The sequence below is a fragment of the Nonomuraea sp. LPB2021202275-12-8 genome, assembly GCF_037044575.1.
GTDB lineage: Bacteria > Actinomycetota > Actinomycetes > Streptosporangiales > Streptosporangiaceae > Nonomuraea.
On sequence record NZ_JBAHWD010000013.1, the window covers coordinates 113,791 to 169,335 of the forward strand.

Here is a 55,545-nt window from a genome sequence, read left to right on the forward strand (position 1 = left end):
AACGCGGTGAGGTGCACGCCGTCGTCGGCGAGAACGGCGCGGGCAAGTCGACGCTGATGTCCATCCTGTACGGCCTGCACCGCCCGGACACCGGGCAGGTGCTGCGCGACGGCGTCCGGTTGCGGCTGCGCTCGCCGGCCGACGCGATCGCCCACGGCCTCGGCATGGTGCACCAGCGTTTCCGGCTGTTTCCCGGGCTGACCGTGACGGAGAACGTGGTGATCGGCGCCGAGCCGGCCCGGTTCGGGACGGTGGACCGCGCGGCGGCCCGGCGCTCGGTGGCCGAGCTGGCCGGGAGGTACGGGCTGGACGTGGATCCGTCGGCGCGCGTCGGCGACCTGCCGGTGGGGGTGCGGCAGCGGGTGGAGATCCTCAAGGCTCTCTACCGGCGGGCCGAGGTGCTGATCCTGGACGAGCCGACCGCGGTGCTGACGCCGGGGGAGGCCGACCGCCTGTTCGCCGTGCTGCGGGAGCTCACCGCGACGGGCGTGTCCGTGGTGCTGGTGACGCACAAGCTGGGCGAGGTCCTCGCCACCAGCGACCGGGTCACGGTGCTGCGCAGGGGACGGGTGACGGGCCGGTTCGACACGGCCGGGGCGTCGGTGGAGGAGCTCGTGGTGGCCATGATCGGGCGCTCGCTCGGCGCCGCGATGGACGAGGGTCACCAGGTCTCGGAGCGCGCTCCGTACGTGCTGGAGGTGCGGGACCTCGGCGTGCGCGACCGCGACGGCGTGCCACGACTGGCGGGGGTGTCGTTCGGGGTCCGGTCCGGGGAGATCGTGGGGATCGCCGGCGTGGCGGGCAGCGGGCAGCGAGAGCTCGTCGACGCCGTCGCCGGGCTGCGCCGGCCCGACACGGGCGAGGTGCTGCTCGGCGGGCGCCCTCTGGGCGGCGGCCGGGAACGGCGGGTCGCCTACGTGCCGGAGGACCGGGCCGGCCGGGCGACCGCGCCGGACATGTCGCTGGCCGACAACCTGCTCATGGGCGAGCAGCGTGGGTTCGGCCTGAACGCGGGCCGGGTCCGGGACCGGGCGGCGGCGCTGGTCGAGCGGTTCGGCGTGCGCGCCCCCTCGGTGCGGGCGCCGATCTCGCAGCTCTCGGGCGGTAACGCGCAGAAGGCCGTGCTGGCCCGCGAGCTGTCCAGGGACGCGCCGGTGCTCGTCGTGGAGGAGCCGACCCAGGGCGTTGACGTGGGGGCGCAGGAGCAGATCCACGCGCTGCTCGGGGCGGCCAGGGACGCGGGCCAGGCGGTGCTGCTCCAGTCGAGCGAGCTGACCGAGCTGCGCGCGCTCGCCGACCGGGTGCTGGTGATGTTCGAGGGCCGCGTGGTCGCGGAGCTGCCTGTGGGCGAGGCCACCGACGAGCGCCTGGGCGCGGCCATGACGGGAGCCGCCGGATGATCGGCACTCTCCAGGCGAAACCGGCTCTGCGGGCGGTCGTCCTCTCGCCGGCCGTGCTCTCCATCGCGGGTGCGCTCGTGCTCACCACCCTGGTCATGCTGGCCGTGGGCGTCGATCCGTCAATCGCCTACCCGGCGCTGGTGCGCGGCGCGCTCATGGACGGCAACCTCGAATACACCCTCGCCGCCTTCGTCCCCACCCTGGGGATGGCCGTGGCGTTCGCCATCCCGCTGCGCGCCGGGGAGTTCAACCTGGGCGGCGACGGTCAGCTCGCGCTCGGCGGGATCGCCGCGGCGGCGCTGGCCCTGCACGCGGGCGGCTCGTTCGTGCTGCCCCTGGCGGGGGCCGCCGTGGCGGGCGCGCTGCTCGCGGGCATCTCCGCGCCGCTGCGCACCAGGCTCGGCATCCCCGCGATCGTCAGCACACTCCTGCTCAGCGCCCCGGCGGTGTCGCTGGCCTCCTATCTCGCCAGGTTCCCGCTCGCCGAGCAGGGCACGGGCCTCGCCCAGACGCCGTTGCTACCGGACGCCGCGCACCTGCCCGCGCTCGGCTCCAGCACCTACGTCACGATCGCGCTGCCGCTGGTCGCCGTCCTGACCGCGCTCTGGCTGTACGGCGACGCGCGGACGGTGCCCGGGTACGAGATCCGCGCGCTGGGCGCCGGCCGGGAGTTCGCCCGCTACGGCGGCGTCCAGGTGAACCGCCTGGCGACCCTGACCCTGGCCGGCGGCGGCGCGTTCGCCGGGCTGGTCGGCGGGTTGATCGTGCTCGGCCCGCCGTACCGGTTCGTGGACGGGGCGCTCACCGCTCCCGGCTACACCTTCACCGCGATCGCCGCCGTGCTGCTGGCGACGGGGAGGCCGCCGGCCATCCCGCTGACCGTGGCGCTGCTGACGATCCTTCAGGCGGGCGGCCAGGGCATGGAACGCGAGGCGGGCGTGCCGAGCCAGCTCACCCAGATCGTGCAGGGGTTGATCATCGTGATCGTCGCGGTGACCGTGGTCGTGCGTGGCCGCCTGGCGAGGAGGCGCGGGTGAACGTCTTCCTCGCGGCCGTGCTGACCGCCACCGCGCCCGTCGTGCTCGCGGCGCTCGGCGGGCTGCTCAGCTCGGTGTCCGGCGTCTTCAACATGGCGCTCGAAGGCCAGCTGCTGTGGGGCGCCTTCACCGCGGTGGTCTTCAGCAGCCTGACCGGGAGCGCGTGGTGGGGCGTGGTGGGCGCGGTGCTCGCCACGGCGCTGTACGCGGCGATCCTGTCGGTGCCCGCCGTGACGTTCCGCGCCGACCCCGTCGTGGTCGCGGTCGGCACCAACCTGCTGGCGCTGGGGCTGACGGCGTTCCTCCTGCGGCAGGTCTTCGGCAGCGGCGGCACCTACAGTTCGCCCGATCTGGCCGGCCTGCCCACGCTGGCCGGGCTCGGCCTGGACCTGCCCGTGCTCGGGTCGCAGTCGCCGCTGGTGCCCGTCGCGTTCCTGCTGGTCGGCTGGGCGGCGTGGTGGCTCGCCCGGACCCGGTCCGGGCTGCGGCTGCGCGGCATCGGCGAGCATCCCGAGGCGGCCGAGTCCATCGGGCTGCGGGTGACCGCCTACCGGCACGGCGTGCTGCTCGGCGCGGGAGCGCTGTGCGGGCTCGGCGGCGCGCAGCTCGCACTGGGCAACGTGACGCTGTTCAGCGAGGGCATGAGCGCGGGACGCGGCTGGGTGGCGGTGGTGGCGGTGATGCTCGCCGGCTCCCGCCCGTTCCGGGTGCTGGGCGTCTGCCTGCTGTTCGGCGCGGCTGAGGCGCTGGGCTTCCGGCTGCAGGGGCTCGGGCTGCCGCAGCAGGCCGCGGACGCCGCGCCGTATCTGATCACCCTGCTCGCCCTCGTCGTGGTGGCGGCGACCCGTCGGAAGGAGACGGTGTGAACGTTCCGGTACTGGCCGACTCGGTACGCCTGACCGAGGACGCTGTGGAGATCCTCGACCGCCGCGTCTATCCGCTGGAGGTGCGCTGGGTTCGCTGCGTCACCAGCGAGGAGGTCGCGGTGGCCATCGAGCGGATGGTCACCCAGAGCTCGGGACCGCTGTTCGCGGCCACGGCCGGGCTGGTGCTCGGCGCGCGCGAGGCTCGCGACGAGCCGCCCGGGGTGGCCGCCGAGCGGCTGCGGGCGGTGGGGGAGCGGCTGGTCTCCACCCGGCCGACGAACAACCACATCCGCGACGCCGTGCACGGCGTCCTGTCGGCGATCCCGGGTTCGCTCGCCGGGCAGGACCTGGTGGCCGCGGTCACCGAGGCGGCCCGCGCGCACGACGCCGCCTACTGGGCACGCAGCGCGGCGCTCGGCGAGCACGCCGCCTCGCTCCTCGACGACGGCGCGCGGGTGCTCACCCACTGCTGGGCGGACGCGTACCTGATCGGCACGGTGCGGGCGGCCCAGGCGGCGGGCAAGCGGCTGGAGTTCGTCTGCACCGAGACCCGGCCCTACCTGCAGGGCGCCCGGCTCACCGCGGCGACGCTGGTCGAGATGGGCTACCGGCCGACGCTCATCACCGACGGCATGGTCGCGGCAGCGCTGGCCGACGGGCTGGCCGACGTGGCGCTGACCGCCGCCGACCGGGTCACGCTCGACGGGCACGTGGTCAACAAGGTCGGCACGCTCGGCGTCGCGCTGGCCGCACGGGCCTTCGACGTGCCCTTCTACGCGATGGTCGACGCCCCCGACCCGCTGGCGCCGGCCATCGAGGACGTGGTGATCGAGCGGCGCGACGGTGACGAGGTGCTCCGGGTGCTCGGCCACCGCACCGCGGCCCACGGCGTGACCGGCTACTACCCCGCCTTCGACGTGACCCCGCCCCGCCTGGTGACGCGCATCGTCACCGAGCGCGGCGTCTATCCGCCCGACCATGTGAAGGAGGCCTTGTGAGACGCGTCGTGGTCGACACGGACACGGGCATCGACGACGCCCATACCCTGCTGTACCTGGCAGGCCGGCCCGACGCCGAGATCGTCGCGATCACCTCGGTGTTCGGCAACTGCACCGAGGAGGACGCCGCCCGCAACATCGGCTACGTCGGCAGCCTGCTCGGCCTCGACGTCCCCGTGGCCCGCGGCGCCGCCGAGCCGCTGCGCGGCGCCGCGCACATCGCCGGCTACGTGCACGGCAAGGACGGCCTCGGCGACCTCGGCCACGACCGCCCGCTGCCGCGGGTGACCGCCGAGTCCGGCCCGGAGCTGCTGGTGCGGCTGGCCCACGAGCAGCCGGGCGAGCTCGACCTGCTCGCGCTCGGCCCGCTCACCAACCTTGGCCTGGCGCTGCGCCTGGATCCCGAACTGTTCACCAAGTACCGTTCCGTGGTGCTCATGGGCGGCTCGGGACCGTACGCGGAGCCGGGCACGCTGCTGATGATCGACGCCAACATCAACAACGACCCCGAGGCGGCGCGGGCGGTCTTCGCCGCGCCACGCGAGGAGCTCGTCATGGTCGGCGTGAACGTGACGGCGAGCACGATCCTGGACGAGCGGGCCATCGCCGCCCTGCGCGCCGCCGGAACGCCCAGGGCCAGGTTCGCGACCGAGATCCTCGAGGCGTACCTGGACTTCTACCAGAACGAGTGGGGCAGGCGGATCATCCCGCTGCACGACCCGCTCGCGGCGGGCATCCTGCTGGATCCGACGTTCGCGACCGCCCACACCGACGGCCCGGTCAACGTGCGCAGCGACGGCTTCCTGTCGCGCGCCAGGCTGATGCGCACGGCCGACGGCCTGCCCCCGGCCTTCCCCTACGAGGCCGCGCCGGACACCCGGGTGATCACCGCCGTGGACTCGCGCAGGTTCGTGGCCGACTTCGTGGAGGTGCTGACCCGATGACCATCGTGCTCGACATCGAGGGGACTACCAGCTCGACCGAGTCCGTGCACGTGGGGCTGTACGCCTACGCGCGGCCCAGACTCGGCGCGTGGATCGACGCCCACGGCGACGACCCCGCCGTGCGCGCCGCCGTCGCGGAGATCGGCGCCGCGACGACCGAGGAGGCCGTCAGGATCCTGCACGAGTGGATGGACGGCGACGTCAAGGCGACGCCGCTCAAGACGCTCCAGGGCCAGATCTGGGCGGCGGGATTCGCCGCGGGCGAGCTCACCGCCCACTTCTTCGCCGACGTGCCGCCGGCGCTGCGCGCCTGGCACGCCGCCGGGCGCGGGCTCGCCGTGTTCTCCTCCGGCTCGGTGGCGAGCCAGCGGCCCTGGTTCAGGCACACCGGGTACGGCGACCTGTCCGTGCTCGTCGGCCACTGGTTCGACACGGTCAACGCCGGGCCCAAGCGCGAGCCGGCCTCCTACGCGCGGATCGCCGAGACGCTCGGCGACCCCGCCGGGCTGCTCTTCCTGTCGGACGTCCCCGCTGAGCTGGACGCCGCCGCCGCGGCCGGCTGGCGCACCACCGGCGTGCGCAGGCCCGGCGAGCCGAACAGCCGGGTCCCCTTCGGCCCGCATCCCGTCATCACGTCCTTCGAGGAGATCGCATGACCCCGCACACCGGTCCCACCGCCGAGCGAGTCCACGAGGCGGGAGCCAGACTGGCCGTCGAGGCGGCGCGCTTCACCGAGATCGGCTGGATGCGCGGCACCTCGGGCAACATCTCCGAGGTGGTCGCCCGCGACCCGTTGCGCCTGGCCGTCACCGCCAGCGGCCTGGACAAGGGCGAGCTGCAGGCGACCGACATCGCCGTCGTGGGAGCCGTAGGGGAGCCGGTCGGCGTCGCCGGGGTCGTGCCGCTCAAGCCGTCGGCCGAGGCGGGGCTGCACGCCCGCGTGGCCGGCCTGACGGGCGCCGACGCCGTGGTGCACGTGCACGCGCTCAACGCCGTGGTGGCGGGCCATCGCTGGCCCGGCGGCGTGCGGCTGCGCGACGTCGAGACGCTGAAGGGCATCGGCCGCCTCGCGCACGACGACGAGGTGGTCATCCCGGTGATCCGCAACAGCCAGGACATGGCCGAGCTGGGCGACCGGTTCGAGAAGTCCTACGATCCGCGCACCCCGGCGGTCATCGTCGCCTCGCACGGCCTCTATACCTGGGGCACCGACCTGAAGCACGCCCGGCACGTCACCGAGTGCGTGGAATGGCTCCTCGCCTACGCTCTGGCCACCGCCTGAGCGGTGCCGTCCCGGCCACAGGAGGACGAGCTCACTCGTCGTCCTCCTGGCCGTCGCGTTCCTTCTTGAGCTCCTCGGCCAGCTGTTCGGCCCAGGCGAGGCGCTCTTCCTCGGGCAGGTCGAAGTAGCCCTCCGGCAGCGCGGCGTGGACCTTGCGCCTGTTAAAGAAAGCCACCGGCACCTCCCGTGTCGATGTAGTCGCCGGTCTTGACCTCGTAGATGGCGATCTGGTCGGTCTCCCGGGCGAGCTTGACCGCCCTGGTCTTCCCGAGGAGGTTCCTGGACGGCTCCAGCCACAGCTTGCCGTCCTGGATCCAGCAGCCCAGGTAGATGTTCTTGCGGTTTTCGAAGATGTCCCGGTTGTCGTGGAGATACTTGTCGATTGCCCGCGCGGTCGCACGCGAATCATCGAGGATACTCTGCGGGAAATGCGCTGTTCGCCCGGTCTGGGCGACCATGTAGCCCCTGGCGGGCACGCGTCCGGTCGTCGGGGACCAGGAGAATCCGCCTTCCCGCCGCGCGCGCGTGATCTGACTGGCCAGCGGCACGGGCTCGGCCCTGCGGAAGAACCTGCCGGCCCGGCGGGCGATGAAGCCCGCCGCGGCGGCCGGGACCCTAGGCAACCAGCACCCGCGACGCCTGGTACATGGACATGTTCACCAGCAGGCCGGTGAGCCGCTTGTACACCGGGATCCACAGCAGCGAGGCCCCGGAGCTCGCCGGTGACGCGGCGGCGGCGAGATAGATCCTCACCAGCAGCGCCGAGAGCTGCACGATGATCGCTATCTTCAGCGCGAGCACGAGCGCGGCGCATACGACCAGGCAGACGCCGACGACCCGGGCCCCCGTCGTCCCCTCCGAGACCACCGTGCGCGGCGCGTCCTCGCCGGTCCAGACCGTCAGGAAGGAGCTGATCGCCGCCCCTCCGTTGCCGTCGCGTACGGCTCTCGCGATGGCGTCGACGTGCTCGGCGGCCTCGTCCAGACGCCCGCCGAAACCGAGCCAGGCGGTCGCCTGCCGGAACAGCGACTCCTCGTCGACCTCCGGCCACAGGAAGCCGAGCTCGGTGAGCAGTCCCGCCAGCTCGGCGGGTAACCTCACGCCCACGCCCGGTCCACGTTCTCGAGCACCTGCTCGGTGTCCTCCTCGGCGGCGGCGTACTCGGTCGCCATGAGCGAGAGCCGCTCGCCGTGACCGCCCAGGCCGGCGACCGCCGACTCGATGGAGCCGATCCCGATCTCGTGGATGGCCGCGTAGGCCGCGGCGATCATGGCGCTGATGTCGTCGTTCCGGGGGATCGGGCCGGCCGCGGAGATGGCGGCGAGCAGCTCGTCCAGCGCGCCGCGCAGATGGGTGGCCGTCTCACCGGCCTGCCGGCCCGCGCCTTTCAGGGTGGATCGCCGGACTTCCAGCGTCGGGAGCGGATTCATCACTCGCTCCGCCTTTCCAGCTGCCCGAGCACGTCGGTGATCGTGTCGGTGAAGGCGCCGAGCCGCCGGACCGATAGGTCCTGAAGGTCGTGCAGGTCCGCGACCAGCCGGTCGAGCTCGGGCACGGCCAGTCGCTCTGCCGCGCCGGCCAGGCCGCGCAGCGCCTCGTTCGCGGTGCGGACGATCCGCTCCGCCAGGTCGTGGGAGTTCAGCCGCATCGCCCGCGGGTCCAGGTGCAGCGAGTCCAGTGCGGCGCCGCTCTCCGTCAGCACGGCCGTCACCCGTACCAGCTCGTCCGGCCCGCCGGCCTCGTGCCGCACGTCGGGCAGGTCCACCGGGCCGGTCCGGACCGACTCGACCGCCCGCCTGGTGGCCTCGATCAAGCTGTCGAAGTCGGCGGCTCCCAGGTCTCCGGTCACCGGCCGCCCACCTCGGCGAGCACCTCTCCGACCCGGTCGAACAGCGGTTTCGGCTCGCCCAGCCGTACCTCCTCGACGAGCAGCGACCTCGCCGCCGCCAGCACGGCGCGGATGGCGCGCACCCGCAGGTCCTCCGGCAGGGAGGCGATGTCGCTGACCGAGGAGAATCCGATCACCCGGCGGGCCGCCTTCGCGGCGCCGAACGCCACGGCGTCGCCGTACACCTTGGCCAGGTAGCGGTCGAGGTCGATGACCCGCGGGTCGGCCCGCTCCGGCCACAGCGCGGCGAACTCGTCGGCGAAGCCCTGCCAGGTCTCGCCCGCCTGAGCCAGCACCCAGGCGGCGTGGCCGGAGTCGCCCAGGGCGACGGCGCGGGCGGCGGCCAGCACGTAGTTGCCCCACAGCGCGCCCAGGTCGAACCCGACCGGGCCGTAGCAGGCGAACTCGACGTCGAAGGCGCGGGTGGAGTGCGGCTCGTCGCGGACCAGGACCGAACCGGTGTGCAGGTCGCCGTGGATGAGCGCCTCGGCGTGCGTCATGAACGCGAGCTTGGCCGCGCCGATGGCCGCGCGCACCGCTGGATCGCCGGCGTAGGCCGCCACGTCCGCCACGTTGCCGGGCAGGATCCGGTTGTGCTCGTGGGTGATGTACGGCTCGGTGAAGACCAGATCCTCGGTGATCTCGCACAGCTCGGGGTTGGCGGAGGCCGCGACCGCCGCCTTGTGCGCCTTGGCGCCGAGCCCGAAGACCGAGGTGCCGAACCCCACCTTCGCCACGTAACGCCCGAGATCGTGGGCCACCCCGTCGTGGCGCAGGCCCTCGTTGAGCGCCCCGCGCCACACCTGGTGGTCCGACAGGTCCTCGATCGCGATCACGTGCCGCTCGGCGTCGGTGTCGTGGAGCGCGGGGACCAGCCCGGCGGCGACCGTGTTGTGCACGCGCAGCGCGCGACCCTCGATCCCGTTGCGCTCGGGCGTCATGGGCCAGGTCGGGTCCACCCGGACGTACGGCAGCGCCTGTTTGAGGACCAGGCCCCCGCCGGTGGTCTCGACCACGAACACCAGGTTGAGATTGCCGTCGCCCACCTCCCGCACCCGCGTGACCTCGCCGAACCCGGCGAGGGACGGCCGTGCGGCGACGTAGCCGGGAACGGTTCCGACCGTGAGCAATTCGTAGCTCAACGGAGCCTCCTGAGCGTGTAGCTGGTCACCAGGGCGCCGACGAGCAGCGCGCCCTGGACGAAGGTCTGCGCGTAGTAAGGGGCGTTCAGCATGGTCAAGCCGTTGATCATCACACCGATGAACAGGGCGCCGACCACCGTGCCGAGCGCGTTGGGGCGGTTGGCGCCCAGCACGGCGAAGCCGATGAGGGCCGCGGCCACCGACTGCAGCAGGTACGGGTCCCCGGCGCCCACGTCGCCCCTGCCGAGCCTGGCCGACAGCAGGATCCCGGCGACGGCGGCCAGCGTCCCCGACAGCGCGTAGGCGAGGGCGCGGTAACGGGCGACACGGATCCCCGCGAGCCTGGCCGCCTCGGCGTTGCCGCCGATCGCGTACAGGGCCCGGCCCCATCGGGTGTGGTTGAGCAGCACGTAGACAGCGGCCGCGAGCAGGGCGAAGACCACGACGGGGACGGGGACGGAGGCTATCGTGCCGCTGCCCAGCCACGCGAAGCCCTCGGTGTAGCGGCCCGGAGCGGGCGCGCCGTCGGCCGTCATGCCCGCCGCGACGGACTGGCCGCTCGTGACGATCAGGGCCAGCCCCTGGAAGAGGAAGAGCGTCCCCAGGGTGGCGACCAGATCGGGCACCTTGGCCACGACGGTGAGCAGCACGTTCACCCCGGCGACCAGCAGCCCCGTGAGCAGGCCGGCGACGATGGCGGTGGCGCCGGTGAGGTTGAACCTGACCATGGTCAGCGCGGTAACCATGACGACCGCGCCGACGCAGGCGCCGGCCGACAGGTCGAAGCCGCCGGTGGTCATGGAGACCGTGACGCCCAGCGCGACGATGCCGACGACGGAGACGGACTGCAGGACGACCAGCGCGTTGGCGTACGTCATGAACGCGGGCCGGGCGACGGAGAACAGGACGAGCATGACGGCGAGCACGGCGAGCAGGCCGTAGCGGTAGGTGACGGCCGCGGCCAGGGTGCTGACGCGGCTCGGCGCGTCGGCGCGGCCCCGGCTTCGGACGGTGGCGGTCATGTGGACGCCCCCTGGTCGCCGGTCGCGGTCCCCGGCTGGTCGGCCGTGTGCGTGCCGGACATGAGCGCGACCAGGCGGTCCGGGGTGGCCTCCTCGATCGGGAGCTCCCCGGCGAGGCTGCCCTCGTGCATCACCAGCACGCGGTCGGCCAGCTCGACCAGCTCCTGCGGGTCGGAGGAGGCGACGATGACGCCCATCTCCGCCGCGCGCTCCCTGACGACGCGGCCGATGTCGGCCCTGGCGCCCACGTCCACGCCGCGGAAGGGCTCGTCGAGCACCAGCAGCCGTGGCTGGAGCTCCAGCCATCGGCCGACCATGACCTTCTGCTGGTTGCCGCCGGACAGCGCCTCGATGGGCGCCTCGGGTCCGGGGCCGCGCACGCCGAACAGGTCGATGACCTTCCGCGCGGCGGTGGCCTCCGACCGCCGGTTCAACAGGCCGCCCCGGCTGTGCGCGCGCATCCGCGGCAGGGTCACGTGCGCGCGCACGGACCAGCCGGGCACGACCGCCTGTGCCGCCCGCTCCTCGGTGGCGAACGCGACTCCCGCCGCGATCGCGTCGTGCGGGCTCTTCGGCCGGTACGGCGCGCCGTCCAGCAGCAGCTCACCCGAGACCAGCGGCCGGGCGCCGCCGAGCTGTTCGAGCAGTTCGGTCTTGCCCGCCCCGACCAGCCCGGTCACGCCGACGACCTCACCGGCGCGCACTCGCAGGCCGAACGCCCGCCCGCCCGGCACGGCCCGCAGCCCGCCGGCGACCAGCACATCCCGTCGTGCCTCCACGTCGGCGGGCGCGGCGGAGGGTTCGCCGGCGAGGCCGGCGGAGGGGCCGAGCATGGCGGCCACGATCGCGGCCCTGTCCAGCGGGGCGGTGAACGTGTCGACCACCTCGCCGTCCCGCAGGACCACCGCGCGCCCGCACAGCGCCTCGATCTCCGACAGCCGGTGCGACACGTACAGCACCGCCACTCCGGAGGCCGCGACCTCCCGCACCCGCGCGACCAGCGCGTCCGCCTCGGTCGCCGACAGCGTGGAGGTCGGCTCGTCGAGGATCAGCAAGCGGGCCCGGCGGAACAGCGCGCGGGCGATGACGATCTGCTGCCGGGCGCTCGCGGGCAGGCTCTCCACCGGCGCGTCCAGGGGCAGGTCGAGTCCGGGGGCGACGGCCGACGCGGCGGCGCGGAGCTTCGCCCGGGTCTCGAACCACGCGCTCATGCCGCGCCGGGCCAGGGAGTCCAGCGTGAGGTTCTCGGCGACGGTGGCGCCGAAGACGACGCCGTCGTCGATGTTCTGGTGCACCGTCTGGATGCCGGCCTCCTGCGCGTCCAGCGGTCCGGCGAACGACAGCGGTCGTCCCGAGAGCGTCAGCGTGCCCGAGGTCGGCCGGGTCGCGCCGGAGAGGATCTTGATGAGGGTGGACTTGCCGGCGCCGTTGGTGCCGATCAGGCCCACGACCTCGCCCGGCGGCAGCTCGAGACTGACCGAGGACAGTGCCGTGGTCCCGCCGTACACCTTGGAGACCGAGGTGACCGCGAAGGTCACGGCGCCACCCAGGGAACCCGCGCGACGTCGGGCGTCACCAGGCCGGGGAAGGCCTTCGTGAGCTGCTCGACGTTGGTGATGTTCGCGTCCCGCAGGCCCTTCTGCGTGATCAGGGCCGGTGGCACGGTGAGCGCGGCATCCAGGTCCTTGCCCGCCGCGAGCAGCGCGGCCGCCCGGACGGCGACGCGGCCGACGTTCGCCGGGTCGGTGGCCGAGGTGGCGACCCAGGGGCTGCCGGGTGCGGTGATGACGCCGATGTCGGCGGTCGACACGTCCGCGCCGTAGATCTTCACCTTGTCGCCCAGGCCGAGCTCCTTGACGGCCAGCGCCGCGCCCTTGGCGAACTCGTCGTAGGGCGCGAAGATCGCCTTGACGCCGGGGTTGGCCTGGAGCGCCGCCTTGGCCTGGTCGGCCACGGCCGAGGTGGTCGAGCTGTTGACCACGCCGATCTGGGCCACCTGCTTGATGCCGGGGTTGTCCTTCTTGAACTGGGTCCAGGTCTCGTTGCGCCGGTCCAGCGGCGCGAATCCGGCGACGTACACGTAAACGACGTCGCCCGACCCGCCGGTGCCGGCCTTGAGCGCGCCGAGCGCCTGCTCGGCGATCTGGTGGTCGTCCTGGGTGAGTGACACGGCCTCTGAGGTGCCCGGGTCCACGTCGAAGGCGACGAGGGGGATCTCGGCGGCCACCGCCTTCTTGATCGCCGGCTGCACGGTCTGGGCGAATCCGTGGTCGACGATGATCGCGTCCGGTTTGGCGTTGACCGCCTGCTCCAGGTTGAGCGCCTGCTTGTCGTTGTTGCCGTCGCCGCTGGAGACCTGCAGCTTGACGTTCAGCGCCGTCGCCTGGGCCTGCGCGCCGGCGAGCCACTGCTCGAAGTAGTCGCCTGAGGAGAGCTGCCGGACGAGGGAGATCGTGACGTCGCCCGAGGCGAACCTGGCGGGTGCGGACTCCGCCGGCGCGGCGGCGGGCGAGGTGTCGGATGAGTCGGAGGCGGACGGAGCGGTGCTGGGCGCGGTGGCGGGCGTGCCCTGAGAGCAGCCGGCGAGGGCGAGAAGGAGCACAGCGCCCACGAGTCGTGCATGGTTCACACGGCGGACTATATCCCACCTTTCATGCATGTATTGTAGGCTTTACCCCATGACCTACCTGACCGTGTACACCGACGGCGACGCGCCCGAGACGCTGCTGGAGACCGAGGACGCCGCGGAGATCGCGGCCGCGCTGAAGGAGATCGACGTCGTCCTGCGCCACTGGCAGGTCGTCGAGGGCCTGGCCCCGGGCGCGGGGCAGGACGAGATCCTGGACGCCTACCGGACCGAAGTGGATCGCGTCATCGCCGAAGAGGGCTACACCTTCGTCGACGTGGCACAGCTGCACCCCGACGGCAGTCCCGACTGGCCGGAGCGGGCCGCCGCGGCGCGGCAGAAGTTCCTCAACGAGCACACCCACGACGACGACGAGGTCCGCTACTTCGTCTCCGGCTCCGGCATCTTCTACCTGCACGTCGACGGCAGGATCCACGCGGTCCTGTGCGAGCCGGGCGACCTGCTGAGCGTGCCGGAGAACACCACGCACTGGTTCGACATGGGCACCGAGCCGAGCTTCACCGCCATCCGCTTCTTCCATGACGACGACGGCTGGGTCGGTGACTTCACCGGCGACTCGATCGCCCAGCGCGTGCCGGACTTCGACACGATCGTGGCCAACCGGAAGTCCCGCGCCTCGTAGCGGATCAGCCATCCGACGGCATGGGCAGGCTGCCCCTGGCGACGTGCGCGAGGGTGATCTCGGAGAGCAGGGTCTCCTCGTGGTCGCGCAGGGCGCTCCATACCTCCGCCAGGGGCCTGGCCACGCCGGGATAGCCGCCGTGGTCGTCGCCCTGGGGGACGCCCTCGACCACGGTGATGACGTCGGCCAGGGTGATCTGGTCGGCGGGGCGGGCCAGCCAGTAGCCGCCGTCAGGGCCGCGCTGGCTGTTCAGCAGCCCGGCACGGCGGAGCTGGAGCAGGATGTTGTCGAGGAACTTGCGTGGGATGCCCTGCGCCGCCGCGATGCGCTCGGCGGAGACCGGACCCGGCGGCGCGGCGGCCAGCTCGGCAGCCGCTCGCAGGGCGTACTGGGTTCTGGCGGAGGTCCGCATGCTTCTCAGGCGGTGATCCGGTGCGGGCCCCGGTGGCCTGTCACCGAGATCGTGAGCGCCTGTACGGCCAGAGCGGCCACCACCCCGCAAGCGCGCATCCGTTCTCCCCTATTTCCCACTTATTTAGTAGACTTATAGGAGTTTATAACCCCCTGACGCGATCAGGTCAAGTCGACCCACGGAGTCCTGACGCTTCGGTCAGCGGGCACCATCTCCCGCCGGCAACCGCGGGACCGCCGCGACCAGCTCCTTCGTGTACGGGTGCGAAGGCATGAAGAACACCTCGTCCACGTCCCCCTCCTCCACCACGACGCCGTCCTTCATGACCAGCACCCGGTCGCTGAGGTGATGGACGACCCCGAGATCGTGGGAGATGAACAGCAGCGCCGTTCCGTCCTCGGCCTGGATCTCGGCCAGCAGGTCGAGCACCTGCGCCTGGATCGAGACGTCCAGCGCGGAGACCGGCTCGTCGCAGACGAGCACGTCGGGCCGCGGGCCCAGGGCACGGGCGATCGCGACCCGCTGGCGCTGGCCGCCGGAGAGCTCGCGCGGGTGCCGCCCGCGGACCTCCGGCGCCAGGCCAACCCGGTCCAGCAGCTCGATCACCCGCGCGGCGCGTGCCTGGCCGGACAGGTCTCGCAGCGGCTCGGCGACCAGGCGGCCGACCGTGTGGCGGGGATCGAAGGAGTCCAGCGGGTTCTGCGAGATCAGCTGGATCAGCTGCCGATGCGGGCGGCGGGCCCGTTCCGGGATGCCGGTCCACCGCCGGCCGTGCAGCAGGATCTCGCCCGCCGACGGCGCGAGCAGCCCGAGGACGAGCCGGGCGAGCGTCGTCTTGCCGGATCCCGACTCGCCGACCAGCCCCAGCGTCTCGCCCCGGTGCAGAGAGAAGGACACCTCGTCGACCGCCTTGCGCCGGTCGCCGTAGGAGACGGACAGCCCCGAGGCGGAAAGCACGGGCTTGGAGTGATCGACGACCCGCTCGGGAGGCAGCCGGCCGTCAGGGGTGCGCGACAGGCGGGACCCTCTGGAGGCGGCGGACGGCACGGCGGCCAGGAGCTCCCGCGTGTAGGCGTGCGCCGGAGCGGCGAGCACCCGGTCGACCGGCCCCTCCTCGACCACGACGCCGTCCTTCATGACCAGCACCCGGTCCGCGATCGACGCGACGACGGCGAGATCGTGGCTGATCACGAGCAGCGCGGTGCCGTCGGCCCGGCGGGCGGCGAGCAGGCGCAGGATCTGCGCCTGGACGGTGACGTCGAGTGCGGTGGTCGGCTCGTCGGCGATGATCAGAGCCGGTTCGGCGGCGATCGCGGAGGCGATCAGCGCCCGCTGCCGCAGCCCGCCGGAGAGCTGGTGCGGATGCTGGCGGGCGCGCACCGCGGGTTCGGGGACGCCCACCGCTTCCAGCAGTTCGAGTACGCGTGCCGCGCGGCGGGCCCGGGGCACGACGTCATGGACCGACAGCACCTCGGCGATCTCGCTGCCCACGGTGCGGAGCGGGTCGAGCGAGACGAGGGCGTCCTGCAGGACGAGCCCCGCGAACCGGCCGCGCAGGCGCCGCCAGTCCTCGGGGCCGAAGGCCAGGGCGTCCCCGCCGCCGATCTCCAGCCGCGACGCGCTCACCTGGGCGCCCGGCCCGGCGAGGCCGAGCAGCGAGCGGGCCGTCACGCTCTTGCCGGATCCCGACTCGCCCACGATGGCGACGCACTCGCCCGGGGAGATCGTGAACGAGACGCCGCGTACGGCTTCCACCCCGGCGGCGGGGAAGCCGACGCGCAGGTTCGCCACGGAGACGAGGGGCGCGCCGGCCGGGCCCGCGATCGTGCGCGGGGCGGCATCGGTTTCGGTCACGCGTTCCTCCCTTCGAAGCGGCGCTGCAGGCGCCGCCCGGCCACGGTCAGGCTCACCACGGTCAGGCTGATCGCGGCAGCCGGGAACAGGGTCTGCCACCAGGCGACCCTCAGATAGTTGCGAGCCTCGGAGAGCATCGCCCCCCATTCGGCGGCGGGCGGTTGCGGGCCCATCCCGAGGAAGCTGAGACCCGAGGCGGCGATGACGGCCTGGCCGAGCCCGAGCGTCGCCATCACCGGGATCGGGCCCAGCACGTTGGGCAGCACATGCCGCAGGGTCAGAGCCGTACGGGACAGGCCGAACGTCACCGCCTGCTCGACGTATCCGGCCCGCCGCACGACGAAGGCCTGCGCCCGGATCACGCGGGCGTAGGTGGGGATCTGGGCGATGCCGATGGCGAAGATCACGTTCCCGGTCCCGGGACCGGTGATCGCGATGACCAGCAGGGCGAGCAGCAGCTCGGGGAAGGTCGAGAGCACGTCGAAGCAGCGGGTGAGAGCCTCGTCCACCCACCGGTGCGACAGCCCGGCCACCAGGCCGAGCAGCACCCCGGCGCCCACGGCGAGCGCGACGGCCGCCAGCCCGATGCTGGCCGAGTGACGGGCGCCGTGCACGACCCTGGCGAGCACGTCCCTGCCGAGGTGGTCGGTGCCGAACCAGTGCGCCGCGCTCGGCGCTTCCAGAGCGTGCAGGGGGTCGGCGGCCAGCGGGTCCGTTCCGGACAGCAGACCCGGCACGGCCACCGCCACGACCAGCAGGAGCAGAACGATGACCGGGGGCGAGCGCCGCGCGGTGAGCGTGATGGCGGCCATCAGGCCTCCCTCAGCCGCGGGTCGATGAGGCGGTAGGCGAGGTCGAGCAGGGTGCTGACGGTCACGTAGACCACCGCGGAAATGATCACCACCGCCATCACGACCGGCATGTCCCTGCCGGTGACGGCAAGCAGCGTCACCTGGCCGAGCCCGGGACGGCCGAAGACCGACTCGATGATGATGGCCCCGGCGAACAGCCCGCCGACGAACCAGCCGACGAGCGTGACGGTGGGGAGCAGCGCGTGACGCAGGGCGTGCCGCGCCACCAGGGCGCGTTCGGTCAGGCCGCGCGACCGTGCGGTGAGTGCGAACGGCTGCTCCATGGCCCGTTCCAGACCCTCCCTGAGCACCTGGCCGAGCACGCCCGCGATGGGCAGCCCGAGCGTCAGCGCGGGCAGGATGAGCGCGGTCCAGCTCTGGGCGCCCGAGACCGGGAACCAGCCGAGCGTGAAGGAGAAGACGGCCAGCAGCAGCAGCCCGATCACGAAGGGCGGCACGGAGACGGCCACCAGCTCGGTCCCGGAGGCCGCGCGCCTGGCCCAGGGGCCCCGGCCCGCCGTCGCCAGCGCGACCGCCATGGCGAGCAGCACGCCGATGACGGCGGCGGCCAGCCCCAACTGCGCGGTGGGCCAGATCTGCGTGGCCAGGATCTCGCCCACGCCTCGCTGGAGCTGGTACGACCGGCCCAGGTCACCCTGGACCAGGCGGCTCAGATAGTCCAGGTACTGCACGACCTCGGGGCGGTCGAGGCCCCATTCGGCGATGATCTGCGCCCGGATCTCGGGTGTGTCGGCGCCGTCGCCGATCAGGATGTCGACGGTGTCGCCGGGAGCGAGCAGGAGCGCCACGTAGGAGGTGGTGGCCGCCGCCCACAGCACGGCCAGCCCGGAGCCGAGCCGCCTGGCCACGGGAGCGAGCCTCCCGCGGCGGAGCGCCTGCTCGCTCATGTGCCGATCCGCACGTCGTAGGCGCTCTTCGGGGTCCCGGACCCCGGGTCGAAACCGAGCCCCTGCACGTCCTTCCTGGCGGCGATCTGGTCGGCCGGGACGTAGATCGGGAAGACGATCGCGTGCTCCGTCACGACCTTCTGCTGGATCTTGGCATACAGTCCCTTGCGCTCGGCCGCGTCCGAACTGGCCGCGGCCTTCCGCAGCCACTTCTCGACCTCGGCGTCCTTGAAGTGGGAGCGGTTGATGGCCCCCTTCTCCGGCAGGATGAGGTTGAGCGCGGCGCCCACGTCGGAGTCGCCCCGCGAGTTCTCGAAGAGCTCGTACTCGTTGGCGGTCAACGCCTTCTGCGCGGTGCCCTGGTCCACGATCTGCACCTGGAAGTCGATGCCGGCCCGCTGCTTGACCTGGGCCTGGATGGCCTGGGCGAGGATGTCGCGACGGTCTCGCACGAAGGGGGCGGAGGCCACGGTGCGCACGGTCAGGCGCTTGCCGTCCTTGGTGCGGTAACCCTGGGCGTCCCGGCTGGTCCAGCCGGCCTCGTCGAGCAGGGCGTTGGCCTTGGCCGCGTCGCCGCCGTAGGTCTTCTCCAGGCTCGCGTCGTAGAACGGGCTGCTCTGGCCGACGATGCTCCAGGCCCGGGTGGCCGTGCCCTGGTAGACCGAGGCGAGCACCGTGTCCACGTCCGCGGCCTCCCTGAACGCCTGCCGCACGCGCTCGTCGTCGAACGGCTCGCGGGAGGTGTTGAAGTAGTAGGAGAACGCGGTGCCGGAGTTGAGCGCGGTCTGGAAGGAGAGGCCGGGATCGCTCTTGATGAGAGCCACCTCGGTCGCCGGCACGCCCTCGATCACCTGCACCTGGCCGGAGGTGAGCGCCCCGACGCGGACGGCGGCCTCGGGCAGGAAGCGGTAGGTGACCTCCTGCAGGTGCGCGGGGCCCTGGTGCGCGGCGCTGGACGGCGCCCACGCGTAGGCCGGGTTCCGCTTGTAGTGCGCCTCCTGGCCCTGCACGTACCTGTCGAGGATGAACGGTCCGGTCCCGACCACGTCGGTGCCGCCCGCCTTGAGGTTCTTGGCTGCTTTCAGTGACTTGGGGGAGATCTGTCCCCCGTAAGGCGAGGACAGGAAGTCGAGGAACAGCCCGTCCGGCTCCTTGAGCGTGATCTTCAGGGTGGTGGGCGAGACCACCTCCGCCTTGTCGAAGGCGCGCAGCTGGATGGCGGCCACGACCGGGTTGTAGTCGGGCACCAGAAACTGGTCGAGGTTCGCCTTCACGGCGGTCGCGTCGAACTTCTCGCCGTCGTGGAAGGTGACGTCGTCGCGGAGCTCGAAGGTGTAGGTCAGCTGGTCGTCGGAGACCTTCCAGGACTTGGCCAGCCAGGGGACGAACTCGCCGTCCTCGCCGCGTGCCACCAGCGCGTCGAACTGGTTGAACACCAGCAGCCTGGCCTTGTTCTGGGCCCAGTGGTGGGGGTTGAAGGTGACGGGCTGGGTCTCGACGGCCCAGGTCAGTGATCCGCCGGCGGCGGACTCGGGGACGGGTGCTTCGCTCTGCGCGCCGCACGCTGTGACGACGAGCGAGGCCGCGATCATCAGGGAGAGGGGCCCTCTGGTGAGCTTCACGGGCAACGGACCTCCGGGGAAAGTGCAGAAAGTGGGCGCGCTGGATGACCGGCCGGGGGACGCTGGCCCGGCCGGTCACGTTCACGGGTGTCAGGTGTTTGCGATGAAGCGGCCGAAGCGGCCCTGGTGATACAGCAGCGGACGGCCCGTGCTGTGCACGTTCGCCTCGGCGACCAGACCCACCACGAGGGTGTGGTCGCCGACGTCGACGGTCTCGTGGGGCAGGCAGATCAGGTGGGCCGAGACGTCCTGCAGCAGGGGCGCTCCGAGCGGCCCCGGCCGCCACCTGGTGGGCTCGGCGAACCTGTCGACGCCCTTGCGCGCGAACCTGGCAGCCACCTCGACCTGATCGCTGGCCAGGACGTTGACCGCGAAGTGGTCGGCGGACCGCAGCCAGGGCCAGGTGGTGGAGCTCTGGTCGACGTAGAAGGAGACCAGGGGTGGATCGAGGCTGACCGAGGAGAAGGAGGTCGCGGTCAGCCCCACGGGGATGCCGTCGGTCTGCGCGGTGATCACCACGACGCCCGCTGCGTGCACCGCGAGAGCCCGGCGGAAGTGCTCGGAGTCGACGGCCCGGTCCGGCAGGGTGTCCGTCATGAGGCCACCTCTTCGAGGTCGGCTTCGTCGTCGGGCAGGTCGTACCAGTGGATGTCGCCCAGTTCTGGCTGTATGGCGGGGGCGAGGTGTCTGTTCTTGATCACGGATGTTCCCTCTAAGGAGGCGCGCCGGTGCGCCGGGCGCGCGCGAAAACGGATCGCAGCGGGCATGGGCGCCATCGGCCACGCCGGGAAGGTGGAGGTGAGCGGTCGACTGTCCGTGATCAACGACACTGGGCGCTGGCGACGTGACCGAAGTCCACGTGCGGGCGCCGGGTCAGGTAAAGGCCCTGGCTCATATCCCGAACCTACGAGCCCGTCCGGACAAAGTCAATATTTCCTACTGGATATACATGAAATTCTCACGCCCAGGCCCCCGCCAGCAGCTCGTAGGAGCGCACCCGGTCCGCGTGGCCGTGGGTGATGGTGGTGATGAGCAGCTCGTCGGCTCCGGTGACGCGCTGGAGCGAGCGCAGCCCATCGGCCACCTTCTCCGGCGATCCGACGAACTGCGTGTCCACGCGATCGGCGACCAGCGCCAGATCCGACTCGCTCCACACGTGGGCGTCGGCCTCCCGCGGGCTGGGGTACGGCATGGCGCCCTGCCCGGTGCGGATGCTCCGCACCCACAGCGGGTACGGCCTGGCCAGCTCGGCCGCGGTGGCGTCGTCCTCGGCCACGACCACGTCGGCCGAGACGACCACGTACGGCTCGGCCAGAGCCGCCGACGGTTTGAACGCCTTCCTGTACGCCTCCACGGCCTCCAGCACGTGGGACGGGCTGACGTGGTAGTTCGCCGCGAACGGCAACCCCCGCTCGCCCGCCACCTGGGCGCTCTGGCCGCCGCTGCTGCCCAGGATCCACAGCTCCACGTCGGCGCCCTCGCCGGGCACGGCGTTCGCCGGCAGCCCGTCGGGAGAGGTGAAGGTGCCCTGCAGGAAGGCGATGACCTCGTCGACCTGGTCGGCGAAGTCGGGGGTCCGCGCTCCCGGCTGCTGCAGCAGTGACGCCTGGAAGGCCAGCCGGGGGGACCTGACGAGCGCGGAGAAGTCGAACGGGGGCGGGATGAGCAGGCCGTCGACGATCCTGGGCGTCACGGGCTCGTCCGCCGGCGGAGCCTTGCTCGCCAGCTCGGCCCGGCGCTGCCCCGAGCGGCCGAGCCCGAGGTCGATCCGGCCGGGATGCAGCGCGTCGATGAGGCCGAACTGCTCGACCACCGCCAGCGGTGTCTGGTGGCCGAGCTGGACGGCCCCTGAGCCGACCCGGATCCGCCTCGTCGCCGCGGCCACCAGGGCGATCAGGACGGCCGGGGCCGAGCTCGCCACGCCGGCGGCGAAGTGGTGCTCGGCCAGCCAGTAGCGCCGGTAGCCGTACTCCTCGGCCTGCCTGGCCAGGTCGAGCGTGTTGCGCAGGGCGTCGGCCGCGGTGCCGCCCGAGGGGATCGGCGCCAGGTCGAGGATGGACAGGGGAGACGGGCGAGATGGGGGAACGGTCATGACAGCCCTTCCGGAAACGGCCTGCTGGGGATCTCCTTGCGCAGGGCGGGAGCGATCTCGCCCTGGAACAGCTCGAGCGCGGCCCGGTGCTGCTTGTCGGTCAGCCCGTCGGCGTCGGCGTGCAGGTGCATCACCTCGTGGCCGAACCGCTCGTGGTATCGGTGGATCTTGTCGATGATCTGCTGCGGGCTGCCGACCAGGATCGAACTGCGCTCGATGGCGTCCTCCAGCGTGGGGAAGACCGGAGGCAGGCCGTACCTCCTGAACGTCTCCAGGCGGGCCTCGTAGATCGGCCGGTAGGTCTCCACGGCCTCCTGCGAGGTCCTGGCGGCGTAGTAGCCCGCGCTTCCCGCGCCGATCAGGGCGTCGGCCGGGTCGTGGCCGTGGTGCGCCCACCGCTCTCGGTAGTAGTCGATCAGCTCGGCGTACGGCTCGATGGGGTTGGTGACGTTCGCGGAGAAGAGCGGGTCGCCGTAACGCGCCGCCAGGTCCACCGACTCCTTGCTGGTCGCGCTGCCGTGCCAGACGCGGATCGGCTGCTGCAACGGCCGCGGCCAGGTCTCCGCCTCGGTCAGCGACGGCCTGAACCGCCCCTCCCAGGTGACCTTGTCCTCGCGCCAGAGCCTGCGGAACAGCTCGTAGCCCTCCCGGTTACGGTCCCACTGGTCCTCGGCCGTGACGTGGAACAGCTGCGCCTGCGCCGCCCCGTTGCCCTTGCCGATGATCAGCTCCAGGCGTCCTTCCGACAGGTGGTCGAGGGTGGCGTAGTCCTCGTAGGCGCGCACCGGGTCGAGCAGGCTGAGCGTGGTCACGGCGGTGAACAGCCGGATGCGGGAGGTGCGGGCGGCGATGTGGCTGAGCACGACGGGCGGTGAGGAGGAGATGAACGGCCGCTCGTGCCGCTCTCCGACGCCGAACCCGTCGAAGCCGAGCTCCTCGGCGAGGACCGCGTTCTCGACGACCTCACGGAACCGCTGGGTGGTGGACTTGCTGTGGTCGTAGGCGATGAGGGTGATGGCCAGGAACTTCACGGAGTGATCACCTTTTCGAAGCAGGTGGAGTACTGCAGCGACTCGTAGGGAGGGAAGATCGGGATCCGCGTGTAGCCCTCCCGCTCGTACAGCCGCACCGCGTCGGGCTGGCGGTCACCGGTCTGCAGGATGATCCGCTGCGCGCCGAGCCCGCGCGCGGCGTCCTCGGCCGCTGTCAGCAGGGCCCGCGCCACGCCGGTCCCGCGGTGGGACGGAGTGACGTACATCCGTTTGAGTTCCACTTCCTGGCCGAGCCGGCGCAGGATCAGATGGCCGACGGGCAGCTCGCCGTCGAAGGCGACGCCGGTGTACAGCACGGTCCCGGCCTGGACGGCCATGCCGGACGGCAGGTGACCGGGATCGGTGAGCCTGTCGGTGTAGCGCCACCGCATCTCCTCCTCCATCGCCGCGCGCAACGCCTCGGCCGCCGGGTCGTGGTAGGGCAGGGCCAGCACGGTGGTCGTGGCCTGGCTGGTCGTCATGCTTCTCCTCGCGTGATCAGGCCACTGGTGCCGTGTAGCGGCTGACCGGCCGGCCGAGGCCGAGCAGCCCGCGCAGGGTGCCGGCCTCGTAGGCGCTCCTGAAGGCGCCGTGCCTGCGCAGTGCCGAAGTCAGGTGTCGGGTGATCGCCTTGAGGTCGACGGGGACGACTCCCGGCCGCAGCCGGTAGCCCTCGATCCCGGCCTGCTGCCAGTCCAGGAGCAGCTCGGCCAGCTCGTCGGCGGTGCCGGCGAACACCGCGGCGTCCGAGGTGAGCTCCGCGCCGGCCAGCTCGTCGAGCCTGGCCTTACGGCCGGCGGCGTCGTCGCCCACGAAGACCAGCAGATCGGCGAAGACCTTGACCGGCTGCCCGTCCCTCGGGACGCTCCTGACCTGCTCGACGATGGCCGCGGCCTGGGCGCGGCTGTGCGGGGTGACGTAGACGATGTCGGCCGCGCGCGCCGGCAGCTCGTACGGCACGCGGGAGCCGCCGTGATCGAGAACCGTGACGATCGGCTGACCCTGCGGCGGCCTCGGCGTGATCGACGGCCCCTTGACGGAGAAGCGCGGGCCGGTGAAGTCGATGTAGTGGAGCCTGTCCCTGTCGACGAACCTGCCTGTGGGCACGTCGCGGATCTCCGCGTCGTCCTCCCAGCTGTCCCAGAGCCGCCTGGCCACCTCCACCGCGTCGGCCGCCTCGTCGAAGAGGTTCGCGAGATGGTCGAGGTCCACCCGGTCGGGGTCCAGGAGCGGGATGTCCCTGTGGCCGAAGTGCGCGGCCTCCGTCCTGCGGGGCGAGAGCTGGACGCGCCAGCCCGCCCGGCCGTTGCTGACGTGGTCGAGGGTGGCGATGCCGATCGCCACGTGGAAGGGCTCGGTGTGCGTCGTCGTGGCCGTCGGGACCAGGCCGATCCGTGTGGTGAGCGGCGCGAGCGCGGAGGCGAGCAGCACCGCGTCGAACCGGCCGCGGACCTGGTCGACGCGCTCGTCCGGCCCGTCGAAGAGCGTGGACTGCAGGCCCAGGGCGTCCTCGATGGTGACGAAGTCGAGCAGACCGCGCTCGGCCTCGGTGACGAGAGCGGCCCAGTGGCGCGCGGTGAACAGCTCACGCGGCCGGGCGGCCGGGTCGCGCCAGGCCGCGGGGTGCCAGCCGGCGCCGTCGAGGGCGACGGCCAGGTGCAGGGGAACGGTCGTCACGATGCCCCTCCAGGGACGGGTGCGGTGAGGCCGAGATGGTCGCGCAGCGTCGTGCCCGAATACTCGGTGCGGAAGACGCCGCGCTCTTGCAGGAGCGGCACGACCCGGTCGACGAAGTCGTCGAGCCCGCCCGGGGTGAGGTGGGGGACGAGGACGAAGCCGTCCGCCGCGTCGGTCTGGACGAACTCGTCGATCTGCCCCGCCACGGTCGCGGGGGAGCCGACGAACGACTGGCGGCCGGTCATCTCGATCACCAGCTCGCGGATGGTCAGGCTCTTCTCCTCGGCCACCGCCCGCCATTTCGCGGCGACCGCCACCCGGTCGGCGAGTTGCACCCGCCCCTGGGACAGGCTCTGGTCCGCGGCGGGCTCGACGTCGGGCAGCGGGCCTTCGGGGTCGTAGGCGGACATGTCGCGCCCCCAGATCTGCTCCAGGAAGGCGATCGCGGTCTGCGGGCTCACCTGGAGGCGGCGGATCTCGGCGGCGCGCTCGGTCGCCTCGGCATCGGTGTCGCCGAGCGCGAACGTCGCCGCGGGCATGATCTTCAGCTGGTGCGGCTCGCGCCCGTGCCTCGCCAGCCGTCGCTTGACGTCGATGTAGAAGGCCCGGCCCTCCTCCAGCGTGCCGTGGCGGCTGAAGATGACGTCGGCCGTCGCCGCGGCGAACTCCCTGCCCTCGTCGGAGTCGCCCGCCTGGATGATCACCGGGTGCCCCTGGGGGCTGCGCGGGACGTTGAAGCGCCCCTCGATGTCGAAGTGCCGCCCCTGGTGGCGGACGGTCGCGATGGAGTCCGGCCGCAGGAACGCGCCCCTGTCCTGGTCGGCGACGATCGCGCTGGGCTGCCAGGAGTCCCAGAGCGTCCGCGACAGCCGGACGAACTCCTCGGCCCGCGTGTAGCGGTCGGCGCGGTCGAGGTAGCCGCCGCGGCGGAAGTTCTCCCCGGTGAAGGCGTCGGAGGTGGTGACCACGTTCCACGCGGCGCGGCCCTCGCTGAGGTGGTCGAGCGTGGCCAGCCGCCTGGCCAGCTCGTACGGCTCGTTGAAGGTGGCGTTGACCGTCGCGGCGAGTCCGAGCCGGGTCGTGACGGCGGACAGTGCCGACAGCACGGTGAGCGACTCGGGCCGGCCGACCACGTCCAGGTCGTGGATGCGGCCCTTCAGCTCCCGCAGCCGCAACCCCTCGGCGAGGAAGAAGAAGTCGAAGCGGCCGCGCTCGGCCGTGCGGGCGAGATGCTCGAAGGAGGCGAAGTCGATCTGGCTTTCCGAACGAGGGTCGGCCCAGACGGTGGTGTTGTTCACGCCGGGGAAGTGCGCCGCCAGGTGAACCTGCTTGCGCGGCGCCGTCATGCGGGCTGCCCGGTCGGGCGCTCGCGGTGGTGTGGCGTGGTCCGGGTCGATGAGTCGTGCGGGTGGCCGGGCAGGCTGGTGGAAGCGGTCATCAAAGGCACCTCGTCAAGGTCGGCCAAAATACCTATATAAACAGTAGGAAAACCAGGTATTTCTGTCAACGTGCCGACCGCCTCCGGCTCCCCGTGGAACCGGAGGGGGTGTCAGTGGTCGCCGTGCTCGCGCCCGTCCGAGCGGCGCAGCGCGGTCGCCGGGAGGGGGATGGCCGAGAAGGGGTTGTCGGGAAGCAGGATGACCCGGCGGGCCTGGTCGGCCTGGCCCGCGGCGTCGAGGTGGAGCAGCGCCGTGCCGATCCCGGCCGCCCCGACCATGTAGCCGGTGTCGGCGCTGACCTCCTCCGGCCGCAACCTCCGGTACGCCTGGTACCACCGGTATCCCCGGTCGTCGTGGCCGCTGGCCCGGCCGATGAGGTTGGCGGCCAGCGTGCGCGCGAAGTCCAGGTGGGACTCGCGTCCGGTGGCGGCCCACAGGCCGACGAACAGCTCGATCAGCCCGGCCGCGCCGCAACACTGGCACGCCACGTTCCAGTAGCCCTCGGTCTGCCGGTGCGGGACGCCGCTGCGCACGATGCCGCGGGCCAGCCGCTCCACCCAGTCCATGTCACCGGGGTCGCCGGCCACCCGGTGGAGCTCGTAGAACATCCTGGCGACGCCTGCCGAGCCGGAGCAGAAGCCGAGGTAGTGCAGCCCGCGCGCCTCGGGCACGTGGTGCGGGACTGCGGCGCACTCGCCGGTCAGCACGCTGATCTCGCGGACGAACTCGGCGCCGCTGCGCGCGGCCAGCAGGAAGCGGTTGTCGCCGCTGACCCCGTACAGCCGGGCCAGCAGGAACGCCGTGCCCGCCGTGCCGGCCAGGAAGCCGGGCGTGACCGCGTCCACCGGCAGGTCGGCGCAGTCGCCGAAGCGGTGGCCGGGCACGGGCAGCCGCGCGATGCGCGCTCCGGCCTCGACGGCGGCCTCCTCGTACGCGGGGACGCCGAGCCGGGCCGCAGCCCGCAGCAGGCCGAGCACGATGCCGCCGTCGCCGCGCTGCGCGGGATCCGGGGACCAGCCGACCTCGCCGTTGATCAGCCGCCTGCGGCTGACGATCACGTCGGCGATGGCGGCGGCCTCGGTCTCGAAGCGGTCATCGCCCAGCGCCCAGCCCGCCTCCATGAGGGCGACCATCGTGCCGGTCAGCCCGTGGTAAAGAGTCAGGTCGCTCTGCTCCCGCCAGGTGGCCGCGAGCCGGCGGGCCCCGGCCCGCGCGTCGTCCAGGTAGGCCTCGTGGCCGGTGGCGGCTGCCAGCTCCAGGAAGAACAGCACGATGCCCGCGGCTCCGGAGTAGAGCGACCAGGGCTCGGCGGTGACGGCCGATCTGCCACGCGGATCGGGATTGGCACGCCAGTGGCGTCCATGCTCGTCGTCGACCGCCGCGGATCTGATCCAGCGCCCGGCCAGGATCGCGGCGGTCAGCGGCGACTCGGCGCGCTCGCTCGACGAGCGGGTCCTTTTCGGATTCACGACTAGATTATCCCACACACTTGGTAGGAAAATAAGGATTCACACGTGTGGATTAGGGAAGGACGAGGACGATGCCGCTGCCCCACTTCCTGGTGATCGGCGCCCCGAAGACCGGGACGACAGCCCTGCATGCCGCACTCAACGAGCACCCCGCGCTCTACCTGTCCCATGTCAAAGAGCCCAAGTTCTTCCTCACCGACGACGGACCGCCGCCCGCCCGCGGCGGCCCCGGCGACGCCCAGACCTACCGGGAGCACGTCTGGCGCAGGCAGGACTACGAGGCACTCTTCTCCGCGGCGCCGCAAGGCGCACTGCTCGGCGAGGCCACTCCCTTCTACCTGTACGACCTGGACGCGCAGCGGCGCATCCGGGAGACCATCCCGCAGGCGCGGCTCATCGTGATCGTCCGCGACCCCGTCGAGCGGGCCCACTCCAACTGGACCCATCTGTGGTCCGCCGGGCTGGAACCGATCGGCGACGTGGTGCGCGCGTGCGCCGCGGAGCCACGCCGGATCACGGCGGGATGGGCGCACTTCTGGCACTACGTGGGGCTGGGCAGGTACGGCGAGCAGCTCGCGCACCTGTTCACGCTGTTCCCCCGCGAGCAGGTGCTGGTCTTCCGCTATCGGGACCTGGTCGACAGGCCCACCGAGACGCTGGACCGGATCTGCGCCTTCCTGGGCGTCGAACAGGGCGTCCTCACCGGGATGCCCAGGGAGAACGTGACCGCGCACCCGGAGGCCGGAGGCCGGCACGCCCTGCTGTCCGCGACCCTCAGGACAGGCGCGCGCATCGGCCGGTTCCTGCCGCTCGGCCTGGGGGAGACGCTGACGGAGCGCATCGAGCACCTGCTCCAGCGGCGCGGCAACTCGCGGCAGCCGCTCACCTGGGAACAGCGCCAGCAGCTCATCCCCCACTTCGCCGACGACATCGCGCTGCTGCAGGACGTCACCGGCGAGGACTTCGGCGACTGGTTGCAGCCGAGAGAGCGCTCGGGCGGGCTCGTCGGGGCCCGCCCGCCAGGCCAGCGCCAGTCACGCAACGGCCGGCCACGGCCGAAGTCCGGCTAGGCGCGCAGTTCGGTGCGCAGCTCGTGGCCGCCGTCGGCGCGCGTGTACTCGTAGTAGAGCCGCACGCCGCCGCCGGGCAGGTCGACGATGTCCAGGTAGCGCAGCCCACCGCCGGCGTGCGGGGAGGACGCGGCGGGCTCGGTGCCCACGGGCGTCAGCGCCGCCGGGTCCGATCCCGCGGCGATCCCCGTCCGCTCCTCGTAGTTCTCCGCCGCGCTGGCCCGGCCGTCGTAGTAGGCGAGCACGCCGTCATCGGTGAAGCGCACGGCGGCGACCCGGGTGCCACGCGCGTCCCAGGTGCCGGGGCGGCCGCTCAGTGCGGTGCCGTGCCAGGTCCACTGGAGGCCGTCGTCGCTGGTCGCGTAGTCGGTCACCATCTGGTCGGCCTCGTCGGGGTCGGCCAGCGGGTGGCAGGAGGCCCACAGGTGCCAGGTCCCGCCGCGCCGTACGATCACCGTGTCCTTGACCCCGGTCTTGGGGTCGCCGGGCAGCACCGTGATCCGGCCGGCGGGGTCGAACGCGGCGGGGTCGTCGGCTTCGAGCACCTCCACCCGCCAGTGCTTGGTGCCGTAGGTGGCGCAGCTGAGGTAGAGCCGCCAGCGCCCCTCCTCGGTGCGGACCAGCGACGGGCGCTCAAGGGACTCGGCGTCCATCTCCGTCCGCGTGATCGTCAACAGGGTCTCGAAGCGCTCGCCGTCGGTGGAGCGCGCCACGACCACGGCGTGACCGCGCCCCTCCCCGATGGGCCTGCGCAACCGGTAGGCCAGGTAGATCGACCCGTCCCAGGCCACGGCACTGGGCGCGCCGGCCCAGTGGCCCTGCCCGGGGGCCTCCGGCACGATGGCGGCCACCGACTGGTCAGGGACAGGGAGGAAGGCCCCGGCGTCGGGGGCGATCCGATCATTGATCGACATGGACACGAGGTTAGGCCGCGAGCCAAGGAGATTCATGGAGGTTCCGCCCTTCATGGTGCCAGGATCGAGATCCCTTGACTATTTCATATATTCCCGATTGATTTCCTCGGAAATAACAGCATACGGCCGCCGGCCACGAGCTCGGGGCGTGCGTCTCGCGGCCGGGCGAGTTCCGGCGCTAGGACCGGCCGGGAAGGCGGACCACCATGGAGGTCCTGCCGGGCGCCGAGTCCACCTCGATCGAACCGCCGTGCTGCTCGGTGACGACACGGTAGACGATGTGCAGGCCGAGGCCGGTGCCCTTGCCGATGTCCTTGGTGGTGAAGAACGGCTCGAACAGGCGGCCGCGGATCTCCTGGGGGATGCCGGGGCCGGTGTCGGCGATCTCCACGGCCACGCAGGTGCCGTCCCGGCGGGTGCGCAGATGCAACTCGCCCTTGCCGCCGAGGGCGTCGAGCGCGTTGTCGATCAGGTTGGTCCACACCTGGTTGAGCTCGGCACCCCGCGCGGTCAGCAGTGGCAGGGCGGGGTCGTAGTCGCGGTGGACGGTGATCCCCGAGGACTTCGCCGACAGCAGGCGCAGCGTGGACTCCAGCCCCTGGTGGATGTCCACCTCCTGTTCGGGGGCCCGGTCGAGCTGGGTGTAGGTGCGCACGTCGTCCACGAGCGCGCTGAGCCGGGACACGCTGTCGGTCAGGTCCGTGGCCAGCGACTCCACGGTCAGGATCGCGCACAGATAGCGCAGCGCGGGCTCCAGCGCCTCGCCCACCCGTCCGGCCAGCGCGTCCAGCCAGGCCGGGTCCGCGCCGCCGTCGGCGAGCAGGCCGGACTCGGCGGCCGCGGCTTCCTGGCCGTGGTCGTCCAGCCAGTCGCTGATTTCGTCTTCGAGGTCGGCGGCGGCGAGCGCGCCGATCCCGGTCCTGGCGGTCAGGCCCTGCCTGACGTCGTCGCGGTGGCCGTGCGCGCTCCAGGCGGCCGCGGCGGCCTCCAGCTCGACGATGGCCCTGGGGAGCTGGGCGGTGGCGCGCTTGGCGGCGGCGGCGGGGTTGTTCAGCTCGTGCGCGAGCCCGGCGGCGACGGTGCCGAGGGCCGTGAGCATGCCGCGCTCGCGGGCCTTGGTCTCCTCGGCCCTGATCCGCCAGGCCAGCACGGGCAGCATCACCCTGGCGATCTCCGGGCAGCGTCCGAGCATGTCCTCGAAGTCGGCGGGGCAGAGCACGCCCACCCGGCCCGGCGCGGTGACGGTGGCGGTCGCGATGTGCGGCTCGCCGGTCAGGAGCTGGACCTCGCCGGTGAAGAAGTTCGCGGCGGACGGCTTGTCCGTCTCGGGCGGGTCGCCGGAGATGCGGTGCCGGGTCAGCACCTCCTCGCGCCCGCCGACGGTCTTGGTCAGTGTGAGCTCCCCCGCCAGCAGGATGAACAGCCCGCTCGGCGGGTCACCCTCGGCGAACAGCACGTCGCCCGGCTCGGCCTCCCGCACGTCCATGGCCTGGTCCACCCAGGCGAGCGTGTCCTGCGACAGGCTCTCGAACAGGGGGATGTCGCGTAACTCCATCATGGCGCCGCCAGATACTCGTGGACGAAGGCGACGGCCATGGCGCCCTCGCCGACGGCGGAGGCGACCCGGCGCATCGCGCCGCTGCGGGTGTCGCCCGCCGCGAAGACCCCGGGCACGGTGGATTCGAGCAGGGCTCTGCCCTCGCCGCCGGTGACCACGAAGCCGTGCTCGTCGAGCTCGATGTCGCCGGGCAGCCAGCCGGTGCACGGCGAGGCGCCGATGAAGGTGACGGCGGCCTCGGCCGGCAGCGTCTCCTCGCCGTCCGGGCCGCTCACGGTCACGCTCTCCAGCCGCCCGCCGCCGTTCATGCCCAGCACCCGGGTGCCGGGGCGGACCTCGATGGTGGGGACGGCGCGGATCTGCTCGATCAGGTAGGTGGACATCCTCGCCTCCAGCGAGGCGCCGCGGACCAGCATGATCACCCTGTCGGCGTACTTGGCGAAGTACATCGCCGCCTGCCCCGCCGAGTTGGCGCCGCCGATGACGCACACGGTCTGGCCTGCGCACGACATCGCCTCGGTGGAGGCGGCGCCGTAATACAGGCCCGCGCCCTCCAGCGCGGCCGCGCCCGGCACGTCGAGCCGGTTGTAGCTGACGCCGGTCGCCAGGATCAGCGCCTGCGCGGTGATCTCCGTGCCGTCGGTGAGCGTGAGGACCTTGACCGCGCCCTCCACCCGCAGCGCGGCCACCTCCTGCGGGGCCAGGATCTCCGCGCCGAGCCTGCGCGCCTGGGCGGCGGCCCTGCGTGCCAGGTCGCCGCCCGACAGGCCGGCGGGGAAGCCGAGGTAGTTCTCGATCCTGGAGCTGGTGCCCGCCTGCCCGCCGGGCGCCTCCCTGTCGATCGCGATCGTGCTCAGCCCCTCGGAGGCCCCGTACACGGCGGCGGCCAGCCCGGCCGGCCCCGCCCCCACGATCACCAGGTCGTACGCCCGCCGCTCCGCCACGGTCGTCAGCCCGAGCCGCGCGGCCAGCTCCGGGAGCTCCGGCGAGGCCAGCCGCTCCCCGTCGGGGAACTCCACCACCGGCGGCAGCAGCCCGGCCACGCTGTCCGGCTCCCTGTCGACGTCGGTGAACCTGAACGGCACCAGGTGCCGGGTGAGGAAGTCGCGCACGGCGTGCGTGTCGGGGCTGAAGCGCTGGCCGAACACCCTGATGCCCTGCCAGTGCTCCGCCTTGCTGGCCTGCCAGTCGTTCAGCAGGTCGTCGAGCACCGGGTAGAAGCGCTCTTCGGGCGGCTCCCACGGCTTCATCAGGTAGTGGTCGAGCCGGGCCTCGTTGATGGCCGCGATCGCCGCCTCGGTGTCGGCGTAGGCGGTCAGCAGCACCCGGCGCGCGTCCGGGAACAGCGTCATCGAGCCGCGCAGGAAGTCGACTCCACTGCCGCCGGGCATGCGCTGGTCGGAGACGAGCAGCGCCGGCTCCTCTCCCCGGCCGGCCAGCTCGGACAGCACCTTCTCGGCGTCGCCGGGCGAGCCCGCGGCGAGGATGCGGTAGCGGGCCGAGTAGGCGCGCCGCAGGTCACGCCGGATCGCCCGGAGCACCTGTGGATCGTCGTCGACGGCGAGGATGACGGGGCGCCGGTCGGGGGAATCTGATCTCGTGGGGGTCACGGCCCTCCCAAGGACGAGGCGTCGATCACGGTACTCGCGCGTCGCGGACGGGTAAAGGCGTCGGCACCAGCCGGTCGGTGAGCTCGCGCAGCCGCGCCGACAGCGGGCTGTCCGGATGCTCGCAGACGAACACCCCGCCCGCGTCGAGGGCGGCCAGCTCGGGCGTGTAACGCAGGATCGCGTCCGGCGCGAAGTCGTACGCCGAGCGGGTCCTGCGCAGCACCTCCTCCTCCGACATCAGCTCGGGCACCATGTTCACCACCACCCGTACGTCGGCCCCCTGCGCCATCGAGGACGGGCTGTACGGCTTGCGCGGCGCGTGCAGGGCGTCGGGCCGCTCGACCACGATGATCGTGTGGGCCAGACGCACGCAGATGACCGCCTCGCTGCTCAGCCCCGGCGGGGTGTCCAGCAGCAGCAGGTCGAGCTGGAGCGCCTCGATCAGGCGGCGGCAGCCGTCGACCAGCAGGCCGGGGTCGTAGCCGGTGGACAGCACCTGGGCGGCGTCGCGCTCGTCCCGGCAGGAGGGGACCACGAACAGCGCCCCGCCGATCTCGTCGAGGTCGCAGGTGACGCTCGCCGCCTTGTCGTGCGCGGTCTCGAGGATCTCGCACGAGCCGAGCAGGTAGTCCGTGAGCGTGGGCCCCTCCCCGCCCGCGAGGTTGAACATCACGTCGAGGCAGGGAGACTGCAGCGCGGTGTCGAGGATCGCGACCCGCTTGCCCGACATCGCGGCCACCACGGCGATGTTGGCGACCAGGTGCGACTTGCCCGTGCCGCCCCTGGGCGAGTAGGGGGTCAGGACAAGTGTCATGAGCCGTTCCTCCTGATCGCGAGCATGGTGATGTCGTCATGCTGGTCGGCGCTGCCCATGTGCGCGAGCACCCGGGCGTGCACCCGCTCGATGATCTCCTCGGCGCCGTCGTCGACGCCCGTGGCCAGCAGGTCGACCAGCCGCCCGAGGGTGAACATGGTGCCGGACTCGTCCATCGCCTCGGTCACGCCGTCGGTGTAGGCGAACAGGGTGTCGTCCGGCCGGAGCACGGTGCCGCCGATCTCGAACAGCGCGTCCGGCCACAGGCCGACCGCCGGACCGGTCGGCTGGAGCAGCTCGTGCCCGCCGCCCGCGCGGGTCACCACGGGCGGGTTGTGGCCGCCGTTGATGTAGGTGACCGCGCCGGAGGCGGGGTCGAGCACGCAGAAGAACAGCGTGGCGAAGTACGCCTGCCGCATGTGGTTCTCGACCATGTAGTCGTTGGTGCCGTGCACCGCGGCGAGCAGCGGGGCGGCGCCGAGCTCCGGGTAGAGCCGCAGGTCGGGGCCGTGCAGCATGGCGGGGGTGAGGGCGCCGGCCCAGCGCTGCCTGGCGGTGTGCCGCAGCAGGCTGCGGATGAGCGCCATGAACAGGGCCGCGCCCACGCCCTTGTCGCACACGTCGGCCACCAGGTAGGCGAGCCTGCGGCCGTTGACCATGTCGAAGCCGTCGTAGAAGTCGCCCGCGACCTCCCTGGCGGGCTCGAACCTGACCGCCACGTCCCACCCGGCGGGACTGGGCAGCTCGGCGGGCAGGAAGCCCTGCTGGATCTCCCTGCCGATCTGCAGGTCGCGCTCGGTGCGCAGCAGCCTGAGCACCTCCTCCTCGCCCGCCGCGGTCGTGAGCTGGTGCCGCTCCCTGCAGGTGAGCAGCCGGTTGAGCACGAGATCGGGGGAGAAGGGCGGCACCAGGTAGTCCATGCCGAGTGCCAGGTGGCGGTCGAGCGGTGAGTGGTCGGAGCCGCAGAAGACCACGGGGGTGGGGCCGTGGCCCGCGCGGTTGAGCCTGGCGCGCAGCTCGGCCACCTCTTCGGGGCTGAAGCGCGCCTCCATGAGGACGAGCTGGGGGATCAGCTCGTCGTGCAGGCCGCCCATGATGTCGTTGTGGGAGGCGACGACGATGGCGGCGCCGCCGGAGATCAGCGCCGCGCGCAACTCCAGGATGTCGTCGGTGTGTGGCTGGCGGCACGCCACCAGGACGGTGAGCTCATGCATTCGCGCGTCCCTGCCGGCGTACGACGATGATGGTCCTGTTCATGTTGCCCACCCGTTCATAGGCCAGCCGGTCGGCGCAGAGCTTGGCCAGCCGCAGGCCGAATCCGCCGATCCGGTCCGGTGCCGGGCGCTGCTCCACCTCGGCCGTGGTGGGGTCGAAGGGCTGCGACCAGTCGTGCATCTGCAGCAGCACGTGCCCGCTGCCGGGCGTGCCGTGCAGCTCGATCTGGTGCGGGTCGCCGCCGTTGGCCGGATACCCGTGCGTGACGATGTTGACGAACAGCTCGTCGGTCGCCAGCCGCAGCCGGTGCGCGTCCTTCGGCGACAGCCTGGCCTGCTCGCTCAGGTCCATCACGAAGGCGATGATCTGCTCGAGCGAGTCGATGGATGCCGACACGCGCAGCGTCTCCACGGCTAGGTCACCGGGCGCAGGACCACGGCGTGGTCCAGGCCGGTCATCCGGATCGTCTCGGTGACGGTCTCGTTGGCGCCCTCGACGACGATCTCCACGCCGTCGCCCATGTTCTGCCGGGCGAAGACCAGCCCGCGCAGGCCGGCCGAGGAGATGTAGTTGAGCTCGTGCATGGTCAGGGCCAGCGTGCGCGGCCGGTCCTTGGCAGCGCGTTGGAGGATCTCATAGAAGCCGGGGGCGGCCGTGGCGTCCAGGTCGCCGCTGAGCGCGATCACCACGTTCCGGCCTGCCGTGAGAATGTCTGCGTTGAATCCCATCGTCTTCACCTCTGCAACTCGTCCAGCAGTGCGGCCGGCACGCGGGCGTGCAGCACCACGGTCGACCGCTCTCTCACCGTGATCCTTCGCTGGTCGGGCAGGTTTCCTGCCGGGCCGTCCGCCCAGGTGTCGATCGCGAGCCGCCACTCGACGCCGGGCGGAAGCGCCGGCGGCTCGATCTGTCTTGTCTCCCAGTGCGTGTTCGCCACGACGAACACGCAGTCGAGGTCGGAGCCTGGCGCCGCGGACAGGGGCGCGCACCTGACCACGGCCAGCAGGCGGGACTCGTCCGACCAGTCGGGCTGCCACGGCCGCTCGCCGTGCCAGCTCACCTCGTGCAGCCCCGCTCCGAGCTCCTTGTCGGTGGGGTGCTTGGCCACCCGCACGGCCGGATGCGCCTTGCGGAAGGCGATCAGGTCGGCGGTGAAGGCGATGAGCTCCTCGCCGAGCTCGTCCGGTGACCAGTCCATCCAGGTGAGCTCGCTGTCGTGGCAGTAGGCGTTGTTGTTGCCGCGCTGGGTGCGCGCCCGCTCGTCGCCCGCCAGGATCATCGGCACGCCCTGGCTGGTGAGCAGCAACGTCAGCATGTTCTTCATCTGCCGTCGGCGCAGCGCGTTCACCTCGGGATCGTCGCTCTCGCCCTCGTGCCCGCAGTTCCAGCTCACGTTGTCGTCGCCGCCGTCGCGGCCGTCCTCGCCGTTGGCCTGGTTGTGCTTGCCGTTGTAGGAGACCAGGTCGCGCAGGGTGAAGCCGTCGTGCGCGGTGACGAAGTTGACCGAGGCGTGCGTGCCCCGCAGCCGGTAGAGGTCTGGTGAGCCGATGTAGCGGCCCGCCATCTCGCGGGCCGCCCCCGGGTCGCCCTTGACGAAGGCGCGCAGCGCGTCGCGGTAGCGGCCGTTCCACTCCGACCAGCGCTGGTAGTCGGGGAAGGAGCCGACCTCGTACAGGCCGGCCGCGTCCCACGCCTCGGCGATCAGCTTGCACCTGCGTAGCACCGGGTCGTACGCCAGCGTCTGCAGCAGCGGCGGGTTGGGCAGCGGCGTGCCGTCGACGTCCCGCGACAGGATCGCCGCCAGGTCGAAGCGGAAGCCGTCGATGCGGTACTCGGCCACCCAGTAACGCAGGCAGTCGAGCACGAACTCGCGGACCACCGGATGGTTGCAGTTGAGCGTGTTGCCGGTGCCGCTGAAGTTGTAGTAATAGCCCTCGGGCGTGAGCATGTACCAGATCGCGTTGTCCAGGCCCTTGAACGAGATCGCCGGGCCGTGCTCGTTGCCCTCGGCCGTGTGGTTGAAGACCACGTCGAGGATGACCTCGATGCCGTTGGCGTGACACTCCCGCACCAGGGCCTTGAACTCGTCGGCCGCCATCCCGTACCTGCCGCTGGCCGCGTACCCGGCCTTGGGCGAGAAGAACGAGATGGTCGAGTAGCCCCAGAAGTTGTAGAGCCGCTCCCCGTCGTGCAGGCGCGAGTTCTCGAACTCGTCGAACTCGAACACCGGCATCAGCTCGATCGCGTTGACGCCCAGCGAGCGCAGGTAGGGGATCTTCTCCCGCAGCCCCGCGTACGTGCCGGGCGCCGACACTCCCGAGCTGTCGTGCCGGGTGAAGCCGCGCACGTGCAGCTCGTAGATGACCAGCTCCTCCATGGGGATGTTCGGCGGCAGGTCGTCGCCCCAGTCGAAGTCGCAGAACAGCAGCCGCGACCGGTACGGGTAGGGCGCGTCCCAGTCCGGCTCCGCGCCCCACACCTCCCTGCCGGACACGAGCTTGGCGTACGGGTCGGCCAGCGGCCCGCCGCCGTCGACGCGGAATCCGTACTCCAGGGTGTCGAGATCCTCCAGGCCGTAGATCACGATGGCGTGCACGCTGCCGGTGCGGAAGGACTCGGGGATGGGCAGCACGGCGTACGGCTCGGGCGCGCCGCGCCGGTAGAGCAGGACCTCCACCTGGCGGGCGCTCTCGGAGTGGACGGCGAAGTTCACCCCGCCGGGCACGAACGACGCGCCGAGCAGCAGCGGGTTGCCAGCCCGTACCGGCAGGTCGCTGATGCGGTGCGTGGGATAGGAGTCGATCCGCTCCAGCGTCATCGGCTCACCTGGAAGAAGCCCTGGAGGTTGGTGGCGCTGTCCGTGACGGCGAAGAAGCGCAGGAAGCCCGCCGCGTCCATGATCATCCGGTGTTCGTCCGACAGGCCGACCAGCGCGACGCTGCTGCCGACCCGCTGCGCCTGCCGGTAGACCAGCAGCATCACCCGCAGGCCCGCGCTGGACATGTAACGCAGCCCCGTGAGGTCGATCGCCAGCATGCAGGGGCTGCTCATCACCTTCAGCACCTCGTCCTGCACGGTCACCGCCGTACGGCTGTCGAGATCGCCGCGCAGCGACACGACGGTGACGGGACCCTCCACCGTGATGTCCACGTCGATCACGGAACTCTTCATGAAGCCCTCCCAGCCGGTGCGACCACCGTCCGCACCGTCAGCCTCTCGTTGGAATCGGGCAGCTCGACCGTCATCGCGCGCGGGTCGAACCGGTCGTACGGCCGCCCGTCGATCTCCACGCTCTCCAGCACGACGGAGCCGGGCGGCAGCAGGTCGGGGGCGACGCGCAGCCGCCCGTCGGGGAAGCCGCCGGGCAGCGGCCGGAACCACAGCGTCATCGGCGACCGCCGGCCCAGCAGGTTGCCGTAGACGGCGGCCAGATAGCACAGCTCGGCCGAGTGGTACATGCTCATCGAGTGGCTGCCCTTGAGCCGCTCGTTGCCCAGGAGGTACGGCATGCCGTTGGCGAGCACGTTGAAGTAGACGCCGCCCTCGTCGTGATCGAGGAAGAAGGCGTTGTAGAAGGCCGAGGCCAGGCGCGCCTCCTCCAGGAAGTCCGCCTCCCCCGTGCTGCCGGCCAGGATCAGGTAGGCGAGGATCGCCTGCTCCTGCTGCCACCACGCCTTGCGGTCGTGCCAGACGAAGCGGTGCGAACCGCGTTCGGCGATCCGCTCGACGACGTCGTACCAGCCGCCGCGCCTGCGGTCGGCGCCCACCTCGGGCATCCGTCTGGCGATCCGCTCGGCCAGTTCGCGGTAGGCCGGATCGGGACGCAGGGCGTGCATGCGCATCAGGTTCCAGGCGATCTTCAGGTTGTGGCCGACGACCGCGCGGTCCCGCTGCCAGGCGTGGTCCCGGTCGGGTGACCAGTCCTCCATGAAGCGCTCCTGGACGAACGGGCTGCGGTCGTCCTCGGGGAAGTGCTCGACGATGGTGTCGAAGGTGTCGGCCAGCATGTCGGCGTATTCGGGCCGGCCCGTCGCCAGATAGAGGTTGATCAGGTAGGCGGGGGCGTGGTCGCCGACGGAGTTCCAGTTCTTCCTGGCGTCGTTGGGCGCCACCGACGGATGGCGCGGGTCCAGGAAGATCGGGTCCAGGTGGGTGAAGTAGCCGCCCTTGCCGTGGTCGCGGAAGTGTCGGTCGAACAGGCGCAGCGTCCGCTCGGCGTCGGCCAGGATCTCCGGGTCGCCGCTGATCCTGTAGGTCTGCACGGGCCCGGCCAGGGCGTAGATCTGCTCGTACATCGGGATCGCCCGGTAGTCGTCGGCGAACTCCGAGGTGAACAGCTTCTTCTCCAGCGATCCCTCGACGCTGATGCCGTGGTACCAGTACGCGATGTCCTCGTCGGCGTCCAGGAAGCGCATGTGCGAGCGCAGGTAGTCGACGCCCCGCTCGGCCACGTCCAGGTAGTCGTCGGTGCCGGTCAGCATGTACGCCGTCGCCATGCCGTACACCAGGCGGGAGATCGTGTCGGTCTCCTGCACGTGGCTGGAGTTCTTGTCGCCGCCCAGCCGGAGCTGGGTGCGGTAGTCGCGGTAGTCGATCTCGCCGGTGCCGAACTGGGCCCGCCGGTAGAACTCGGCCAGCCGGTCGAGCTCGTGGATCCACCAGCCGGGCTCTTCGAAGGAGTAGTCGTCCGGCCGGTTGCCGGTGAACAGCAGCCGCTTGGCCTCGAACTCCAGGCCGCCGCTCGCCGGGTAGTAGACGCCGTAGGCGAACAGCAGCGCGCCGGGCACGAGGAGCTGGTCGCGGTGCCCGCTCGCGTCGATGTACGGCTGCTGGAGGTTGCGCAGCAGCTCGGCCGAGGTGTTGTCGTCGACCAGGACGCGCACCCGCTGGCCTTCGGACGTGGTCAGTTCGAAGCCGCCCGCCTCCAGCGGCGCGCTGACCCGGCCCGCCACCAGGTCGCTGAAGCGGAAGCCGGCGTTCATGGCGTGCTCCTGAAGCCCTGGCTGACCTCGACGACCGTGCCGTCCGGGTCGGTGAGCCAGACGGTGCGCCAGCCGGGGATGAACTCGTCGAACGACATCGGCCCGAGCGTCACCTGGGCGTGCGAACCCATGCCGGCCAGCACCCGGTCCACGTCGCCGGTCTGCAGGGCCAGGTGGCGCAGCGTGCCGGCCGCCGTCGGGCCGTCGCCGCCCGGCGGCCCGTCGCTCGCCTGGAACAGCTCCAGGTAGGCGTCGCCGCGGCGCAGGAACACGATCCGCGACCCGCCGGCGGGGAAGCTGTGCGCGCGTTCGAAGCCGAACCAGCGGCGGTAGAACTCCTCGGTGGCGTCGAGGTCGCGGCAGTTCAGCGCCACATGAGACCACTTCATGAGGTCAACCTTTCGATCAGCGTGCGGGCGAACTGGTGACAGTGCTGGCCGCTGCGCCCGGTGATCAGGTCGCCGTCGGCCACCACGTCCTCGTCCCGGTAGCGGGCGCCCATGTTGACGACGTCGCCCACGAGGTTGTTGTGGCAGGTCACCGGGCGGTCGCGGACCGTCTCGGGGATCTTGGCCAGCAGCCACATGCCGTGGCAGATGACCCCCTTGAGCACGCCGGGCAGCGCGAACGCCTGCCGCATGAACTCCGTGGCCGGTGAGAGGTCGAGCGGCTTCTCGCTGTAGCGCAGCCGGTCGGCCACCATGCCCGAGGGCACGATGACCGCCGCGTAGTCGCCGGGCCGGACGTGTTCGAGGCTGGTCGTGACGGTGATGGGAGCGCGGTGCTCGTGGCCGGTGAAGGTGAGCCGGTCGCCGCCCCACAGCCGGGTGAGCAGGTCGAGCTCGATGCCCTCTTCAGCGAACCGGTGCTGGTAGTAGTAGATCTCCGGCTCGTAGAAGTCGCTCTCCATCAGGACGGCCACCCGCATGTCACACCCTCCTGACGAAGTCGGCGCAGCGCTCGCCGATCATCTGGATGGCGGCGTGCGGGTTGCCGGAGGTGACGGCGGGCATGACGCTCGCGTCGGCGACCCGCAGGTTGCGGATTCCGCGCACGCGCAGCAGCGGATCCACCACGGCGCCGTCGTCGATCCCCATCCGGCACGATCCGGCCTGGTGGTGATAGCTGTCGGCGCTGTTCCTGACGAACTCCCGCAGATCCTGCGGCCCCGGTGACAGCTCCTCGCCGAGCACGGAGGCGAACGCGGGGGCGGCGAAGATCTCCCTGGCCAGCTCCACGCCCTGCACCAGGCGGTCCAGGTCGGCGCTGTCGGCCAGGTAGGCGGGGTTCACCAGCGGCGCCGCCTCCGGGTCGGCGGAGGCGAGCCGCACCCAGCCGCGCGAGGCCGGCCGCACGACGCCCGGCAGGATGCTCACCGCGTGCGCCTGCCGCCCGTCGAAGGGCACGTGCACGAACGCGAGCTGCAGGTCGGGCGCGGGCAGGCCGGGGGCCGACGCGCAGAACAGCGCGGACTCCGACAGGTTGTTCCTGCCTTCGGGCACCGGCTCGCGGGTCTGCCTGATCACCCCGGTGAGCACGTGGTTGTGGAAGTCGCGGCCGACGCCGCGCAGCGGCGCCCGTACCTCGATGCCGAGCTCCCGCAGGTGGTCGGGGTCGCCGATGCCGGACAGCATGAGCAGCTTGGGCGACTCGATCGCGCCCGCGCACACGATCACCTCGCGCAGGGCGCGAACCTGGTAGGTGCCCGGCTGACCGAGCTGGGTGGACACCTCCCGGCCGCCGCCCGCCGGCCTGGCGGCGCGCGGCCCCTGCACATACTCCACGCCCGTGCACCGGTCGCCGTCGAACAGCAGCCTGGTCACCCGCGCGTTGGGGCGAAGGGCCAGGTCGGGCAGCGCGGGCTCCAGATAGCAGCGCAGCGCCGAGCGGCGCTGGCCGTTCAGCACGTTGACGTGGTGCCAGCCTGCGCCGAACATCGACGGCCCGTTGAAGTCGGGAATCTCGGCATATCCGAGTTGGGTGCACGCGTCGATGAAGGTCCGCGAGTGCGGGTTCGGGTCGTGCCTGCCGGCGTTGGTGACCGTCTGCGGGCCGCCGATGCCGGTTCCCTCCCAGGTCTTGTCCTCCTGGTCCTCCAGGCGCTGGAAGTACGGCAGGCAGTCCTGGTAGGTCCACCCTGCGGCGCCCTGGTAGGCCCAGGCGTCGAAGTCCGCGGGATGCCCGCGCACGTGCATCATGATGTAGAGGTTGCTGGTGCCGCCCACGACCTTGCCGCGCGGCTCGGCCGTGACCCGCCCCCCGAGCCCGGACTGCGGGACGCTCCGGTAACCCCAGTCGATCTCCGACCCCAGCAGCGTGAACCACAGCGGCGCGATGTCCACCGCCTCCGGGATCCACGCGTCACCCGCCTCCAGGACCAGCACGCGCGCGTCCCCGCCCTCGGCGAGCCGCCGGGCCACCACGGACCCCGCCGCCCCCGTGCCGACGACGATGTAGTCGAACTCCTCCGGCATCATGTGGCGCCCCCGGTGAACGGCACGCTGTCGTGGAAGTTGGCCATGTAGGCGATCAGCCCGCCCTCGAACCGGAAGTAGTTGGCCACGTCCGCCTCGATCCGCCGCCCGTCCGGGGTGACGGCGCTGATGTGCGAGATCACGGCCGCCTGCTCACCGTCCACGAGGACGTGCCTGGGCGTGTTCGTGAACCGCCGGTAGAGCTCGGGGAAGCCCTTCACGGCGGCGCGCAGCGTCTCCCGGCCCTCGATCCGCCCCGCGAGCTGCTCGTCCACCACGGCGCCCGCGGCGAACAGGTCAGACCACCGGTCCCACTCGCCGCCGTTGGCCAGCGTGTAGTAGGTGTCGACGATCTCTCTAGGCGTCATGGCGGATCCCGTCCGCGTCGAGCTGGGACCAGAACTGGTCGAACCGCGCCGTACCGTCGCCGAAGATCGCGCCGCGCCCCTCCACGACCTGGCCGTCGCGCCACTTGAGCACGTGCACGACGTCGATGTTCAGGAAGTCGTACGGCGAGGTCGAGCCCTCGGGGGAGCCCGCTCTCCTGCCCTCGTTGTGGGTGACGTCGGCCGAGTAGCCCTCGCCGGTCAGCACCGCGATCGGCTTCATCGCGAAGGAGCCGCCCGACAGCCGGCCCACCTCCGCCATGAAGCCGAGGAAGCCGGCGCGGCCCTCGTACCAGCCCGCGAGCTGGTGGTGGCCGGGCACCATCCAGCGCATGTCCTGCGCCCAGTAGCGGGCGATGCGCTCCTCCTCGCCCGAGGCGAGCGCGTCGTAGGCGGCCTGCACCAGGTCGGGGGTGACCATCAGGCCATCCGCTCGCCGATGGGGCGCAGCGTGAACTGCCCCCACATGTAGGTGTCCACGCCGTGCTGGTCGGCGGTGTGGACCTGGACCTGGGCGATCCGGCCGTCCCTGAACCCGTACGTGGTGACGGTCGGGAACAGCACCTCGGTCTCACCCACCTTGGCGTGGCCCATGTGCCGCTCCACCACCACGCCGTCGTCGAGCTCGCCGAAGTGCGTGCCGTCGACCCAGATGCCGGCCTTGAACAGCGCCTCGAAGAAGGCCATGACCTGGTCGACGCCGCTGTGGGCGCCGCTCAGCGGGTGGTGGCCGGGCATCCGCCACTCGATCTCCGGGTGGAACAGCTCCTCGCGGATCTTCTGCAGCTCACCGCTGTTGAAATAGGAGTACATCTTCAGCACGAGGTCGGTGTTGGACATGGTCATGCGCTCCTTCTAGAGGGATGCCGATCCCGGCATCGGGTCGAGTCCGTCGACGACATAGGTGGCGATGCGCGGGCGGCCCGCGTCATCGGTGACGACCTGCCAGGTCTGCCTGGCGTCGAAGCCGAGCCAGGAGCTGCGCGGCGCGGGCGGGTTCCAGATGCGGGCCTGCCAGTTCACGACGACCTTGAGCGTCCGGTCGTCTCCCTCGACCGAGGTCACCGTGTGCTGCTCGTCGAAGAAGATCCGGACGACGCCGTCGTACCAGCGCCTGAACTCCTCGCGGCCCCGGTAGACGCCTTCGGGGAAGGTGAAGGTCAGGTCGTCCTCGGCGAGGTAGGGCCACAACTGTTCGATGTCCGCGTGCTCGTCCAGCGCGCGGTACCAGTCCTTGACCCACTGCTCCAGGTCGTGGGTGCTCATGTTCCGTCCTTTCTGTCCGTGACGATGTCGATGAGGAACGGCTCGTCGTCGGCGAGAAGCCGCTCCACGGCCGGACCCACGTGCTCCCGCTCGGTGACGCGCATGGCGGGCACCCCGTAGCCCTCGGCGATCCGGGTGAAGCCGATGGGCGGCGTGGACAGGTCGAAGCAGCCCGGCAGGGCGTGCGGGGCGGTGCCGCGCTCGCGCCAGTAGGCCGACAGGTTGTCGTCGAGCAGCCGGTAGCGCCCGTTGTTGCAGATGACGAACTTGGCGCCGGCCCGCTCGCGGACGGCCGTCCACAGCGCCTGGACGGTGTACATGCTGCCGCCGTCGCCGGTGAAGCCGATCACGGTACGGTCCGGCATGGCGAGCTTGGCGCCGATCGCGCCCGGGATGCCGACGCCCAGCGAGCCGCCCCTGGTCAGGAAGTAGTCGCCGGGCACCCGCGGCGGGAAGTGCCTGACCACCGCCGGCCCGGCGGTGAGCGCCTCGTCGAAGACGACCGCGTCGGGCACGGCCGCGGCCAGCTCCGACAGGAACAGCTCGAAGACGCCGGCTTCCGGCTCCCGCACCGGCTCAGGGGGCGCCGGTGCGGGGCGCTCGGCGGGCAGCGCGTCGGCGAGTGCCTCCAGCGCGGCTGCCGGGTCGGCGACGATGCCGAGGTCCACCGGATAGTTCTTGGCGATCTCGTGCGGGTTGAGGTCGATGTGCACGACCCTGGCCCCGGTCGCGAAGGGCGACTCCAGCAGCGGGAAGACGTCGGGGAACAGGTAGGTGCCCACGACGAGCACCGCGTCGGCGTCACGTACGCTGGCCGCGCTCACCTCGCCGAACATGTGGCCGACCGGCCCCCGGTGCAGTGGATGCGTCGCGTCCAGGTTCACGTGGGAGGTGTCGGCCAGCCAGACCGGTGCGCCGAGCAGCTCGGCCACCTTCGCCAGCGAGGCCTGCGCCCCGGAGTCCGCGACTCCGTCGCCGGCCACGATCACCGGCCGCCGGGCGTCCGCGAGCAGCTCGACCGCCCGGCGGACCGCATCCGCATGCGGCGCCGAGCGCGTGTCGGGCACCACCGTGGGCAGCACGGGCTCGTCGTTGGCGGCGTCGAGCACGTCCATCGGCAGGCTGACGAACACCGGGCCCCGCGGCGGCGTCGCCGCGATCTTCATGGCCCGGCGCAGCACCCGCAGCACCGACCCCGGATGCACGACGCGGGTCGCGTACTTGGTCACGGGCCTGGCCATCGCCACCAGGTCGCAGGACATCTGCGCCTCGAAGGCGTCCCAGCGGATCCCCGCCTCCCCGGCGATCACCACCAGCGGCGAGTGGCCGCGCATCGCCTGATAGAGCATGCCGATGCCGTTGCCGAGCCCGACCCCGCTGTGCAGCTGCACCACGGCCGGGCGGCCGGTGGCCCGCGCGTAACCGTCGGCGATGCCGACCACGGCGGCCTCGGCCAGGCCCAGCACGTATCTGAGGTCCGGAAAGGAGCCGAGCTCGTCCAGCAGCCCCTGCTCCACCGTGCCGGGGTTGCCGAACATCGTCGTGACCCCGTCGGCGCTGAGCTGTTCGAGGACCGCGCGCTTGCCCGTCACCATCCGTGCCTGCGCAGGCCGTCTTCCAGCGTCGCCACCAGCTTCCTGCCCGTCTCGACCGAGTCCGGCGTGGACCGGCCGGTCACGAACGGGTAGTCGACGACCACCGAGACGGGGCTGCCCACGTTGCCGTGGAAGCGGCCGTCAGGGGCGGTGGCGTCGCGCAGGATGTACTCCAGCGGGTACGGCGGCGGGCCCATGTTGAAGTCCGTGCCGAGGAAGCCGGTGCCGTCCTTGTAGTCGTACTCCTTGCAGTGGCCGGTGACGTGCTTGCCGCGGATGATGCTGGCGCGGTCGTCCCAGTCGCGGGCGAAGGCCAGGCAGGCGACGCCGTAGCACTCGGCGGCGATCGGCTTGCCGGCCCGCAGGAAGTCCAGGATGACCGCGTGCACCCGCTCGTTGTTGGCCAGGTCGACGATCGGTCCGCTGCCCCCCACGATGAGCAGCGCGTCGTAGCCGGCCAGGTCCGCGGAGAGCCGGTCGAGGGCGCGGTGGTAGTCCTCCAGCCCGCGCAGGAAGCCGGGCGAGCTGAGGTAGGGCCGCTCGGGCACCAGGGCCGACAGGTCCACGGGGTCGTCCAGGCGGCTGGACTCGTCCACCTTGCGCGTCAGCTCGGCCATCTCCGGCGTCGTCACGCTCCTGCCGAGCGGCGGGTCGACGTAGGCGGGGTCCATGCTCGGCGGCAGCGCGTGCGCGCGGCGGCCGCGCGGCGTGGCGAAGACGCTGGTGTAACCCCGCTCGTCGAAGACCCCCAGCGGCCCGACGAGCTCCTCACCCCAATAACCGTGCTCGGAAAGGAGAATCAGAATTCTCTTGCTCACCACAGGCTCCGATTTCGCTCGGCAATGCGTTGGGCGAGCTCCACGGTAAGCCGGGCCCAAGAGCGCCGGCGGAAAGCGGCACACGACTTTGTCAGATGCGTATGCGGCATGCGTATCCGCTGGTCGAAGGGCAAATCACAGGCGTAGTGTGATCGTCCGGGGAGAGCTTCCGGGGGTGCGATGCCATACTTCGAGAATCGTTTCTTCGACGCCGTTCTGGGCTCGCTGCAGCGCCGCGACCAACGTCAATGGGGCCGGCTGTACGTACGCGGGCTGCTGACCGCGCGGGGCCGTAAATCGATGCGCGCGATCGCCGCGACGGTGCCCGGACGGCCGCCGTGGCAGAACCTGCACCAGTTCATCAGCAACTCGCCGTGGGACTGGGTCGCCGTCAGGCGCGACCTGGCCGGGGTGCTGGAGAGCTGGTGCGAGCCGGTCGCCTGGGTGGTGCGCCCGGTGGTGATCCCCAAGGCGGGCGTCACCACGGTCGGGGTGGCCGGCCAGTTCGTGCCCAGCCTCGGCCGGCTGGCCCGCTGCCAGCAGGCTCTGGGGGTGTGGCTCTCTGCGGGTGACGTCGCCTTCCCGGTGGACTGGCAGCTCGTGCTGCCCACCGCCTGGACGGAGGACCAGGAGCGGCGCGGGCGCGCCGGGATCCCGCACGACCTGCCCTGGCGCTCGGCGGGCCGGTGCGCCGTCGAGGCGGTGACCGAGATGGAGCGCCTGTGGGGGCTGCCGCGCCGCCCGGTGGTCATGGACGGCCGCGAGCCCGGCTGTACGCAGGTGGTGTCCGACCTGGACGCCCTCGGCGTGCCGTACGTCGTGCGGGTCAGCCCGCTGTTCCCGGTCGCGGGCCAGGCCCGGACGGTCGCGGCGGCGCTGGGCGCGGCGGGGGCGCGGCCGCTGCGCCGCCGGGACGTCTACTGGGCCAACGAGGTGCGCCTGCACTCCGGGGCGCGGGTGACGGTCGTCAGGAAGGCCGCCTCCAGCGGCCGGGCACGTGAGTACTGGCTGTCCAACCTGGACGACGCCGAGCCGGACACCCTGGTCAGGCTCGCCCGCGAGCTGGAGCGGACCACCGCCAGACAGGACGAGCTGGCGGGCTTCGGGCTGCTCGACTTCGAAGGCAGGTCGTTTCGCGGCTGGCATCACCACATGACGCTGGTGTGCGTCGCATATGCGTACCGCGCGCTGGTGACGGACGAATACTCACGCGCCGACGGCCTCGCGCTGGCCGAATAGTTGCGTATATACGTATGCGAAATCCGAGGTGTTGCGCACGCCCGGCGGAGGTGGAAATTACGTCTCGTCAATTCACCGGCCGGATGCAAGACTTCGAATCAATCGGCCGCTGGGAAAAGGACTTCAGAAGGAGAAATTCATGGACGCTCGTGAGCGTGCAGAGTTCGTCAACGCCTACACCCGGCTCCTCATCACCGCCTGGACGAGCGAGGAGTTCAAGGCACGGCTGGAGAGCGACACGCGAAGCGCTCTGGCAGAGGTCGGCCTCGAGCTGCCCGCGGACGCCCAGGTACGTCTCGTCCACGTCACGCCGCAGCCTGGTGCTGAGGCCAGCGTCGACAACCAGGTGGCGCTGTGGGAGCAGGGTCAGGACACCGGGATCTACGAGCTGCACTTCACCGACACACCGCAGATCGACGTCTCCGAGCTGAGCGAGGGTGACCTGGAGCAGATCGCCGCCGGCGCCTTCTGCTGCTGCTCCACCCCGTGCTGCTGCTGCGCCTGAAACCGTCGTGCCGAACGGGCCCGAGCCTCGCGCTCGGGCCCGTTCTCGCGTGTCAGCGCAGGTGCAGGCGGTAGGAGACGAGCCGGCGGGGCACGATGGCGCGTGCCCATCGGGGATCCTCCTCGAGCGCCCGGATCCCGGAGAACTCGGCGAACACGGCAGGCAGCAGCAGTGCCGCCGCGCGCCGCACCAGGACGGCGCCGAGGCAGAAGTGCGGTCCGGCGGCGTAGGCCAGGTGCGGGTTCGGCGAGCGGTCGAGCACCGGCTCCTCGGCCCGGTCGAAGACCACCTCGTCGCGGTTGGCCGACTCCAGCAGCAGCAGCACCCTGCCCCCCGCCGGGATCGTGCCGCCGGCCAGCTCGACGTCCTGCGTGGTGACCCGGGCGGTGAACGGGATCGGCGCGTAGAGGCGGGCGACCTCCTCCATGGCGCGGTCCGGGTCACGCAGCGCGCACTCGATCAGATCCGGCCGTCCGACCAGGCAGTACATGGCGTTGCCGATGAGGTCGGCGAGGGGCAGGTAGCCGCCGACCACGATCAGGCCGAGCACGCCGAGCACCTCCCCGCGGGTCAGCCGTTCGTCGGAGCCGAGCCTGGTCAGCGGCGTGTCGTCGCCCGCCGCCAGCACCTTGCCCAGGTTGGCGTCGAGCAGGGCGGTCAGCTCCGTCATGACCTGCCTGCCGGCCGCGGCGGCTCCCGGCCCGGCCAGCGGATCGAGGTTCACCGACGCGTCGCGGGCCAGCTCGCCGAACTCGCCCCACTGCTTCTCGGGCAGCTCCAGCAGGGTGGCCAGCACGGCTCTGGCGTACGGCTCGCCCAGGTCGGCGTAGGCGTCCACCTGGGCGGGCAGCTCGGCGAGCTGCCGTTCGATCCTGCCGGACAGGCCGCCGAGGAGCTCCTGGATGTGGGCCGGACCGGTGAGCGCCGAGGCCGGGCCGCGCAGCCGCTCGTGCTCGGGGGAGTCGGTGTTGAGCATCGAGGGCGGCAGCTCGTCGTCGCGTAGCCGCTGCCGCTGCCCGAGCGCGGCGGAGAAGCGCGGGTCGCGCAGCGCGGCGGCGCAGTCGGCGTGGGTGGTGAGGAGCCAGAACCGCATGAACGGGTCGAAGCGCACCGGGCTGTTGCGGCGCAGCCACTGGTAGGCGGGATAGGGATTCTGCCGCCCTGATGGGGAGAAAGGGTGCTGGACGCTGGCCGGCCAGTGACTGGGCATCGCATTCCTTCTATCCAGCTGGTTGATTTCATGAATAATACAAGAGAAAGGGTTTTCCCGGACATGACGGGAGTGCGCTTGTGCAAGCGGATGTGATAATTGTCGGATCTGGTGCATCTGGCTTATTCGCTGCCATGAAACTATGCAATCGTGGCTTATCCGTCGTCGTTCTCGAGGCGCGTGACCGCGTCGGCGGGCGGATCCGGACCTTCCTCCCTCCTGACGGCGGCCCGCCGGCCGAGCTCGGCGCCCAGGTGGTGCACGGAGACGCCAACCCCCTGTGGAAACTGCTCGGAGAGCTGGGCCCGGTGTCGGCCCACCGCCAGGCCACCCCGCGCGTGCTCCTGTCCGGCAAGCTGCTGCACATCGGCGTTCTCACCCGCCTCGGCATCCCGCCGTGGGCCCTGGAGTCCCGGCTTCCGGCCGTGGACGAACCGGTCCAGGCGAGCCTGTCGGAATGGGGCGCCTCGGCCGGACCTCCGGGCGTGGCCGCCGAGTGGTTCAGGCAGAACTGGGCGGCCGACCCCGGCGACCTGAGCGCCGCCGGTCTCCTCGCCGCCCGCGCCGCCGACCGGAGCGGCACCGGCGAGTACGACGTCGAAGGCGGCCTGCGCACGATCGTCGACAAGCTGGCCGCCGGCCTCGACATCCGCACCGGCACCCCCGTGCGCGAACTGACCTTCGGCCCCGGCGGCGTCACCGCGCACACCTCCAGCGGCGCCTTCACCGCCGGCCGGGCGGTCATCACCGTCCCCCCGCCGGTGATCACGAGCGGTCGCCTGGCCATCCCCGGGCTGCCCGACCGCAAGCTGGCCGCCGCGGGGCGGCTTCCGCTCGGCGACGGCTGCTGTGCCGTCGTGACGCTCTCCGCGCCCGCGCCCGACTCCAGCCTGGTGTTCGACGCCACGGGCGGCGCCGGATTCGTGCGCTGCCTGCGCGGCCGCCCGGAGGTCGTGGTCGTCGCCAAGGGCCCCGCGGCCGTCCGTGCCAGGGCCGCGCTCGCGGAACCGGCAGGCGTTTCCGGCCTGCTCGCCGATGCGCTCCCCTGGACGGCGGGAGCCGCCGTGACCGGGATCGAGCTCGCCGACTGGGGAGCCGACGAGTGGATCGGCGGCTCGTTCACCTACCCGGCCGTGGGCTCGGCCGGCGCCGCCGCCGCCTGGGCCGAGCCGGTCGGCGGCACCCTCTACTTCGCGGGCGAGGCGGCGGCCCCCGGTCCCGCGAGCGTCCAGGGAGCGATGGCCAGCGGCGCGGAAGCCGCCAACCGGATCATGGAGGAGCTATGACCCCGCACGACGGCTGGTACCTGCTCTGCTTCGAATCCGAGCTGACCGAAGAGGTGAGCCCCCTCAGCGTCGGAAGCAGGAGCCTCATCGCGGTCCGCAGGGAGGGGCGCATCAGGGTGTTCGACGGCGCCTGCCCGCACCGCGGCGCCCACCTCGGCCACGGCGGCGTGCTGTGCGAGCCCGACGCCGTCCAGTGCCCGTTCCACGGCAAGCAGATCAGCCTCGGCGACTCGGGCCGCCGCTGGTGGGTGGCCGAGCACGAGGTCCTGCACGTGGGCGAGGCGGTGTTCGTACGCCTGACACGGGAGGGCTCCGGCCGCGGCTTCGAGCCCGCCGTCCGCGAGCTGACCACCACGAGGAAGCTCGTGGCCGCGCTCACCATGCCCATCCACGTGGAGCCCGAGTGGGTGACGGAGAACGCCTTCGACACCGAGCACTTCCCCACCGTCCACGGCGTCCCCCAGATCACCGGCGCCACCAGCCGCCCGGGCGAGGCCGGCGAGCTGTCGATCGAGGCGCGCTTCCGCACCTTCGGCGGCCCCTCCTGGCAGGGCAGGACCAGGCTCGGCGGCGACACCCGGTTCTTCGCCAGGGCCTTCAGCCCCACGCTCGTCCTCACCGAGATCGGCGCCGACCGCTGGGAACAGGTGGTGATCACCGGCACCGTGCCGACCGCCACGGGCTGCGTCGCCCGGGTGGCCGTGGCCGTCCAGGACGACGACCCGGCGCTCACCGAGAGGCTGATCATCGGCGCCAAGATGGCCTTCGAGCAGGACATCCCGATCTGGGAGCACCTCGACCTCGACGCGCCCCAGCGCTACGACGCCGCCGACAAGGGCGTGATCGCCTTCCGTGAGTTCTGCGCGGGCTTCGGAAAGGCCGCCAGGTGACGGCGGGCGCCGGGCGCGCCGCGAAGACGGAGGTCGGCCGGTACGGCGCCGGCCCGGCACTGAAGCTGGCGGTCCACGAGCACGGCGAAGGCCCCGCGGTGCTGTGGATCCACGGCTACACGATGGACTCCACGCTGTGGGAGCCGCTGTGGACGCTGCTGCCGGGCTTCCGGCACGTCGGCGTGGACCTGCCGGGTCACGGAGGCTCCGGTCCGATCGAGCCCGAGCTCACCCTGCCCTCCCTCGCCACGGCCCTGGCTGAGCTGGCCCGCGAGCGGGAGGCCTCCCGGGTGGTCGCCCTGTCCTTCGGCTGCGTAGCCGCCCTGCAACTGGCCATCGACCACCCGGACGTCGTCCGTACGCTGGCCGTCGCCGCCCCCGGCATCGCGGGCACGCCCGCCGAGCCGGGCACCGACACGCGTAACAGGCAGCTCAGGCTGCTGGCCTCGATCGGGGGCAGCGGCGAGCAGCTCACAGACCTGTGGATGAGCTCTCCGCCCGACATCTTCGCGGGCACCCTGGACCATCCGGAGGTGCGCGAGCGGATCCGCGAGACGATCCTGCGGCACGGCTGGGCCGAGCTGCCCACGGGCGGCATGCGCGGCCTGCTCTCGCACCGCCAGACGGAGGCGGACCTGCGCCGCATCACCGCGCGCACCCTGGTGGTGACGGGCACGCGGGACATGCGCGCCTTCGCCGACAACGCGGCCACCATCGCCGGCACGGTCCCCGGAGCACAGGTGATCGAGGTCGCGGCGGGCCACCTGCCGCTCCTCGAACGCCCCGAGGCGGTGGCCGGCGCGCTGGCGAGACACCTGGCGGGCTGACTTGCGCCCGGGTGCCCCGCCTCGGCGGCGGGGGTACCCGGGCGAGGTCACATCTGGCGGCTGGCGAGCTGGGCGAACAGGCCGTCCGGCTCGGTGAGCAGCTCCTCGTAGGTGCCCTGCTGGACGATCCGGCCCTTGTCGAGGACGATGATCCGGTCCGCGTCGATCACCGTGGACAGGCGGTGCGCGATGATGATCCGGGTCGCGTTCAGCCTGCGCGTGCTCTCGGCGACGACCTTCTGCGTGGGATTGTCCAGCGCGCTGGTGGCCTCGTCGAAGAAGACGATTCGCGGCTTCGACACGAGCGCGCGAGCGATCATGATGCGCTGGCGCTGCCCGCCCGACACCGTGCCCGCGCCCTCGGAGATCACCGTGTTCATGCCCATCGGCATCGCGCTGATGTCCTCCTCGATGCCCGCCATCCTGGCGGCCTCCCAGGCGTCGTCCACGGTGTAGTTCGCCGACCCGATGATGTTGGACTTGATGTCGCCGGCCAGCAGCGACCCGTTCTGCAGGACGACGCCGCACTGCCTGCGCACCGCGCCCAGGTCGAGCTCGCCCAGGTCGGTGCCGTCGTACAGGACGCTGCCCGAGATGGGCCGTTCGAAGCCGAGCAGCATGCGCAGCAGGGTCGACTTGCCGCAGCCGGTCGGCCCCACCACCGCGAGGAACTCGCCCGGCGCCACCTCGAAGGAGATGTCGTCGAGCGCCAGCGGCCCCTCCTCGCCGTACCTGAAGCTCACCCGGCTCATCGCGATGCGCCCGGACAGGTCGTCGGGCTCGGCTGCCTCCTCGTTGTGCTCCGGCTCCGCGTCCAGGATGGGGGAGAGCTTCTCGACCATCGGCACCGCGCCGACGACCGTGATGGCCGCGCCGGTGACCTGGAGAGTGGCGGCGAGCAGCAGGTTGAAGGCGGTGAAGAAGACGAGGAACGAGGTGATGGGCAGCCCCCGGCTGGCGGCCAGCGCGAAGACCGCGACCGCGCAGGCGAGCGGGAACGCGGCGTTGAACGTGGTGATGAGGTTCTGCATCCGACGCGCCGCGGCCGCGTGGCCGCGTGCCCGGGTGAAGCCGCGTGCCCACACGGCGAACGCGCGGTCCTCGGCGGCGGCCACGCGCAGCTTCTGCAGCCCGTTCAGCAGCTGGTAGACCTTGGCCGACAGGCGCTGCTCGCGCGCGTACAGCCTGCGCTGCGCGTGCACCTGGTGCCGCCCGGCCAGCACGCACACGCCGATGCCCAGCGCCACCAGCCCGGTGGCCACGAGGGCCAGCGTCACGTCGTAGAAGAACAGCAGGGTCAGGTTCACCAGACCGGAGAAGACCGCGAGCGTGGCGCTGGTGGCGACGCTCGACACCAGCTCCTGCACCGCGTTGACGCCGAGCGCGGCCGTGCCGAGCTCGCCTGCCGCGTAGCGGGAGAAGAACGGCGGCGGCAGCGACATCACCTTCGACCAGATCGCCGCCTGCAGCCTGCTCGTCGCCCTGCCCTGCATGCGCAGCACGCCGATGTTCTGCGCGATCGACAGCAGCGCCGCGACGAGGCCGCAGCCGATCACCAGCGCGGCGCCCTGCATGATCAGGTCCCGCTCCGCAGCGGCGACGAACGTGCCCAGCACCTGCCCGGTCATGAGGGGCACGGCGAGTCCGACCAGGGCCACGATCAGGCCGGTCACCAGCAACCTGACCAGGTCGCCTCGGTTGCCGTGCAGCGCGAAGCGCAGCAGCTGCCAGGGCGTGCGCACCCCGGTCGGCAGCGGCGGGTAGAGCACCAGCGCGGTCTTGTCGAGCCTGGCGGCCAGCTTCTCCGTGACCGGCTCGGCGTCCACGCCCGAGGGCTGGACGAGCTGATAGCCGCCGCGCTCGGGCAGCAGCGCCACCGGCTTCCTGCCCGCCTTGACGAAGCCGACCATGGGCCCGAGGTCACGGCGCCACCACCGGCCCTCCAGCCGCACCTCGCGGGTGCGCACGCCGGAGGTCAGCGCGATGTGCTGCAGCCGGTCCTGCACCCGCCCGTGCGCCGCGGTGAGCGGCTCGCGCACGTTGCAGCCCAGCCGGTCGGCGACCAGCCGCATGACGGCGTACTCCGGCGTGCAGTCGGCCAGCTCGGAGATGCGCAACCGGGCCCGCGAGCCGGAGAGCACGGCTTCGAAGCCCCTGGCCGTGCCCTTGATCCGCTCGTTGTCGCGGAAGGTCCGCTGCTTGAGCGCCCACCGCTCGGCGTTGTGCTGGCGCTCGACCCGCCGGTCGATGGTGCTCAGCAGCCAGGTGGCGTGCGCCGAGACCTGCGTCCACAGCAGCCCCGCCGCGAACAGGTCGCGGGTGGAGCGGGCGGACAGCCGGGCGGTGGTCCTGGCGATCAGCCAGTCGCGTTCGGTGAGGCAGAAGATGTCGCCGGAGTTCAGCTCGCCCTCTCCGTCCTCGTCACCGTCGGGGATCTTCCAGGTCCCCTCCTCGACCCGCACCCAGCGCACGCCGTCGACCGACCTGACCGGCCTGCCGACGGACGCCTCGGTCTCGCCGGTGGACTCCAGCGCCACGAAGTCGCGCGGCGGGAGCTGGTGGTGCAGCGCCGACGCCAGCGTCTCGAAGCCGCGGTCCAGCCCGTCGAGGAACTGCCGTACGGCGTCCGCGTCCGCGGCGCCCGCGCAGAGCGCCTCCAGCCTGGCGGACGGCAGCCAGGAGGCGGCCGAGTCGGGGACGAGCCGGCCGACGATGCTGTGCTTCGGCCCGCGCGGGGCGCCGAGCAGGAGCGTGCCGGCTTCCACCCGGGCCAGGAACGTCCACCGCCCCGCCGGTTCGTGACCCGCCAGCGGCACGGCGAACAGGTCGACCGAGCCCTGCTCCACCAGCAGCGCCTGCTCCGGGTCGTCCAGCACGATCATCCGCCCCTCAAGGGCGCCGATCGGCGTGACGACGTCGGTGAAGTAGGCGGAAAAGGCACTTGTCACCGTGCTCATTGGGGAACCTCCTGCCCGCCGGCCGCGATCAGGGCGGCGTACGTCCCGTCCGCGGCGGCCAGCTCGTCGTGGCGGCCGCGTTCGGTGATCTCGCCGTGGGTCAGCACGATGATCTCGTCGGCGTCCCTGACGGTGGAAAGCCGGTGCGCGATGATCAGGCAGGCGCAGCCCCGGCGGCGCAGGTTGTCGGCGACGATCCGCTCGGTCTCCGGGTCGAGGGCGCTGGTGGCCTCGTCGAGGATGAGCAGCGAGGGCTCGGTCACCATGGCTCGGGCGATCTCCAGGCGCTGCCGCTGGCCGCCGCTGAAGTTCCTGCCGCCCTCGCTGACCTGACTGTTGATGCCGCCCGGCCGGGCCGCGATCAGGTCGAAGACGGCCGCGTCGCGCAGTGCCGCGATGACCGCGTCGTCGCTGATCGACTCGTCCCAGAGCGTGACGTTGTCCCGCACCGTGCCCTCGAACAGGCACGCCTCCTGGTCGACGTAGGTGACCGAGGCGGCCAGCACGTTCCTGGGGATCTCCGAGCGCGGCCGGCCGTCCATGTGGATCTCGCCGGCGGTCGGGTCGAAGAGCCCGGCCGCCAACCGTCCCACGGTCGTCTTCCCGCTGCCGGACCCGCCGACGATGGCCACCCGGCGGCCGGGCACCACGCTGAACGACAGGTTCTTGATGACCGCCGGGGTGAGCGGACCGTACGAGAACGTCACGTCCCTGAATTCCAGGTAG

General features: G+C 71.9%; 57 protein-coding genes (2 of these 57 cut by a window edge). 14 read left to right on the top strand and 43 right to left on the bottom strand.

The features are described from left to right. The 7 genes in view from V5E28_RS24195 to mtnB are tightly spaced (each overlapping or abutting the next) and all read left to right on the top strand, a layout consistent with a single transcriptional unit that may run on beyond the window. Positions 1-1,400, top strand: the 3' portion of a protein-coding gene (locus tag V5E28_RS24195; RefSeq protein WP_336209364.1) for an ABC transporter ATP-binding protein. 79 nt of this gene lie to the left of the window's left edge; only the last 1,400 of its 1,479 coding nucleotides appear in the window; the start codon falls outside the window, past its left edge; the stop codon is at positions 1,398-1,400. Continuing rightward, positions 1,397-2,437: an ABC transporter permease gene (locus tag V5E28_RS24200; RefSeq protein ID WP_336209366.1), complete on the top strand. Its 1,041-nt coding sequence runs from the start codon at positions 1,397-1,399 to the stop codon at positions 2,435-2,437. The genes V5E28_RS24195 and V5E28_RS24200 overlap by 4 nt, the downstream gene beginning before the upstream one ends. Beyond that, on the top strand, positions 2,434-3,303 hold the full coding sequence (locus V5E28_RS24205; protein ID WP_336209369.1) for an ABC transporter permease: 870 nt from the start codon (positions 2,434-2,436) through the stop codon (positions 3,301-3,303). Before V5E28_RS24200 ends, V5E28_RS24205 begins: the two co-directional genes overlap by 4 nt. After that, complete coding sequence (locus V5E28_RS24210) at positions 3,300-4,301, top strand: s-methyl-5-thioribose-1-phosphate isomerase (RefSeq protein ID WP_336209371.1); 1,002 nt, start codon at positions 3,300-3,302, stop codon at positions 4,299-4,301. Before V5E28_RS24205 ends, V5E28_RS24210 begins: the two co-directional genes overlap by 4 nt. Further along, entirely contained in the window at positions 4,298-5,245 is a 948-nt protein-coding gene (locus V5E28_RS24215; protein ID WP_336209373.1) for a nucleoside hydrolase, read from the top strand. Before V5E28_RS24210 ends, V5E28_RS24215 begins: the two co-directional genes overlap by 4 nt. Beyond that, positions 5,242-5,901, top strand: a complete 660-nt coding sequence (mtnC, locus tag V5E28_RS24220; protein WP_336209375.1) for an acireductone synthase — start codon at positions 5,242-5,244, stop codon at positions 5,899-5,901. The genes V5E28_RS24215 and mtnC overlap by 4 nt, the downstream gene beginning before the upstream one ends. Further along, positions 5,898-6,527, top strand: a complete 630-nt coding sequence (mtnB, locus tag V5E28_RS24225) for a methylthioribulose 1-phosphate dehydratase (RefSeq protein ID WP_336209377.1) — start codon at positions 5,898-5,900, stop codon at positions 6,525-6,527. Before mtnC ends, mtnB begins: the two co-directional genes overlap by 4 nt. Before the next feature lie 31 nt (positions 6,528-6,558). On the opposite strand, the gene V5E28_RS24230 is transcribed toward mtnB, so the two are convergent. The 9 genes from V5E28_RS24230 to V5E28_RS24270 are packed head-to-tail and all read right to left on the bottom strand — an operon-like array spanning position 6,559 to position 13,208. Next, positions 6,559-6,702, bottom strand: a complete 144-nt coding sequence (locus V5E28_RS24230) for a hypothetical protein (RefSeq protein ID WP_336209379.1) — start codon at positions 6,700-6,702, stop codon at positions 6,559-6,561. Further along, positions 6,689-7,150 (bottom strand): hypothetical protein, encoded by a 462-nt coding sequence (locus V5E28_RS24235; RefSeq protein WP_336209380.1) that lies wholly within the window; start codon positions 7,148-7,150, stop codon positions 6,689-6,691. Before V5E28_RS24235 ends, V5E28_RS24230 begins: the two co-directional genes overlap by 14 nt. Further along, positions 7,143-7,634 (bottom strand): WXG100-like domain-containing protein, encoded by a 492-nt coding sequence (locus V5E28_RS24240; protein ID WP_336209381.1) that lies wholly within the window; start codon positions 7,632-7,634, stop codon positions 7,143-7,145. The genes V5E28_RS24235 and V5E28_RS24240 overlap by 8 nt, the downstream gene beginning before the upstream one ends. Beyond that, positions 7,625-7,957, bottom strand: coding sequence for a hypothetical protein (locus tag V5E28_RS24245; protein ID WP_336209383.1), 333 nt, complete (start codon positions 7,955-7,957; stop codon positions 7,625-7,627). Before V5E28_RS24245 ends, V5E28_RS24240 begins: the two co-directional genes overlap by 10 nt. Further along, positions 7,957-8,376 (bottom strand): hypothetical protein, encoded by a 420-nt coding sequence (locus tag V5E28_RS24250; protein ID WP_336209384.1) that lies wholly within the window; start codon positions 8,374-8,376, stop codon positions 7,957-7,959. Before V5E28_RS24250 ends, V5E28_RS24245 begins: the two co-directional genes overlap by 1 nt. After that, positions 8,373-9,557 (bottom strand): S-methyl-5-thioribose kinase, encoded by a 1,185-nt coding sequence (gene mtnK, locus V5E28_RS24255; RefSeq protein WP_336209386.1) that lies wholly within the window; start codon positions 9,555-9,557, stop codon positions 8,373-8,375. The genes V5E28_RS24250 and mtnK overlap by 4 nt, the downstream gene beginning before the upstream one ends. After that, the gene (locus tag V5E28_RS24260; protein WP_336209388.1) at positions 9,554-10,579 is read right to left on the bottom strand and encodes an ABC transporter permease; all 1,026 of its coding nucleotides are present in this window, start codon (positions 10,577-10,579) and stop codon (positions 9,554-9,556) included. The genes mtnK and V5E28_RS24260 overlap by 4 nt, the downstream gene beginning before the upstream one ends. Beyond that, complete coding sequence (locus V5E28_RS24265; protein WP_336209389.1) at positions 10,576-12,117, bottom strand: sugar ABC transporter ATP-binding protein; 1,542 nt, start codon at positions 12,115-12,117, stop codon at positions 10,576-10,578. Before V5E28_RS24265 ends, V5E28_RS24260 begins: the two co-directional genes overlap by 4 nt. Then, positions 12,114-13,208, bottom strand: a complete 1,095-nt coding sequence (locus tag V5E28_RS24270; RefSeq protein WP_336209390.1) for a substrate-binding domain-containing protein — start codon at positions 13,206-13,208, stop codon at positions 12,114-12,116. Before V5E28_RS24270 ends, V5E28_RS24265 begins: the two co-directional genes overlap by 4 nt. A 49-nt stretch (positions 13,209-13,257) precedes the next feature. Between V5E28_RS24270 and V5E28_RS24275 the strand changes: the two genes are divergently transcribed. Continuing rightward, on the top strand, positions 13,258-13,848 hold the full coding sequence (locus V5E28_RS24275; RefSeq protein ID WP_336209391.1) for a 1,2-dihydroxy-3-keto-5-methylthiopentene dioxygenase: 591 nt from the start codon (positions 13,258-13,260) through the stop codon (positions 13,846-13,848). 4 nt (positions 13,849-13,852) lie between these two features. Here V5E28_RS24275 and V5E28_RS24280 read toward each other — a convergent pair whose 3' ends face one another. The 12 genes from V5E28_RS24280 to V5E28_RS24335 all read right to left on the bottom strand — a co-directional run bounded on the left by V5E28_RS24280 (position 13,853) and on the right by V5E28_RS24335 (position 27,203). Beyond that, the gene (locus tag V5E28_RS24280) at positions 13,853-14,260 is read right to left on the bottom strand and encodes an RrF2 family transcriptional regulator (RefSeq protein WP_336209393.1); all 408 of its coding nucleotides are present in this window, start codon (positions 14,258-14,260) and stop codon (positions 13,853-13,855) included. A 198-nt stretch (positions 14,261-14,458) separates the two neighbouring features. Further along, complete coding sequence (locus V5E28_RS24285; RefSeq protein ID WP_336209394.1) at positions 14,459-16,114, bottom strand: ABC transporter ATP-binding protein; 1,656 nt, start codon at positions 16,112-16,114, stop codon at positions 14,459-14,461. Then, positions 16,111-16,926 (bottom strand): ABC transporter permease, encoded by an 816-nt coding sequence (locus V5E28_RS24290; RefSeq protein WP_336209395.1) that lies wholly within the window; start codon positions 16,924-16,926, stop codon positions 16,111-16,113. Before V5E28_RS24290 ends, V5E28_RS24285 begins: the two co-directional genes overlap by 4 nt. Further along, complete coding sequence (locus V5E28_RS24295; protein ID WP_336209396.1) at positions 16,926-17,873, bottom strand: ABC transporter permease; 948 nt, start codon at positions 17,871-17,873, stop codon at positions 16,926-16,928. Before V5E28_RS24295 ends, V5E28_RS24290 begins: the two co-directional genes overlap by 1 nt. After that, entirely contained in the window at positions 17,870-19,495 is a 1,626-nt protein-coding gene (locus tag V5E28_RS24300; protein WP_336209397.1) for an ABC transporter substrate-binding protein, read from the bottom strand. The genes V5E28_RS24295 and V5E28_RS24300 overlap by 4 nt, the downstream gene beginning before the upstream one ends. Positions 19,496-19,585: 90 nt before the next feature. Continuing rightward, positions 19,586-20,092 carry a flavin reductase family protein gene (locus tag V5E28_RS24305; RefSeq protein WP_336209398.1) on the bottom strand — a complete coding sequence of 169 codons (507 nt, stop codon included), beginning with the start codon at positions 20,090-20,092 and terminating at the stop codon, positions 19,586-19,588. Positions 20,093-20,453: 361 nt separating this feature from the next. Continuing rightward, positions 20,454-21,587, bottom strand: coding sequence for an MsnO8 family LLM class oxidoreductase (locus V5E28_RS24310; protein ID WP_336209400.1), 1,134 nt, complete (start codon positions 21,585-21,587; stop codon positions 20,454-20,456). Further along, positions 21,584-22,618: an LLM class flavin-dependent oxidoreductase gene (locus V5E28_RS24315; RefSeq protein WP_442945860.1), complete on the bottom strand. Its 1,035-nt coding sequence runs from the start codon at positions 22,616-22,618 to the stop codon at positions 21,584-21,586. The genes V5E28_RS24310 and V5E28_RS24315 overlap by 4 nt, the downstream gene beginning before the upstream one ends. Further along, positions 22,615-23,100, bottom strand: coding sequence for a GNAT family N-acetyltransferase (locus tag V5E28_RS24320; protein ID WP_336209401.1), 486 nt, complete (start codon positions 23,098-23,100; stop codon positions 22,615-22,617). Before V5E28_RS24320 ends, V5E28_RS24315 begins: the two co-directional genes overlap by 4 nt. Before the next feature lie 16 nt (positions 23,101-23,116). Beyond that, complete coding sequence (locus V5E28_RS24325; RefSeq protein ID WP_336209403.1) at positions 23,117-24,295, bottom strand: LLM class flavin-dependent oxidoreductase; 1,179 nt, start codon at positions 24,293-24,295, stop codon at positions 23,117-23,119. Beyond that, entirely contained in the window at positions 24,292-25,641 is a 1,350-nt protein-coding gene (locus V5E28_RS24330; protein WP_336209404.1) for an NtaA/DmoA family FMN-dependent monooxygenase, read from the bottom strand. Before V5E28_RS24330 ends, V5E28_RS24325 begins: the two co-directional genes overlap by 4 nt. A gap of 203 nt (positions 25,642-25,844) precedes the next feature. Further along, positions 25,845-27,203, bottom strand: a complete 1,359-nt coding sequence (locus tag V5E28_RS24335; RefSeq protein ID WP_336209405.1) for a lanthionine synthetase LanC family protein — start codon at positions 27,201-27,203, stop codon at positions 25,845-25,847. A gap of 71 nt (positions 27,204-27,274) precedes the next feature. On the opposite strand from V5E28_RS24335, the gene V5E28_RS24340 reads away from it, so the two are divergent. Next, on the top strand, positions 27,275-28,273 hold the full coding sequence (locus V5E28_RS24340) for a sulfotransferase family protein (protein ID WP_336209406.1): 999 nt from the start codon (positions 27,275-27,277) through the stop codon (positions 28,271-28,273). On the opposite strand, the gene V5E28_RS24345 is transcribed toward V5E28_RS24340, so the two are convergent. From V5E28_RS24345 to V5E28_RS24435, 19 genes are all read right to left on the bottom strand, one after another. Beyond that, the gene (locus tag V5E28_RS24345) at positions 28,270-29,187 is read right to left on the bottom strand and encodes a hypothetical protein (RefSeq protein WP_336209407.1); all 918 of its coding nucleotides are present in this window, start codon (positions 29,185-29,187) and stop codon (positions 28,270-28,272) included. The two genes, V5E28_RS24340 and V5E28_RS24345, sit on opposite strands and share 4 nt — an antisense overlap. 178 nt (positions 29,188-29,365) lie before the next feature. Further along, positions 29,366-30,745 carry an ATP-binding protein gene (locus V5E28_RS24350; RefSeq protein ID WP_336209408.1) on the bottom strand — a complete coding sequence of 460 codons (1,380 nt, stop codon included), beginning with the start codon at positions 30,743-30,745 and terminating at the stop codon, positions 29,366-29,368. After that, entirely contained in the window at positions 30,742-32,355 is a 1,614-nt protein-coding gene (locus tag V5E28_RS24355; RefSeq protein ID WP_336209409.1) for an FAD-dependent oxidoreductase, read from the bottom strand. The genes V5E28_RS24350 and V5E28_RS24355 overlap by 4 nt, the downstream gene beginning before the upstream one ends. A 25-nt stretch (positions 32,356-32,380) precedes the next feature. Beyond that, positions 32,381-33,169 (bottom strand): MinD/ParA family ATP-binding protein, encoded by a 789-nt coding sequence (locus tag V5E28_RS24360; protein ID WP_336209411.1) that lies wholly within the window; start codon positions 33,167-33,169, stop codon positions 32,381-32,383. Then, entirely contained in the window at positions 33,166-34,383 is a 1,218-nt protein-coding gene (locus V5E28_RS24365) for a PP2C family protein-serine/threonine phosphatase (RefSeq protein ID WP_336209412.1), read from the bottom strand. Before V5E28_RS24365 ends, V5E28_RS24360 begins: the two co-directional genes overlap by 4 nt. Next, positions 34,376-34,780: an ATP-binding protein gene (locus V5E28_RS24370; RefSeq protein WP_336209413.1), complete on the bottom strand. Its 405-nt coding sequence runs from the start codon at positions 34,778-34,780 to the stop codon at positions 34,376-34,378. Before V5E28_RS24370 ends, V5E28_RS24365 begins: the two co-directional genes overlap by 8 nt. A 17-nt stretch (positions 34,781-34,797) precedes the next feature. After that, entirely contained in the window at positions 34,798-35,112 is a 315-nt protein-coding gene (locus tag V5E28_RS24375; RefSeq protein WP_336209416.1) for an STAS domain-containing protein, read from the bottom strand. 5 nt (positions 35,113-35,117) lie between these two features. Beyond that, positions 35,118-37,202 carry a glycogen debranching protein GlgX gene (gene glgX / locus V5E28_RS24380; protein ID WP_336209417.1) on the bottom strand — a complete coding sequence of 695 codons (2,085 nt, stop codon included), beginning with the start codon at positions 37,200-37,202 and terminating at the stop codon, positions 35,118-35,120. After that, the gene (locus V5E28_RS24385) at positions 37,199-37,555 is read right to left on the bottom strand and encodes an STAS domain-containing protein (protein ID WP_336209420.1); all 357 of its coding nucleotides are present in this window, start codon (positions 37,553-37,555) and stop codon (positions 37,199-37,201) included. Before V5E28_RS24385 ends, glgX begins: the two co-directional genes overlap by 4 nt. Further along, entirely contained in the window at positions 37,552-39,366 is a 1,815-nt protein-coding gene (locus V5E28_RS24390; protein WP_336209422.1) for an AGE family epimerase/isomerase, read from the bottom strand. The genes V5E28_RS24385 and V5E28_RS24390 overlap by 4 nt, the downstream gene beginning before the upstream one ends. Continuing rightward, the gene (locus V5E28_RS24395; protein WP_336209424.1) at positions 39,363-39,755 is read right to left on the bottom strand and encodes a VOC family protein; all 393 of its coding nucleotides are present in this window, start codon (positions 39,753-39,755) and stop codon (positions 39,363-39,365) included. Before V5E28_RS24395 ends, V5E28_RS24390 begins: the two co-directional genes overlap by 4 nt. After that, positions 39,752-40,294: a DJ-1/PfpI family protein gene (locus V5E28_RS24400; protein WP_336209426.1), complete on the bottom strand. Its 543-nt coding sequence runs from the start codon at positions 40,292-40,294 to the stop codon at positions 39,752-39,754. The genes V5E28_RS24395 and V5E28_RS24400 overlap by 4 nt, the downstream gene beginning before the upstream one ends. 1 nt (position 40,295) lies before the next feature. After that, complete coding sequence (locus V5E28_RS24405; protein ID WP_336209427.1) at positions 40,296-41,843, bottom strand: GMC family oxidoreductase; 1,548 nt, start codon at positions 41,841-41,843, stop codon at positions 40,296-40,298. Continuing rightward, a complete protein-coding gene (locus V5E28_RS24410; protein WP_336209429.1) occupies positions 41,840-42,208 on the bottom strand; it encodes a nuclear transport factor 2 family protein in 369 nt (122 codons plus the stop codon). Before V5E28_RS24410 ends, V5E28_RS24405 begins: the two co-directional genes overlap by 4 nt. Beyond that, on the bottom strand, positions 42,198-42,647 hold the full coding sequence (locus V5E28_RS24415) for a nuclear transport factor 2 family protein (protein WP_336209430.1): 450 nt from the start codon (positions 42,645-42,647) through the stop codon (positions 42,198-42,200). Before V5E28_RS24415 ends, V5E28_RS24410 begins: the two co-directional genes overlap by 11 nt. After that, entirely contained in the window at positions 42,647-43,066 is a 420-nt protein-coding gene (locus tag V5E28_RS24420; protein ID WP_336209432.1) for a nuclear transport factor 2 family protein, read from the bottom strand. Before V5E28_RS24420 ends, V5E28_RS24415 begins: the two co-directional genes overlap by 1 nt. 15 nt (positions 43,067-43,081) lie before the next feature. After that, entirely contained in the window at positions 43,082-43,492 is a 411-nt protein-coding gene (locus V5E28_RS24425; RefSeq protein WP_336209434.1) for a nuclear transport factor 2 family protein, read from the bottom strand. Beyond that, a complete protein-coding gene (locus tag V5E28_RS24430) occupies positions 43,489-45,087 on the bottom strand; it encodes a thiamine pyrophosphate-binding protein (RefSeq protein WP_336209436.1) in 1,599 nt (532 codons plus the stop codon). The genes V5E28_RS24425 and V5E28_RS24430 overlap by 4 nt, the downstream gene beginning before the upstream one ends. Further along, positions 45,081-45,905 (bottom strand): type 1 glutamine amidotransferase domain-containing protein, encoded by an 825-nt coding sequence (locus V5E28_RS24435; RefSeq protein ID WP_336209438.1) that lies wholly within the window; start codon positions 45,903-45,905, stop codon positions 45,081-45,083. Before V5E28_RS24435 ends, V5E28_RS24430 begins: the two co-directional genes overlap by 7 nt. A gap of 180 nt (positions 45,906-46,085) precedes the next feature. On the opposite strand from V5E28_RS24435, the gene V5E28_RS24440 reads away from it, so the two are divergent. Together V5E28_RS24440 and V5E28_RS24445 are read left to right on the top strand one after the other, a co-directional pair. Beyond that, positions 46,086-47,144: an IS701 family transposase gene (locus V5E28_RS24440; RefSeq protein ID WP_336209441.1), complete on the top strand. Its 1,059-nt coding sequence runs from the start codon at positions 46,086-46,088 to the stop codon at positions 47,142-47,144. A 139-nt stretch (positions 47,145-47,283) separates the two neighbouring features. Beyond that, the gene (locus tag V5E28_RS24445; RefSeq protein WP_336209443.1) at positions 47,284-47,649 is read left to right on the top strand and encodes a hypothetical protein; all 366 of its coding nucleotides are present in this window, start codon (positions 47,284-47,286) and stop codon (positions 47,647-47,649) included. A gap of 52 nt (positions 47,650-47,701) precedes the next feature. Here the strand turns inward: V5E28_RS24445 and V5E28_RS24450 are convergent, their stop codons facing one another. Beyond that, positions 47,702-48,859, bottom strand: coding sequence for a cytochrome P450 (locus tag V5E28_RS24450; protein WP_336209444.1), 1,158 nt, complete (start codon positions 48,857-48,859; stop codon positions 47,702-47,704). Between the two features lie 80 nt (positions 48,860-48,939). Between V5E28_RS24450 and V5E28_RS24455 the strand changes: the two genes are divergently transcribed. From V5E28_RS24455 to V5E28_RS24465, 3 genes are read left to right on the top strand one after another with little or no spacing between them, the layout of a single operon-like run. After that, the gene (locus tag V5E28_RS24455) at positions 48,940-50,145 is read left to right on the top strand and encodes a flavin monoamine oxidase family protein (RefSeq protein ID WP_336209446.1); all 1,206 of its coding nucleotides are present in this window, start codon (positions 48,940-48,942) and stop codon (positions 50,143-50,145) included. Further along, a complete protein-coding gene (locus V5E28_RS24460) occupies positions 50,142-51,035 on the top strand; it encodes a Rieske 2Fe-2S domain-containing protein (protein ID WP_336209448.1) in 894 nt (297 codons plus the stop codon). Before V5E28_RS24455 ends, V5E28_RS24460 begins: the two co-directional genes overlap by 4 nt. Next, on the top strand, positions 51,032-51,862 hold the full coding sequence (locus tag V5E28_RS24465; RefSeq protein WP_336209449.1) for an alpha/beta fold hydrolase: 831 nt from the start codon (positions 51,032-51,034) through the stop codon (positions 51,860-51,862). Before V5E28_RS24460 ends, V5E28_RS24465 begins: the two co-directional genes overlap by 4 nt. 47 nt (positions 51,863-51,909) lie before the next feature. Here the strand turns inward: V5E28_RS24465 and V5E28_RS24470 are convergent, their stop codons facing one another. Together V5E28_RS24470 and V5E28_RS24475 are read right to left on the bottom strand one after the other, a co-directional pair. After that, positions 51,910-54,819, bottom strand: coding sequence for an NHLP bacteriocin export ABC transporter permease/ATPase subunit (locus V5E28_RS24470; RefSeq protein ID WP_336209451.1), 2,910 nt, complete (start codon positions 54,817-54,819; stop codon positions 51,910-51,912). Beyond that, positions 54,816-55,545, bottom strand: partial view of an NHLP family bacteriocin export ABC transporter peptidase/permease/ATPase subunit gene (locus V5E28_RS24475; protein WP_336209453.1) — the end only. It continues 1,514 nt past the right edge of the window; the window shows 730 of its 2,244 coding nt (coding positions 1,515-2,244); its start codon lies off the right edge, out of view; its stop codon occupies positions 54,816-54,818. Before V5E28_RS24475 ends, V5E28_RS24470 begins: the two co-directional genes overlap by 4 nt.

Bases quoted from the DNA above. Each gene is read 5' to 3' on its own strand.
- V5E28_RS24320 (WP_336209401.1), bottom strand. From the start codon at position 23,100: ATGACGACCAGCCAGGCCACGACCACCGTGCTGGCCCTGCCCTACCAC.
- V5E28_RS24200 (WP_336209366.1), top strand. From the start codon at position 1,397: ATGATCGGCACTCTCCAGGCGAAACCGGCTCTGCGGGCGGTCGTCCTC.
- V5E28_RS24375 (WP_336209416.1), bottom strand. From the start codon at position 35,112: ATGGGATTCAACGCAGACATTCTCACGGCAGGCCGGAACGTGGTGATC.
- V5E28_RS24460 (WP_336209448.1), top strand. From the start codon at position 50,142: ATGACCCCGCACGACGGCTGGTACCTGCTCTGCTTCGAATCCGAGCTG.
- V5E28_RS24340 (WP_336209406.1), top strand. From the start codon at position 27,275: ATGCCGCTGCCCCACTTCCTGGTGATCGGCGCCCCGAAGACCGGGACG.
- V5E28_RS24330 (WP_336209404.1), bottom strand. From the start codon at position 25,641: ATGACGGCGCCGCGCAAGCAGGTTCACCTGGCGGCGCACTTCCCCGGC.
- V5E28_RS24345 (WP_336209407.1), bottom strand. From the start codon at position 29,187: ATGTCGATCAATGATCGGATCGCCCCCGACGCCGGGGCCTTCCTCCCT.
- glgX (WP_336209417.1), bottom strand. From the start codon at position 37,202: ATGACGCTGGAGCGGATCGACTCCTATCCCACGCACCGCATCAGCGAC.
- mtnB (WP_336209377.1), top strand. From the start codon at position 5,898: ATGACCCCGCACACCGGTCCCACCGCCGAGCGAGTCCACGAGGCGGGA.
- mtnC (WP_336209375.1), top strand. From the start codon at position 5,242: ATGACCATCGTGCTCGACATCGAGGGGACTACCAGCTCGACCGAGTCC.
- V5E28_RS24260 (WP_336209388.1), bottom strand. From the start codon at position 10,579: ATGACCGCCACCGTCCGAAGCCGGGGCCGCGCCGACGCGCCGAGCCGC.
- V5E28_RS24445 (WP_336209443.1), top strand. From the start codon at position 47,284: ATGGACGCTCGTGAGCGTGCAGAGTTCGTCAACGCCTACACCCGGCTC.
- V5E28_RS24295 (WP_336209396.1), bottom strand. From the start codon at position 17,873: ATGAGCGAGCAGGCGCTCCGCCGCGGGAGGCTCGCTCCCGTGGCCAGG.
- V5E28_RS24290 (WP_336209395.1), bottom strand. From the start codon at position 16,926: ATGGCCGCCATCACGCTCACCGCGCGGCGCTCGCCCCCGGTCATCGTT.
- V5E28_RS24360 (WP_336209411.1), bottom strand. From the start codon at position 33,169: ATGACACTTGTCCTGACCCCCTACTCGCCCAGGGGCGGCACGGGCAAG.
- V5E28_RS24470 (WP_336209451.1), bottom strand. From the start codon at position 54,819: ATGAGCACGGTGACAAGTGCCTTTTCCGCCTACTTCACCGACGTCGTC.
- V5E28_RS24440 (WP_336209441.1), top strand. From the start codon at position 46,086: ATGCCATACTTCGAGAATCGTTTCTTCGACGCCGTTCTGGGCTCGCTG.
- V5E28_RS24410 (WP_336209429.1), bottom strand. From the start codon at position 42,208: ATGACGCCTAGAGAGATCGTCGACACCTACTACACGCTGGCCAACGGC.
- V5E28_RS24305 (WP_336209398.1), bottom strand. From the start codon at position 20,092: ATGACGGACACCCTGCCGGACCGGGCCGTCGACTCCGAGCACTTCCGC.
- V5E28_RS24430 (WP_336209436.1), bottom strand. From the start codon at position 45,087: ATGGTGACGGGCAAGCGCGCGGTCCTCGAACAGCTCAGCGCCGACGGG.
- V5E28_RS24415 (WP_336209430.1), bottom strand. From the start codon at position 42,647: ATGGTCACCCCCGACCTGGTGCAGGCCGCCTACGACGCGCTCGCCTCG.
- V5E28_RS24310 (WP_336209400.1), bottom strand. From the start codon at position 21,587: ATGACCGTTCCCCCATCTCGCCCGTCTCCCCTGTCCATCCTCGACCTG.
- V5E28_RS24385 (WP_336209420.1), bottom strand. From the start codon at position 37,555: ATGAAGAGTTCCGTGATCGACGTGGACATCACGGTGGAGGGTCCCGTC.
- V5E28_RS24245 (WP_336209383.1), bottom strand. From the start codon at position 7,957: ATGAATCCGCTCCCGACGCTGGAAGTCCGGCGATCCACCCTGAAAGGC.
- V5E28_RS24275 (WP_336209391.1), top strand. From the start codon at position 13,258: ATGACCTACCTGACCGTGTACACCGACGGCGACGCGCCCGAGACGCTG.
- V5E28_RS24365 (WP_336209412.1), bottom strand. From the start codon at position 34,383: ATGCATGAGCTCACCGTCCTGGTGGCGTGCCGCCAGCCACACACCGAC.
- V5E28_RS24350 (WP_336209408.1), bottom strand. From the start codon at position 30,745: ATGATGGAGTTACGCGACATCCCCCTGTTCGAGAGCCTGTCGCAGGAC.
- V5E28_RS24450 (WP_336209444.1), bottom strand. From the start codon at position 48,859: ATGCCCAGTCACTGGCCGGCCAGCGTCCAGCACCCTTTCTCCCCATCA.
- V5E28_RS24395 (WP_336209424.1), bottom strand. From the start codon at position 39,755: ATGAAGTGGTCTCATGTGGCGCTGAACTGCCGCGACCTCGACGCCACC.
- V5E28_RS24420 (WP_336209432.1), bottom strand. From the start codon at position 43,066: ATGTCCAACACCGACCTCGTGCTGAAGATGTACTCCTATTTCAACAGC.
- V5E28_RS24425 (WP_336209434.1), bottom strand. From the start codon at position 43,492: ATGAGCACCCACGACCTGGAGCAGTGGGTCAAGGACTGGTACCGCGCG.
- V5E28_RS24390 (WP_336209422.1), bottom strand. From the start codon at position 39,366: ATGAACGCCGGCTTCCGCTTCAGCGACCTGGTGGCGGGCCGGGTCAGC.
- V5E28_RS24405 (WP_336209427.1), bottom strand. From the start codon at position 41,843: ATGATGCCGGAGGAGTTCGACTACATCGTCGTCGGCACGGGGGCGGCG.
- V5E28_RS24400 (WP_336209426.1), bottom strand. From the start codon at position 40,294: ATGCGGGTGGCCGTCCTGATGGAGAGCGACTTCTACGAGCCGGAGATC.
- V5E28_RS24280 (WP_336209393.1), bottom strand. From the start codon at position 14,260: ATGCGGACCTCCGCCAGAACCCAGTACGCCCTGCGAGCGGCTGCCGAG.